The following is a 57,671-nucleotide window of genomic DNA, read 5'->3' on the forward strand; positions in this document are numbered from 1 at the left end:
GAACGTCAACGATGACGCGTATTGCCTGAGTGGACGCGTTGTTCTTGCATTTATCGCGAGCAAGCTCGCTCCTACAGGGGAAATGGCGCGGCTTACAAATTCCCCCAAGAATCGCCCGCCTCGGCGGTGCTAGCCTGCTGCTCCCATCGAACGGACAGGAAGCCCCGCCATGAGTGACTACCTCAAGCTCAACCAGGCCAACTGGGACGAGCGCGCACCGCTGCACGCGGCCTCGCCGGACTACCAGGCGCAGATGTTTGTCGACGACCCGCGGCACCTGTCCGAGGTGGTGCGTTTCGACCTGCCGCTGCTGGGCAACATCAGCGGCCTGCGCGGTGTGCATCTGCAATGCCATATCGGCACCGACACCCTGTCGCTGGCCCGCCTCGGCGCGCGGATGACCGGGCTGGACTTCTCCCCCGCGTCCCTGGCCGAAGCCCGCAGCCTGGCGGCGCGCACCGGGAGCGCCATCGAGTTCGTCGAGTCCGACGTCTACAAGGCGTCCGAGGTGCTGCCCAAAGGCGCGTTCGATCTGGTCTACACCGGTATCGGCGCTCTGTGCTGGCTGCCCAGCGTCGACACCTGGGCGCGTAATGTCAGCGAGTTGCTCAAGCCCGGCGGCCGGCTGTTTATCCGCGAAGGCCACCCGATGCTCTGGGCCCTGGACGAAAGCCGCGAGGATGCGCTGGTGGTCGACCTGCCCTACTTCGAGCGCAGCGAACCGCTGGTGTGGGACGACGACAGCACCTACGTCAGTACCGACCGACCGCTCAAGGCCACGGTGACCCATGCGTGGAACCACGGCCTGGGGGAAATCGTCAGTGCGCTGCTCAAGCACGGCCTGGACATCAGCGGCCTGGTGGAACATCAGAGCATCCCCTGGGAAGCCCTGCCCGGGCAGATGCGCTGTGACGAACAAGGCGAATGGCACCTGCAACACGCCCCTTGGCGCCTGCCATTGAGCTACACCTTGCAGGCCATCAAGCGCCTGGGCTGACGCCCATAAAAAAGCCCCGCTTCTCTCACGAGGGCGGGGCTTTTTGCTAACGGCACCTGATCAAATCACCTGTAGGAGCGAGCTGGCTCGCGATAGCGTTATCCGCCTCGACATCGGCGTTGGCTGGTGGGTCGTTATCGCGAGCAAGCTCGCTCCTACCCAGGTACGTAGCCGCTGCCGCAGGCTGCGATCGACCGGAACGGTCGTCAGCGATCTTAAGAGCGCCGAAGCCCTGGCGGGCTTATCGCAGCCTGCGGCAGCGGCTACAGGTCAACGTCAGTACGCGGTAATCAGTTGGCCGCCGCCTGGGCGTCCATCTTCTGCCGCAGGCTCAGCGGACGCATGTCGGTCCACACCTCTTCGATGTAGGCCAGGCACTCTTTCTTGAAGCCGCTCTTGCCCACGGTGCGCCAGCCCTGTGGCACAGCCTTGTAGTCCGGCCAGATCGAATACTGCTCCTCATGGTTGACCACTACCTGGAAGAGGATGTCCTCGCGGTCGAATACTGAAGTCATTACGTGTCTCCATCGCTATAAGGCTCGCTGCGCTGAACGCGCAGCGGTTGTGAATAAGGAACGTTCAAGGCCCGTGGAAAATTAGAGGCTGGCGACCGCCGCCGCCAACGCGCGGCTGAAAATATCCGCCACCTGGTCGATTTGCGCCGCGGTGATCACCAGCGGCGGCAGGAAACGCACCACGCTGCCATGGCGCCCGCCCATTTCCAGGATCAACCCGCGCTTGAGGCATTCACGCTGCACCAGCGGCGCCAGGCGACTGAACTGCGGCGGATGGCCCAGGGCGTCTTTCTCGCCGGCCGGATCCACCAGCTCGATCCCCAGCATCAGGCCGCGCCCGCGAATGTCGCCCATCTGCGGATAGTCGCGCTGCAGGATCCGCAGGTGCTCGCTCAAACGCTCGCCCATGGCGGCGGCATGCTCGGCCACCCGGTGTTCCTTGAGGTAGCGCATCACCGCGGAACCGGTGGCCATGGCCATCTGATTGCCACGGAAGGTGCCGGCATGGGCGCCCGGCAGCCAGGTGTCGAGCCAGTCGCGGTAGACCACCACCGCCATCGGCAGGCTGCCGCCGATGGCCTTGGACAGCACCACCACATCCGGAATGATCCCGGCGTGCTCGAAGGCGAACATCTTGCCGGTACGAGCGAAACCGCTCTGGATCTCGTCAACGATCAAGGCCACGCCGGCCTTTTCGGTGATCCGACGCACGCCGCGCAGCCAGTCGAGGTCGGCGGGAATCACCCCACCCTCGCCCTGCACCGCTTCGACGATGATCGCCGCTGGCAGCTGCACGCCGGCTTCCGGATCGCTCAGCAGGTTTTCCAGGTAGCTCAGGTTGGCCTTGACCCCCGCTTCGCCACCCAGGCCGAACGGGCAGCGGTAGTCGTAAGGGAACGGCAGGATCTGCACGCCGTTGGTCAGCAGCGCACCCAACGGCCGCTTCGGCCCCAGGCTGCCCATCAGGCTCAAGGCTCCCTGGGTCATGCCGTGGTAGGCGCCCTGGAACGACAGCACGGTGCTGCGGCCGGTGGCGGTACGGGTCAGCTTCAATGCCGCTTCCACGGCGTCGGTGCCGGTGGGGCCGCAGAACTGGATTTTCGCCTCGGCGGCCAGGGCCGGCGGCAACAGGCCGAACAGGTCCTGGACGAACTGGTCCTTGACCGGGGTGGTCAGGTCCAGGGTCAGCAGCGGCAGCTCATCGGCCAGCACCTGCTGGATGGCCTCGATCACCACCGGGTGGTTGTGGCCCAGGGCCAGGGTCCCGGCACCGGCCAGGCAGTCGATGAAACGCCGGCCTTCGACGTCCTCGACATGAATCCCGCTCGCCCGCTTGAGCGCCAGCGGGATCCGCCGCGGATAGCTGCGGGCATTGGACTCCTGCTGGTTCTGCCGGGCCAGCAACGGCGATTCGGTGAACTGGTAAAGCGTCTCGGCAGGCGCGGGACTGGTCCGCGCGGGCTGATCGTCGACAAGGCTGGTAGCAACTGACATCTCTCGAATCCTCACGCTGATGAGTTGAGCGAAACCGCACACCACACAGGTACGCAGCCGGTTCAGCGCGCACTCGCAGGTTTTCCTGTTCTGGAAACGCATCAGCGACGAGAGGATTTACACCCGGGCGGCGGTTTATTGCGTGGGGAGATAACGGGAAGCGGACGAATCGTCAGGGGACAGGGGGGATTCGAGTTTTTTCGCGAGCAAGCTCGCTCCTACAAAGGTTGTACTGCCCACTGTAGGAGCGAGCTTGCTCGCGATAGACCCTCAGGCCGACTGCAACGGCATGGTCAGCTCGACCCGCAAGCCATCGGGCCGGCTGTCGAAATGCAGCACGCAACCGCAGCGCTGGACAATCGCCTGGACGATGGCCAAACCCAGGCCGCAACCGGTGCTCTGGCCGTTGCGCCAGAAGCGCTGGGTCAGGTGCTGCAAGTCGTCCTCGGGAATGCCGTCACCGTGGTCGCGCACCTGGAAACGCACGCGATTGCCGATGGTTTCCAGGTTCAGCTCCACCGGCGCATCGCTCGGGGTGTGGCGCAGGGCGTTGTCCAGCAGGTTGCGCAGCGCGGCGATGGCCAGCACCGAGGGCATTTCCAGCGGCGCCGCCGACACCCGCTCGTCGATGTGCAGCCTGACCCGCTGCCGGGCACCGCTGGCGGCGTCCTGGATCGCGGTTTTCGCCACCTGTTCGGCACTGCACTGCACACCGTCCTCGAACGACAGGCTGCCTTCGACCCGCGCCAGCAACAGCAGCTGCTCCAGGGTCCGGTGCAGACGGTCGGCGCCTTCTTCGGCGCGCGCCAGGGATTGATCGCGGGCCGCGCCGTCGGTCATCCGCGCCACTTGCAGGTGGGTCTTGATCGCCGTCAGCGGGCTGCGCAATTCGTGGGCGGCGTCACCGGTCAGGCGGCGCTCGCGTTCGAGGGTCTTGGCGATGCGCTGGAACAGCTGGTTCTGGGTTTCCAGCAATGGCCGCAGCTCGCTGGGCAACGGCTGGATCTGCAACGGCTCCAGGGAGTCGGCGCTGCGGCGCATCAGGGCATCGCGCATGCGGTTCAGCGGCGCCAGGCCCTGGCCGATCCCCAGCCACAACAACCACAGGCAACCGAGCAAGGCCACGCCGACCGGCACCGAAGCCGCCAGCAGCACCGACATGTTCAGCGCTTCACGCTCGACCTGGCGATCAGCGGTGGTGATGCGCAGGTCGCCCCGGGCCAGGGTGAAACTGCGCCAGCGCACACCGTCGATCATCTGGTCGTGAAAACCCATGCGCTCGGCTTCGAGCTTTTCGTCGGGATGGTTATGGCTGCGGGCGAGGATCTCGCCGCGCAGGGAGCTGACCTGGCAGGCCATGCCCCCGGGAATGTTCAGCTGTTCGGCGCTGAAATGGGTGCCCTCGCCCTTGCTTGGCAAGGCCGGCAATTGTTCCAGCAGGCCGGCGACCATGCGCGCCGACGCCACCAGGCGCTGGTCGAGGGAAAACATCATCTGGTTGCGCAGGTCGCTGAACATCCAGGCCGCGGCCAGCGCCCAGATCAGCACGAAGGCCGCGCCGATGGTCAGGCTCAGGCGCAAACGCAGGCTCATCACTTACGACTCCTCCCCGCCATCCGCCGGCCCCAGGCGATAGCCCAGGCCGCGCACGGTCTCGACGATGCCGTTGCCGAGTTTGCGCCGCAGGTGGTGGATGTGCACGTTGAGGGCATTGCTTTCCAGTTCGTCGTTGAAACCGTAGACGCTGTCCTTGAGCTGCTCGCTGGACAGCACCCGGCCACGGTTGTGCAGCAGCGCCTGGAGCAGCGCCTGCTCGCGCCGCGACAGGTCCACCGGCTGGCCGCCGAGCTGGGTTTCGCGGGTGCTCGGGTCGTAGGTCAGGCGGCCGTGCTCGATCAGGTTGACGCTGCGCCCCGCCACCCGGCGCAACAGGGTATGCAGGCGCGCCGCCAGTTCCCGTAGGTCGAAGGGCTTGAGCAGGTAATCGTCGGCGCCGGCCTGCAGGCCGTCGACCCGGTCGGTGACCGAGTCCCGCGCGGTGAGAATCAGCACGGGGATTTCCAGGCCGTTGTGGCGCAGTTGCTTGAGCAGTTTCAGGCCGTCTTCGTCGGGCAGGCCGAGGTCGAGCACCATCACGTCGAATTCCGCCACGCCGAGCATGGCCCGCGCCGCCGAGGCGGTGGCCACGTGCTCGACCGTCAGGCCCTGGGCCGTGAGGCCGGCCACGATCCCGCTGGCAATCAGCTCATCATCTTCACAGACAAGTACGTGCATGGTGGAACCTGTAGAAAAGTGGGCATTAAAACCAGCGCCGATTAAGCCGACATTATGCCTGCACCGCTAGTGCCACAAGGCGTGCAGGGTTAATCATCGGTTAATCGCCATCGGCCATTGTGCGGTCACTTGCACCGGTTTAAGGCTTTTCCATGCGTCGTCTGTTCATCCTGTTGTTCATGCTGCTGTCGGGCCTGGCCCAGGCGGGTAACAACCCGTTCGAGGTCAAACCCGACTTTCTCCCGGTCGGCAAAGCCTTCGTCTTCACCTCCGAACGCCTGGCGTCGGGGGAAACCCAGCTGTTCTGGCAGATCGCCGACGGCTATTACCTGTATCAGCAACGGCTGAAATTCGACGGCCTGGCGGAGGCGCACACCCCGGCGCTGCCCGAGGGCGAGTCCCACAGCGACGAATTCTTCGGCGCGCAGCAGGTGTATCGCCAGGGCCTGGAACTGAAAATCCCCGCCGGCGCCACCGGCAAGGTCAAGGTCGGCTGGCAAGGCTGTGCCGACGCTGGCCTGTGCTACCCGCCGCAATCTCTGGAAGTCGACCTGGGCGGCAGCCCGGCCATCGCCGGCAATCCCCCCGAGGCCAGCGACCAGGCCCTGGCCAGCGGCCTGCAACAGCGGGCCCTGGGCTGGAGCCTGCTGGTGTTCTTCGGCCTCGGCCTGCTGCTGGCCTTCGCCCCCTGCTCGCTGCCGATGCTGCCGATCCTCGCCGGCCTGGTGGTGGGCAGCGGCGCCAGCCCGCGGCGCGGCTTCGCCCTGGCGGGCAGCTATGTGGTGTGCATGGCGTTGGTCTACGCCGCGATGGGTGTGCTGGCCGCGCTGCTCGGCGCCAACCTGCAAGCCCTGCTGCAACAGCCCTGGCTGCTGGGCAGCTTTGCCGCGGTGTTCGTGATCCTGGCACTGCCGATGTTCGGTTTCTTCGAGATGCAATTGCCCGCGGCCCTGCGTGATCGCCTGGAAAACGCCAGCCGCTCGCGCAGCGGCGGCAGCCTGGTCGGCGCCGGGGTGCTCGGCGCCCTGTCCGGCCTGCTGGTCGGCCCGTGCATGACCGCGCCGCTGGCCGGCGCCCTGCTGTACATCGCCCAGAGCGGCAATGCCCTGCACGGCGGGCTGATCCTGTTCGTCATGGGCCTGGGCATCGGCCTGCCGCTGTTGTTGCTAGTGACCGTGGGCAACCGCTTCCTGCCCAAGCCCGGCCCGTGGATGAACCTGCTCAAGGGCGTGTTCGGCTTCCTCTTTCTCGGCACCGCCATCGTGCTGCTGCGCCCGGTGCTCGACGAATCGCTGTGGATCGGCCTGTGGGGCGCGCTGGCGCTGGTCCTGGCCTACACCGCCTGGTATCAGATGCGTGCCGCCGGGCGCGCCGGGCACCTGTTCGGCGCCAGCTCGGTGGTGTTCGGCCTGTGGGGCAGCCTGCTGCTGGTGGGCGCCGCCGGTGGCAGCGACGACCTGTGGCGACCGCTGAAGGTCTACAGCGGCGGCAATGGCGTGGCGACCGTCAGCGCCCACGACGCCTTCAGCACCGTCAACGACCCGGCCGCCCTGCAAGGCGCCCTCGACACCGCCAGGGCCCAGGGCCAGTGGGTGCTGCTGGACTACTACGCTGACTGGTGCGTGTCCTGCAAGATCATGGAAAAACAGGTGTTCGGCCAACCCCAGGTCCTCGAGGCCCTGAAAGACGTGCGCCTGCTGCGCCTGGACGTGACGGCCGACAACGCCGCCAGCCGCGAACTGCTCAACCGGTATAAAGTGCCGGGGCCGCCGAGCCTGCTGTGGATCGGCCCGGACGGCGAAGAACGCCGCAGCCAGCGGATTACCGGTGAGGTAGACGCGGCTGCCTTCCTGCAACGCTGGACCGCTACCCGAGAAGCCCGTTGATGCTGACCTTTACCATCGGCACCTTTGCCATCGCGCTCAACCACCTGCTGCTGATCAGTGCTCTGGCGCTGGCCACCCTTGTCGGCTGGCGAGTCGCCAAGCGCGGTGGCGAGAACCCGGAATCGGTGCTGTTCGGCCTGTTCCTGCTGGGCATGCTGGCGGCGCGCATCGGCTTCGTGGTCGCCTACTGGAAGCATTATCGCCACGACCTGTGGCAAATCATCGACCTGCGCGACGGCGGTTTCCTCGCCTGGCCGGGGGCCATCGTCCTGCTGCTGGCCGCCCTCGCCTGGGGCTGGCGCCGCCCGGCCCTGCGCCAGCCGCTGGGCGCCGGGGTCGGCAGCGGCCTGGCGTTCTGGCTGCTCGCCACCCTGTCCCTGAGCCTTTTCGAACAAGGCACGCGGCTGCCGGAAATCGCCCTGCGCAATCCCGACGGCGCCACCGTGCAACTGACCAGCTACCAGGGCAAACCGCTGGTGATCAATCTCTGGGCCACCTGGTGCCCGCCCTGCCGTCGGGAAATGCCGGTGCTGGAAAGAGCCCAGCAGCAGCGCCCGGACCTGACCTTCCTGTTCGTCAACCAGGCCGAAAGCATGCAGAGCGTCAGCACCTTCCTGGCCACCCAGGAGCTGAACCTGAACAACGTGCTGTTCGACGACAGCGGCCGCCTGGGCAAGGCCGTGGGCTCCATGGCGCTACCGACTACGCTGTTCTACAGCGCCGACGGGCGCCTGCTCGGCAGCCACCTGGGCGAGCTGTCCGAGGCCAGCCTGGCCCGCGCCCTGGAACATTTCGACTCACCGCATTCGACCACGGCCACGCAGGCCGCCCCTTCAAGGAAATTGCCATGCCTTTCATCCGCCACCTGCTGAGCCTGTCCCTGGGCGCCGCCCTGCTCCAGGCCCCGCTGCTGCACGCCGAAGAACTGCCACTAGCAATCAAGAACATCGAAGCCAAAGGCGCCAAGATCATCGGCAGTTTCGATGCCCCGGACGGCCTCAAGGGCTATGCCGCGCAGTACCAGAACCGCGGCATGGCCCTGTACCTGACGCCGGACGGCAAGCATGTGCTGCTGGGCAACCTGTACGACGCCGACGGCAAGGACCTGAGCGCCGAGCCGCTGCAGAAACTGGTGTACGCGCCAATGGCCAAGGCCGTCTGGGCCAAGATGGAAAAGAGCAACTGGATCGCCGATGGCAAGGCCGACGCGCCGCGCGTGATCTACCTGTTCAGCGACCCCAACTGCCCCTACTGCAACATGTTCTGGGAACAGGCGCGGCCCTGGGTGAACGCCGGCAAGGTCCAGCTGCGGCACATCATGGTCGGCATCATCCGCGAAGACAGCCCGGGCAAATCCGCCGCCCTGCTGGCCGCCAAAGACCCGCAGAAAGCCCTGCAGGAGCACGAGAAAGCCGGCAAGGGCAGCAGCCTCAAGCCCCTGGCCAAGATCCCCGCCGAAGTCCAGGCCAAGCTCGACGCCAACATGGCGCTGATGGACGAACTGGAGCTGTCCGCCACCCCGGCGATCTTCTACATGGACGACAAGGGCGAGCTGCAACAGCAACAAGGCGCGCCCGCGCCGGACAAGCTGGGCAAGATTTTCGGGCCCAAATAAATGAGATGCGCCACGACCTGACCACTAATGGCCTTTAGCCTTACCGACAGCGTTACACTACTGCCTTTATTCACGCAGACAGGGATGTGACGTTTTGACAGCTCAAGGACAAGCTAGGCTTTTAGACATTCTCGACTACTGGCACAAGGTGGAATTCTTTCTACCTTATGCCCTCGGGAAATATGTTGAGGACTTCAAGAAATGGGAGACCCGATGGCTCTCCCAGGAAATTCTCCAGCAGAGCAAGGACAGCCACTGGCGCAACTTTTCCATACCTGAAGACCTTCAAGTCAAAGGCTTCAATCTCTATATCGGGGTCTTTGACGCCTCCGTCATTGCGACTCTTTGCGAACCGTATCTGGCCGCTTTATCGGTAGACGAGAACACCTTCTACGAAGAGCAGGAACGGGTGGAGCTTGAAGGTTTTACCTGCTTCGCCAAGATCAAGCTCAATGCTCAAGCCGTCCCGCAACTGGATGCCGTGTCACTGTCGACGGCTCCCTGGGCCCTGGGGCAAACGGTGAGCAAAGGGCTTGGTGCGCTTGGCCATCAAGCCTTCGAGGACGCCAAGGAGCAGTTGATCAAACTGCTGCACAACTTCCACGGACAGCGTCAGCAAAACGATGACCCAGCCTTGATGGCTGAGGAAGTCATGCATCTGCATCAACTGCTGTGCAACTGGGCCAGTTTCACGCCTGAGCAAAACAGCGGTAGCTCGGTCGCATTGCTTCAAGTGCTGACCCAGCCCAAGGTCGAGAAACCACTCACGCAACCCTCTGCGGCACAGGCAACGGAAGTCGAGGACGAAGAGGAGCCCGATACCGAGATCGACATCCTCAACAGCTTTTTCATAAAAGACATCGAGCGTGCGATCGCCAGCCTGCAACGCGCAGAACAGCCGCTGCCTTTGCTTCAATACCTGGGCGAAGCCGACCCGAGCAAAAGAATCGACCTGTATACCGACAATGGCCGCAAGGCCATTTACCAGGCCCTGCAACCGCAATGCATAAACCCCGGGCATTGGCCGGATGAGCCGGGCCATGCCATGAGCCTGATGCAACAGTTCGCGATCAATACCGCGCTCGGCACCTTGGAAAACAGTGGGGTGTTCTCCGTTAACGGACCACCCGGGACAGGTAAAACGACGTTGTTGCGCGACATGTTCGCCGAGAACATCGTGCGTCGGGCGCGGGTATTGGCGGGATACAGCGAGGCGGAAGATGCTTTCGTCGGCGGGAAAAAACCGCAGGTCACCTTCAAGGGCATGCCGAATACCTACACCATCCGCGCACTCAAACCTGAGTTGACCGGCTATGAAATGGTGGTGGCCTCCTCCAACAATGCCGCCGTGGAAAACATTTCCCGAGACCTGCCCAAACGCAAATCCCTGGGGAAATGCTGGAACGACGTGCAGTACCTGCAACCGGTCGCCCATAAGATTGCCGCACAAAAAAGCGATGGCAGCATCAGCGACCTGTCCGACGAGGACAAACCCTGGGGCTTGATCTGCGCCGCGCTCGGTAATAGCAACAACCGAAAGGTCCTGCAGGAGCGCATGTTCTTCGCCCCGGTAGACTCCACCGAGCCCAATCGGCCACTGACGATTCGGCAATGGGTGGATGAATACAAGGGTCCCACCTTCAAGGATGCCAGCGCAGCCTTCAAAAAAGCCGATGAGGAGGTCAGCAAAGCACTGGAGGAACGAGCCCGTTACGCCAGCCTGCTGGAAGAAATGGCGGCTACCGATGAACAGGCCTTCCTGCACCTTCAGCAACACTCATTCAATCAGGCCGAACAGACCAGGGCGTCCGCCCAGCAAGCCCTCGACCGCCAGCAACAGCAACTGCAAGCAACAGCGCAACACCTGAGCAGCCTTCAGGAACTGGAGCGCCTGATAGATCGCAGCCGTCCGGTCTGGTGGAAGCGCTTGTTCAATACTCAAGCCGCTAAAACCCACCGTGACGAACAACTGGAAAATGCCCGGCTTCAGCGTCTGGCGCATGAAGAGATCAACCGCGCGAAAAGCCTTCTGAACAAAAGCCTCAAACCAGAACTTGAAAGCGCGCAAACCGCATTGCTGTTCTGTAAAAGCGAACTCGATACCCGTCTGGCGCAATGGCAAGACAAGTGCCGATGCCTGGACGATTTCGCCAGCCGCCTGGGCCGTCCGAACCTGCCAGGCCAGCTCAGTGAGCTGGAGAACAGAGACTTCCAGATCAATGGGCTTTGGCATGATGAAGCACTCAATCGCTTGCGCTCGACCTTGTTCGCCGCGGCGTTGACCCTGCATGAAGCCTGGCTGGCCGAGGTGGCGCCCTCGGGCTCGAACGGCAAGGGCTTCAGCGCCAACCTCGCCGCCATCAGCCTGTTGCTGAGCAACAAGACACCCGAGGATGAGCGACTGACCCAGGTGCTATGGCAAAGCCTGTTCATGGTGATCCCGGTGGTCTCGAGCACCTTTGCCTCCTTTGCCAACCAGTTCCGTGGGTTGGGTGCTGGCTCTTTGGGTTGGCTGTACATCGACGAGGCGGGACAGGCCGTGCCCCAGGCCGCCGTCGGTGCCTTGTGGCGGGCACAAAGAGCCATGGTGGTGGGCGACCCCCTGCAAATCGAGCCGGTCTTCACCCTGCCGCAACGCCTGGTCAAGACCCTGGGCCAGCTATCGGTACACACGGCGAACGATGCCTTCGCCCCCAATCGTGTGTCGGTGCAAAGCCTGGCGGACCACAACAATCTGTATGGCAGCGTGTTCAAGAACGACACCGATCAAGAGCTGTGGATCGGCAGCCCGTTGCGGGTCCACAGACGCTGCATCGAACCCATGTTCAGCCTGTCGAATCAGATCGCCTACGGTAACAAGATGGTCTTTGGCCTGCCCAACGCCCACGCCGAACAGGACGCCCCTGTGTACAGCTCCAGTTGCTGGGTCGATATCCCTGGCAATGTCGAACACAAACAGGTTGTCCCCCAGCAGATCGAGTTCATGGTCGATCTGCTCGGGCAGCTGTACCTGCGCGATGGAGAGCTGCCACAGCTGTACGTGATCTCGCCGTTCAAGGCCGTGCGCCTGGCCCTGCAAAAAGCCATACGCATGGCGGCCTGGGCCCGGCCCAACCATCGCCCGAAATTACCTGCGGGCGAGTTGAAGCAGTGGTTGAAAGCCTCCATCGGCACCGTGCATACCTTCCAGGGTAAAGAACAAGACACCGTGTTCATGCTGCTGGGAGCAGACACCGAGCATGCGGGAGCGGCGCAGTGGGCCGCCTCCAAACCTAACCTGCTGAACGTTGCCCTCACCCGGGCCAAACGTCGGGTCTATCTGGTGGGGGATTTCGAACTGTGGGGGTCGCTGCGCTACTTCGATGCGGTGAGTCGCGGCAAATTCCCGCTGCAAAGAATGGGGCCTGCTGCCTTTCTGGCAAAACTGAATGCTTTGGAAGAACAGGCCTAAAGTTGAACACCGTCAGCGCCTGACGCTGACCTGAGCGCTCGCCCCCACGGATACCTGATTGTGAAACGACCATCAGGCCCCCGTGGGGGCGAGCCCGCTCACGATGCGCGCTTCAAAAAACAGTATCGGTTCAACGGGCGCCACGCCCATCCAGCAACGCATCCACCACCGCCCTGGCCATTTCCACGGAATGGACCATCGACCAGATCAGCCCACGCTCCAGGCCACTGCCGCGTTCGGTGATTTCATCGCTGACTTCTTCGGCGCATTTGAGCAAGAGCGAGACATGCACCAGGGCTTCTTCGGCGCTGATGCCTTCGCGTACGTGGAACAGGGAATCCGGGGTGACGCGTACCGACGAAGTGGCAGGCAGAGATGCAAACGGCACAGCCTCGACAGGCTGCTCGGCCAAGGACTGGCGCAGGGTCTGATTGGCGAGTTTCAGTTCGGGGTAGCGGTAGGTGCTGGGGGAGTCGATGGGTGGATCGGGGACTAGCTTTTTCATGGTTGAGTTCCTTGCAGAGAAAAGGAACTGACACCGTTCGCTTGCACACGAATTAAGGTGGCAGCCGTACGCAGGTGTGCAAGACCGAGTCTGCAAGAACACCCGGCAGATCCGAAGATCTCCCGCGCACGGCCGCCATAACACCGCGGACATGAAAACGCTCAATCAACTCTGAGCGTTTATGCGTCTTTGCAGAATTCGGACTTGCACATCCGAGTCATCGATTTGGCGATGACCCAGGCAGCCTAGCCCCGCATACAGGCGCACTCAAGCGCGCAGAAGTTTCTAGGAAATACCTTACAAAAGAAAGCGAATTGGCCCCCTGTAGCCGCTGCCGAGCCTGCGAGGCTGCGATCGACTGCGCAGCAGGCGCCAAACCTGCCCATGCGGTGTGTCAGGCAAAAAACCGTCGCCTGGTTTACGGCCGCTTCGCGCCCGATCGCAGCCTCGCAGGCTCGGCAGCGGCTACAGGGACGCGTCAGCATTCGGCATTTGTGCGTAAGGCTCAGGCGAACTCGTCCGGCGCTTCGCGGGCGAGGATGTTCTCCAGCTCGCCCGTGTCGCCTCGTTCGTTGAGGAGGCCGCTGACCTGATCGACCCAGACCTTTTCCGAGGCAATCCCGGCCCACGACTGGCTGCCGAAGCCGTGATACGGCCGGTCATCGAAGGTGCTGATCAGCAGTTGGTTGAAGCGCACCGTTTCCAGGTTCTTGCGTTGGATCTGCATCTGCAGCGCCCCCAGCACCTTCTGCTGCTCTTGCGGGTTCGGGCGATAGCTGAAGAGCCGCGGCGAGCTGAGCACCAGGAACTCCGGTGGAAGGTTTTCATCGATGGCCGCCTGCAAGCGGTAATGGCCATCGAGAATCAGGTGGCAGCTCAGGCCGCTGACGTACCACAGCAGGATGGGCGGCAAGCTGCCCTCGCGGGCTTTCTTGCGCCACCATTTGAGGCGCCCGGAATGCGGGTCCACTGCATGCAGGCCGACCACCGCGCCGCCACTCTCGCCCAACTCGACCCAGCGCGCCGCGCCGGGTTGCCGGTTGTCGAGGATGTTACGGCCGTAGATCGCCCACTGCGGCATATGGCTCAGGGCGTCTTCGCCGCCCTTGAAGTACCAGGCTTCGGTGCCGCTCAGCAACGGCCGCATCGGCTTGAGGGATTCCGGGCGCAGGGCCCGTACCAGCCAGTAGCCAGGGTAGAAAAAGTCCGGCTGGTGCTGCATCAACTGCTGGACGAAAAAGCGGCTCCAGGCCTTGAGGCGCAGGGCCGGGTCGAGGCGTAGCTGTTGCTCCACCTGGGGCGAATCGATGGGGCACACCAGGGTTTGCGGCCATTGCTCCAGCAGGTGATTGCGTACCAGCCACACGCCGTAAAGGCAGCGGGACATGGTGCCCCAGAGCAGCGTCTGGTCACCCAGCACCAGTTGCATGCGGCGGTTGTTGCCACTGAGCAGGCGCAAGTTCGGCTTGCCGCTGGCCGGGCGCTTGACCTCCACCCCGAGGCCGTTCCAGTTGCCCGCCAGATCCTCGATATCGCGCCAGTAAATCTGTTCCGTCATGGCCCCTGTCCCTGAATGAAAACGCCCGGCGCAGGTGCTTGGGCCTGCGCCGGGCGCGACTATAGCAGAGGGTCGGGTGGTGGCCGTGAGATCGAATCGCGGGCAATCGAGCGTCGACCGGCCGCTCCTACAGAAGAATGCGATCCACCAGGTGAAATACGGTTTCTGTAGGAGCGAAGCTTGCTCGCGATAACGTCAGCCCAGACGCCGCCGAGGCATCAGCAGGAATGCCGCTCAGCCAAAAACTTCAACAACGCCTCGGTGACAAACGCCGGATTCTCCAGGTTGGAGATATGCCCGGCCTCGGGCACCAGCTGATAAGGGCAACCAATCAGCTCGGCCATTTCCCGGGTTTCCGCAGGTGGGCGCGGTTTGTCCTGGTCGCCGCACAGCAGCAAGGTGGTCTTGGGGTCCAGCTGGTCCAGGCGCGACAGCAGGTCTGCGCGGCTGAAGGTGATGCGGCCCATGGGCACCACGCTTTCGCGCAGGCGTTCGCTGGGCAGTGCCGCGAGCACGGCGCGGAAGTCCTGGTACAGCGCCGACTGCGGGTCGATGCCAGGACGGAAGAAAATCGGTACCACGATGTCCAGCAGCTGCGGCGCGATCGTCCCGCTCTCTTCGATCTGCTTGAACAGCGAGAAGTAATACTGGCGGGTCGGCTCCGGCTCGGCCCCCAGATAGGTGTCCATCAGCACCAGGCCATTGATGCGCTGCGGCGCCGCCAGGGCCAGGCGCGCGCCCCACATGCCGCCCACGGACAGGCCAACCAGGGTGATGCGCTCGATCTGCAGATGATCCAGCAGCGCCAGCACCTGCCGGGCGATATCGTCCAGTGAAGCAGTGCCTTGCGGCCGAGCGCCGGACTGGCCGTGGCCCCACAGGTCCAGGGCGATCACCCGGTACTGCCGGGACAGCGCCTCGATCTGCGGCGCCCACATGTTCAGGTCCCACAGGTAGCTGCCGGCCAGCAGCACCGCCGGGCCGCTGCCCTGGTCCAGGTAGTGAAGGGCTTGTCCATCAATAGTCGCGAAGGGCATCAACTGTCTCCTGTCAGGTGGGCTGCGAAAAAGCCTCGGTAGACTGTGCCGGTGAAGGGTTGCCGTCAATCGGACAAGTCCTAAGGGCCGTGCCAGCCTGGAGGTTTTTCGCGAGCAAACTTGCCCCCACAGAAGATGATGGAATCCATGTAGGCTGCTGAACGCCTGAACGATGTGTATACCTTCGACACCCTTGAGTGAGATATCGAAGAGCGGCACAGCCGGCCCCTTCGACTCCCCTCCAGAAGTGGCAAATAGATTCAAAGTTCATATCAGAGAGTGCAAGTTGATCAGTTCAACGAGACTCACACTTTGAGCTATATCGGGGTTGCCGCAATAATGATCATCTCGTCCTGGGAAAAACTGTTGGTTACAACTTGCGGACAGCGGAAACAGGCATCGGGCCCCTGTTCATTCCACCAGCGACAGGAGGCTCTTATCGAGCAACGGGGAAGTTTGTCTGTTACCGTTTTTAATCTCTCTACGGTGCGCGATACAAGCTGGCAGCCTCCTTCCTTGTAGTGCTGGCATCGCATTTCCGCACAGGGTGCGGAAATGCGAAATACCTCTGCCGGACTGACAGGGACTGTTGATTCAGCCAGCTCTTTCGTCATGGGTATTGCTTGTGAAAGGTAAGCTACTTCAGGAGCTGCCACCGTGCCATTCACCACCCCGAATATTTTCGCTCCTTCCCATTCCGGCTGAGCACTTGGGCACAGAAGCTCCTTATTTCGACCGTTCTCAATCAATCGGCGGGATTTTTCCAACGATTTGGGTGGCATTTTATTCCCTCCACCAGCATTCCTTCTGTCCCTATTGGCTTGACGAAAAAATGCCGAAAAACCTAGACCTTGCCAATATTGGCAACTTCCTTGAGTTCGCCTACCGCGCTTTGGGGGAGCACTTGAATGTTGAAGTCAATCCTTCCACCATAAATAAGAATTTTATCGCGCAACGCTTCTCCACGAGTATCAAGCGCTCTTTGCAAACCGGTAGCGATTGCCGTGCTTATATCGGCAACAGACAGATTCGCTGTTACGCGGTCAAACTTTTCATTGGACATTTTAATTCTCCAAAACATAGCCGTTGAAATAACTGGAGGCATGCAAGCAGAACATCAATGGCGTTTTGGTGTCTCGGGGGCTTGGTAATGGCTCGCTTCAAACAGCTCCATGTCCATAAAAACTCCAAAATAACAATCTGCCATTATTGCTGGCGCGGCAATGACTTTGACAGTCAACCCACTGTAAGAGCATAGCCACTAAAGTTAGCGTCAAAAGTCAAATTTGGAAGATGGATTAACTCGAATCACTATAAGTGCAAGACTGAATCGCCTTGGTCGCGGAGATACTTCAAAATTTCATTGCGAGCCCCATGAGCAGTTCTGCGAAGGACTCTAATCTCGCACGGTGAGGGATGAATAATTCGACCCGAAGGGCCGAGTTTTTTTAAAACTTCAAAGAGGGGCAGCGGATAGCCGTAGATGCGGCGATAGCACTCGGGCCAGCCGGGAGTGAGCAGGACCTCGATGGTAAGGCCCTGCCAGGTGAAGGTGCAGATTTGGGCGCCATCATGGCGCCCGCACTGGCAACGCTGATTACAACCCCTCCAGCTCCGCCATCAGGTCACTCAGGCGATCGACCTTCTCCTCGCTGATTTCACTGCTCGCCAGGCCGTCGATGTACTGCGCCAGCTCCTCCACCGTGCTGCATTCGAACATCGCCCGCAGCGGCACGTTGCGTTGCAGGGTTTTCTGCACCCGCGAGGCGATCTGCGTGGCCAGCAGCGAATGCCCGCCCAGCTCGAAGAAGTTGTCCTGGACCCCGACCCGCTCGACCTTGAGCACCTCGGCCCAGATATCGGCCAGGGTCTGCTCCAGCTCGCTGCGCGGTGCCAGGTAGTCCTGGCTGTGCAGTTGGCCGATCTCCAGGGCCGGCAGGGCCTTGCGGTCGAGCTTGCCGTTGGCGTTGAGCGGCAGGCGCTCCAGCCACAGCCAGTGCAGCGGCACCATGTATTCCGGCAGCTCGACGCGCAGGCGTTGCTTGATGCGCTCCAGGCGTTCCGTCGGGTTCAGGGCCGAGTCGCTGGCTACCAAATACCCCACCAAATGCTTGCCGTTGACCCCTTCCTGCACGCCGACCGCCGCGTCGCGGACTTCCGGTTGTTCGTGCAGGCGGGCTTCGATTTCCCCCAGCTCGATGCGGTAGCCACGGATCTTCACTTGATGGTCGATGCGCCCGACGTACTCCAGCACGCCATCGGCGCGGCGCCGTGCCAGGTCGCCGGTGCGGTACAGGCGTTCGCCCGGGGCACCGAACGGATGCGGCACGAATACCTGCGCGGTGCGCAGCGGATCGCTGACATAACCACGGCCGACCCCGGTACCGGCGACGCACAGCTCGCCCACCGCACCCAGTGGCACCAGCTCCAGCGCGCCATCCATCAGGTACAGGCGGTTGTTGTCGGTCGGCGTACCGATCGGCAGGTAGCTGCCACGGGTCGAAGCTATGTCGACGCGGTAGAAGGCCACGTCATCCGAACACTCGGCCGGACCGTAGGCGTTGACCAGGCCGATCTGCGGGTAACGCAGCAACCATTGGTGCGCCAGCTCCGGCGGCATCGCCTCGCCGGTCGGCAACATCCAGCGCAGGCCATCGAGGTCGATGGACTCCTGGGCGAGCATGCCCTGGATCAGCGACGGCACGCTTTCCAGCACGCTGATGCCCTGCGCCTGCACATGGGCCAGCAAGCCTTGCGGATCATGGGCGATGGCGTTCGGCACGATGTCCACCCGCGCACCGAACAGCGGCGCGGCGAGGAACTGCCAGACCGAAATGTCGAAGCTCTGCGACGCGGTCTGGGCGATCACATCGGCCTCGCTCAATTGCAGGTACGGCACCTTGCTCAGCTGGTTGTTGAGCATGCCGCGCTGCTCGACCATCACGCCCTTGGGCAGGCCGGTGGAGCCCGAGGTGTAGATCACATAGGCCAGGTTGTCCGGGCCGCTGTAGATCCCCGGGTTGTCCTGCGAATGATCGGCCGCTTGCACCTCCTCCCACACCAGCAAACGTGGTCGGTTGGCGCAAGCGAACTCGTCGAGCAAGGCTTGCGCCTGTTCCTGGCAGGCCGCGGTGCACACCAGCAACGGCGTGCGGCTCAGCTCGATGATCCGCCCCAGGCGCTGGCCCGGCAGGCCCGGGTCCAGCGGCAGGTAGCCGGCGCCGGCCTTGAAGCTGCCGATGATCATGCCCAGCAGGTCCAGGCTGCGCTCGGCCAGCAGGGCCACTGGCTGGTCCAGGCCCACGCCGTTGGCGATCAGGGCGTGGCCCAGGCGGTTACTGCGCTGGTTCAGTTCGGCATAGCTGTAGTGCAAGTCCTGGCAACTGGCGGCGATGCGTTGCGGATGCGCCGCCACCTGGGCCTCGAACAGTTCGACGTAGCTGCGCTGCAGCGGGTACTCATGCTCGCTCTGGTTGCAGCCGGCGAGCAGGAAGTCCTGCTCTGCTGCGCCCAGCAGCGGCAGCTCGGCCATGTCGCCATGGAAGCCCTGCACCAGCGCCAGCAGCAGGCGCTTGAACTCGCCGAGCATGCGCTCGATGGTCGCTTGCTCGAAGTAGCGCTGGTCGTAGGACAGGTGCAGCCCCAGGTCATCCCCCGGGTAACACACCGCGGTCAGCGGGAAGTTGGTGTGGGTGCGGCCGGAATCCGAGGTGGCGCTCAGGCTTTGCGCGCGGTCCAGTACCGAGACTTCCACCGGTGCGTTCTCGAACACGAACAGGCTGTCGAACAGCGGCTGGCCCTTGGGCAGTTCGCTGTTTTCCTGGATCGCCACCAGCGGCAAGTATTCGTACTCGCGCAGCTCCATGTTGCGTTCCAGCAGGCTGCTGAGCCATTGACGCACGCTCAGGCGCTGGCCGTCCTCCGGCAGCTTCACCCGCAGCGCGATGCTGTTGATGAACAGGCCGACGGTGCGCTGCATCTCGGGCATTTCCACCGGACGCCCGGCCACGGTGACGCCGAACAGCACGTCACGCTCACCGCTCAGGCGCCGCAGGACCAGGGCCCAGGCCGCCTGGGCGAAGGTGTTGACGGTCAGCTGATGCTGCTGCGCCAACTCACGCAATTGCGCGCCATCGCGGGCATCGAGCCGGGTGTAGCAGTCACCGACGATCATGCCGCCGCTGTCGCCGGCGTGTTCGCGCAGGAACGGCCGGTCGCTCGGAATCGGCGTGGTGCGCTCGAAGCCTTGCAGGTTGTTTTTCCACCACTGGCGCGCCTCGGCCAGGCTCTGGCGTTGCAGCCAGCCGATGTAGTCGCGGTAGCGTGGCGGCACGCTCAGCTGGGCTTCGCGACCTTCGCCCAGGGCGGTGTAGATCTCGAAGAAGTCGTTCATCAGCAGCGAACGGCACCAGGCATCGATCAGGATGTGGTGGTTGCTCATCATGAACCAGTAGCGCGCGGCCCCCACGCGGATCAGCCGCAGGTGGAACGGCGCTTGGTTGAGCAGATCGAAACCGGCCTCGCGTTCGCTTTTCAACAACGCCTGCAGCTTCGGTTCCTGCTCGTCTTGCGCGACAGCGCTCCAGTCCAGGAACTCGATCGGCGTGCTGCCCGGCTTGTGGATAACCTGCAGCATGTCTTCGCCGACGTTCCAGCAGAAGGACGCGCGCAGGGCTTCGTGACGGGCCACCACTGCCTGCCAGGCCTGGGCGAAACGCGCCGGGTCCAGCTCGCTGTTGATGCGGTAGCGGTCCTGCATGTAGTACAGGCCGGTGCCCGGCTCCAGCAGGGTGTGCAGCAGCATACCCTCCTGCATCGGGGTCAGCGGGTAGACATCCTCGATGGCACTGGCCGGCACCGGCAGCGCGTCCAGTTGCGCCTGGGTCAGGCGCGCCAGGGGGAAGTCCGACGGCGTCAGGCCGCCGGCATCATCCTCCAGGCAATGGGCGATCAGGCCGTGCAGCTCGCCGAGGTAGGCCTGGGCCAGCGCGTCGATGCTCTGCACATCGAAACGCTCGCCACTGAAGGTCCAGCGCAGCACCAGCTCGCCGGCGTAGACCTGACTGTCGACGCTCAGCTCGTTGGGCAGCGGCGCCTCCGGCGAATGGGCGGCGCCCACCGGCTCGTCCAGCGGACGGAACAGCGCGTCGCTGGCAAAGCTCTGGTCGAACTGGCCCAGGTAGTTGAAGGTGATCGGCGCCTGCGGCAAGGCCGCCATGCGTTGCTGGATCGCTCCGTCGGCCAGGTAGCGCAGCACGCCATAACCCAGGCCTTTATGCGGCACGGCGCGCAGCTGTTCCTTGATCGCCTTGATCGAGGCGCCCTGCCCGGCCGCCGCTTCGATGGCCAGCGGGGTCAGGCGCAGCGGGTAAGCACTGGTGAACCAGCCGACCGTGCGAGTCAGGTCGATCTCGTCGAACAGGGTTTCGCGGCCATGGCCTTCCAGTTGGATCAGCGCCGACGCTTCGCCGGTCCAGCGGCACAACACGCGGGCCAGGGCCGTCAGCAGCAGGTCGTTGGCCTGGGTGCGGTAAGCGCTCGGCGCCTGTTGCAGCAGCTGCCGGGTGCGCTCGGCATCCAGTTTCACGCTGACGGTCCGCGCATGTTTGTTCTGCCGCCCGCCCTGGGCGTGCTGCACCGGCAGCGTCGCCGCCGGGCCAGCCAATTGGTCCTGCCACCAGCTCAACTCTTCGCGCAGCGACTCGCTGCCGGCATAGGCCTGCAGGCGTGACGCCCAATCGCGCAAGGCGCTGGTTTTCGCCGGCAGGCGCGGCGTCTGCTGAGCTTCAAGCTGGCGATAGAGGTTTTGCAGATCCTCCAGCAGCACCCGCCAGGACACGCCGTCGATCACCAGGTGGTGGATGGCGATAAACAGGCGTTGCTGCGCATCCGGACCGTCCACCAACAACGCGCGCAACAGCGGTCCGTTGGCCAGGTCGAGGCTACGCTGCGCCTCGGCGAACAGCGCCGGGCATTGCTCCATGGAAGCCACGCGCAGCTGCATCAGCAGTGGCGCCTCGGACAGCGGCTGGTGCTCGGCCCGCCATTGGCCGTCGACCTGGGTGAAGCGCAGGCGCAGGGCGTCATGCTGGGCCAGCACCGCGTGCAGCGCTTGCTCCAGCAACTGCCCATCGAGCGCCTGGGTCGGCGCCAGCAGCAGGGCCTGGTTCCAGTGCTGACGCTCGGGGATCGCACTGTCGAAGAACCAGTGCTGGATCGGTGTCAGGTGCGACTCGCCGCTGAGCAAGCCTTGCTCGGCGACGATCCGCTCGCTGCGGCTGGCCACCGCGGCCAGGGCCTGCACGGTCTGATGCTGGAACAGGTCCCGCGGGCTGAAATGAATGCCCAGCTGACGGGCGCGGCTGACCACCTGGATCGACAGGATCGAGTCGCCGCCCAGTTCGAAGAAGTTGTCGTGCAGGCCGACCTGCCGCAGGTTCAGCACGTCGCACCAGACCTGGGCCAGGGTCTGCTCCAGCTCGTTGCTCGGCGCCACGTACTGCTGGCGGTTGAGTTCCAGGTCCGGGGCCGGCAAGGCGCGGCGGTCGAGCTTGCCGTTGGCGGTCAGCGGCATGCTCGCCAGCAGGACCAGGTGGGTGGGCACCATGTAATCCGGCAGGTGGATTTTCAGCTGGGCCTTGATCGCTTCGCGCAAGGCCGCCTGTTGCTCGTCACTCTGTTCGGCGACATCGGTCACCCCATCCACGACCAAATACCCGGCCAGCTGTTTGCCGCCCGGCATGTCCAGGGCCAGCACCACCGCTTCGCGCACCGCCTCATGTTCCAGCAGGCGGTTTTCGATTTCCCCCAGCTCGATACGGAAGCCACGAATCTTCACCTGATGGTCGACCCGGCCGATGTATTCCACCTGGCCATCGGCGCACTGGCGCACCAGGTCGCCGGTGCGATACAGGCGCCCGCCAGTGGTGCTGAACGGGTCAGCCACGAAACGCTCGGCGCTCATGCCCGGACGCTGGTGGTAACCCTGGGCCAGGCCGGCCCCGCCGACATACAGCTCACCGGTGGCGCCTTGCGGCAGCAGGGCCAGATCGGCGTCGAGAATGTAGGCCACGCGCTCACCGATCACGGTGCCGATCGGTACGCTGCCAGCGCCCTCTTCCAGTTGTTCCGGCGCCAGGCTGGCCAGCGGCATGACCACGGTTTCGGTCGGGCCGTAGGCGTTGAAGAACAGGCTCGGTTTGAACGCCGCGCGGATGCGGCTCAGGTGTTCGCCGGTCAGCGCCTCGCCGCCGGTGATGCACATGCGCACCGGCAGGGTCTGGTCCTGGGTCGCCAGCCACTGCGCCAGCTGGCTGCCGTAGCTCGGGGTAAAGCCGAGGATGTTGATGCGGTGCTCACGGATCAGCTGGCAGATCTCTTGCGCATCCCACTGCCCCTGCGCCCGCAGCACCACCTGGGCGCCGCTGAGCAACGGCACCAGCAGACGCTCGGTGGCGGCGTCGAAGTTGATGGAATAGAAGTGCAGCTCGCAGTCGTCCGGCCGCATGCCGAAGCGCTCGATCACCGCGCGGCAATGCATGGCGATCTCGCCATGGGACACCACCACGCCCTTGGGCTTGCCGGTGGAGCCCGAGGTGTAGATCAGGTACGCCTGGTGCTGCGGCAGGCTGATAAAGGGCAGCTCGCTGGCCGGGTAGTTGGCCAGTTGCGCGCCGTCCTCTTCCAGGCACCAGCGCGCCACGCTGGCTGGCAACTCACCCAAAGCCTGGAACATCGCCGCGTCGCTGAGCAGCAGGCCGATACCACTGTCTTCAATCATGTAATGCAGGCGGTCCAGCGGGTATTCCGGGTCCAGCGGCACGTAGGCGCCGCCGGCCTTGAGGATCGCCAGCAGGCCGACGACCATTTCCAGCGAGCGCTCCAGGGCCAGGCCGACCCGCACCTGCGGGCCGACGCCACGCTCACGGAGCATCCAGGCCAGGCGGTTGGCGCGGCTGTCGAGCTCGGCGTAGCTCAGGGTCTGCCCGGCGAATGTCAGGGCCGGCGCGTCCGGGCGCAGCAGCGCCTGTTCGCTGAACAGGTGGTGGATGCACTGGTCCAGGCGGTGTTCGCCGGGCTCGACGCCCAGGCTGTCCAGCAGCTGCTGTTGTTCGACGCGGTCGAGCAGCGGCAATTCGCTCAGGCGCTGCTCGGGGCTCTCTATCAAGGCCGCGATCAAGGCCTCCAGCAGGTTGCGCCAATGCGCCGCCATGCGCGCGATGCGCGGCTCGTCGAACAGGTCGGTGCTGTAGGTCAGGCAGCAACCCAGGCGATGATCCAGGTCGGTGACCTCCAGGTTGAGGTCGAACTTGGTGGCCCGCGCATCGTTGGCCAGGTACTCGACCGTCATGCCGGCCAGGCTGCGGCTCTGCTGGAACTCCCAGCGCTGGACGTTGCACATCACCTGGAACAGCGGGTTGTAGGCGGCGCTGCGCGGCGGCTGCAAGGCCTCCACCAGGTGGTCGAACGGCAGGTCCTGATGGGACTGGCCTTCGATCACGGTGTGCCGCACCTGCTCGAACAGATCAAAGACGCTCATCTGCCCGTCGAGCTGGCAACGCAGTACCTGGGTGTTGAGGAAGGCGCCGATCAGCCCTTCGCTTTCCGGACGGATGCGGTTGGCCACCGGCGCGCCGATGCGCAGGTCGGTCTGGCCACTGTAGCGATAGAGCAGCACGGCCAGGGTCGCGGTCATGGTCATGAACAGGGTCAGGCCATGTTCGGCGTTGAAGCGCCGCACCCGTGCAGCCAGCTCGTCGCTGAGGTCGAAGCGGTACAACTCGCCCTGGTGGCTCTGCACCGGCGGCCGCGGACGGTCGCCCGGCAGTTCCAGCAGCGGATGTTCGTTGCCCAGTTGCACAGTCCAGTAATCCAGCTGGCGCTGACGCTCGCCGGACTCCAGCCACTGGCGCTGCCAGACGCTGTAATCCAGGTACTGCACCGGCAGCGGTTCCAGCGGCGAGTCGCGGTCGTCGATAAAGGCTTCGTACAACGCGCTCAGCTCACGGGCGAAGATGTCCATCGCCCAGCCTTCAGTGACGATGTGGTGCAGGGTCAGCACGAAGTAGTGCTCATGCTCCGCCGCCTTGACCAGGCAGGCGCGCAGCAGCGGACCGGTTTCCAGGTCGAACGGCCGGTGCGCCTCGCCGTCGGCCAGCTGTTGCAGGCGTTGCTCGCGGGCCGTTGCATCCAGCATGGAGAAATCCTTCCAGCCCATGCGCACGCCGGTTTCCCCGTGCACCCGTTGTTGGGCCACGCCGTCGACGCTAGGGAACGTGGTGCGCAGGGTTTCGTGACGCAGGATCAGCGCCTGCAGCGCCGCCTCGAAACGCCCGACATCCAGCACGCCCTTGAAACGCGCCATGCCGCCCACGTTGTAGGCCGGGCTGTCCGGCTCCATCTGCCAGAGGAACCACATGCGCTGCTGGGAATAAGACAACGGCACAGGCTGGCTGCGATCGACCTTGGCGATCGGCGGCTGCTGGTTGCGCTTGCCGGTTTCCTGGATCAGCCGCACCTGCTCGGCGAAGTCGCCCAGCTCGCTGGCTTCGAACAAGGCCCGCAGCGGCAACTCGACGTCGCAGGCCTGGCGGGTCCGGGAAATGATCTGCGTGGCCAGCAGCGAGTGGCCGCCCAGGGCAAAGAAATCATCGCGCAAGCCGATGCGCTGCTGCCCCAGCACCTCGCGCCAGATCGCCGCGATCTGCTGTTGCAACTCAGTGACGGGTTCGACGTGTTCACGCACCTGCCATTGCGGTTCCGGCAAGGCGCGGCGGTCGAGCTTGCCGCTCGGGCTCAGGGGCATGGCCGAAAGAAGCATCAGTTGCGCCGGCACCATGTACTCCGGCAGCTCACTGGCCAGGGCGGTTTTCAGGCGCGCGGTCTGCGCACCCTCCTCTTCCCCATCCGCGCTGGCGGTGTAATAACCGATCAGCTGCGCACCGGCCGCGGTCTCGCGCACCAGCACCGCCGCCTGGGCCACGCCCTCCTGGGCCAGCAGGCGCGCTTCGATTTCCTGGGGTTCGACCCGAAAGCCGCGCAGCTTGACCTGCTGGTCGAGACGCCCGAGGTATTCCAGCGCGCCATCGGCCGCCCAGCGCACCCGGTCGCCGGTGCGGTACAGGCGCGCGCCCTCGCTGCTCAGCGGATCAACGACAAAACGTTCGGCGCTCAGCCCCGGCCGCCCCAGGTAACCGCGGGCCAGGCCGACCCCGGCAATGCACAGCTCGCCCGGCACGCCGGTCGGTACCGGGTTGAGGTCGGCGTCCAGCACCCGGCAGATCACGTTGCCCAGCGGACGGCCGATGGGCGAACGCTGGCCATCGACACTGCGGCAATGCCAGTGGGTAACGTTGATCGCGGTTTCGGTCGGGCCGTAACGGTTATGCAGTTGAGCGTTCGGCAACTGCTCCAGCACCCGGTCGCGCAATTCGGCCGGCAAGGCTTCGCCACCGGAGAACACCCGGCGCAGGCTGCTGCATCCGGCGCTCAGCGGCTCCTCGACGAACAGCTGCAACAGCGGCGGTACGAAATGCAGCGTGGTCACGCCGTATTGCTGCACCAACTGGGCGATGCGATGCGGGTCGCGGTGTTCGCCCGGCGCGGCCAGCAGCAGGCGGCAGCCGGTAATCAGCGGCCAGAAGCACTCCCACACCGACACGTCGAAGCTGATCGGTGCCTTTTGCATCAGCACATCGCTGGCGTCCAGGCGGTAGCTGTTCTGCATCCACTGCAAGCGCTCGCTCAGGGCCGCGTGGGTGTTGCCCACGCCCTTGGGCTGGCCGGTGGAGCCGGAGGTGTAGATCACATAGGCCAGGTTGTCGCCGTGCAGGTGCAGGCGCGGCGCATGGCTCGGCCAGCCGTCGAGCTTGAGGCTGTCCATGGCGATGGCGCTGACACCGGCGGCCTGGGGCAGGCGCTCGAGCAGCTGGGTCTGGGTCAGCAGCAGCTCGACGCCACTGTCGGCCAGCATGTAGGCCAGGCGCTCGGCCGGGTAGTCCGGGTCCAGCGGCACATAGGCGCCGCCGGCCTTGACGATCGCCAGCAGGCCGATCAACAGCTGCGGCGAGCGCTCGGCGGCGATGGCCACGCAGACATCCGGGCCGACCCCTTTGTCGCGCAGGTAATGGGCCAGGCGGTTGGCCTGGGCATGCAGCTCGGCAAAGCTCAGCTCGCCGCCCTGCCACACCAGTGCGGTGCGTTCCGGGGTCTGCTGCAGTTGTGCGTCGAGCAGTTCGGGCAGCCATTGGCTGGCCGCCGCGCACGGGGCTTCGCTCCACTGTTGCTGCTGCGCCTGCTCGCAGGGGTTGAGCAACGGCAGGTCGGCGATGGCGGTTTGCGGACGCGCGCAGGCTTCGCGCAGCAGGCTGACGTAATGCTCGGCCAGGCGCTCGACGGTCGCGGCCTCGAACAGTTCGCTGGCGTAGTCGAACGACAGGCTCAGGCGGCCGTTGCGGTCTTCTTCACTGTGCAGTTGCAGGTCGCACTTGGCCTCGCGGCTGTGCCACGGCAACTCCTCGGCCAGCAGCCCGGGCAGCCGGCGCAGGGCGCTGAGGTCGCGCTGCTGGTGGTTGAACATGACCTGGAACAGACCCTGTTCGCGGGCCTGGGGGAAGGCTTCGAGCAGTTGCTCGAACGGCAGGTCCTGATGGGCCTGGGCCTGCAGCGCGGCCTGGCGGGTCTGCGCCAACAGATCAACGAACGGCAGGCGCCCGTCCACCTCGGCGCGCAGCACCAGGGTGTTGATGAAGAAACCGATCAGGCCTTGGGTTTCCAGGCGCGGACGGTTGGCGTTGGGCACGCCGATACGGATGTCGCGCTGGCCGCTGTAGCGATGCAGCAGGCTCTGGAACGCCGTGAGCAACAGCATGAAAGGTGTGGATTCATGGGCCTGGGCGGTCTGGCGAATGGCTTCGCTCAGGCTCGCGCCCAGGCGCAGGCTGTGCCGCGCGGCGCTGTGTTGCCGTTGCGCCGAGCGCGGGTGGTCGGTGGCCAGGCTCAGGCTCGGGTGCTCGTCGCCCAACTGCTGTTTCCAGTAGGCCAGTTGCCGTTCGCCTTCGCCCTGGGCCAGCCACTGGCGCTGCCAGCTGCCGTAGTCGGCGTACTGCAACGGCAGCGGCGCCAGGCTCGCCGCCTGGCCTTGCACGGCGGCGGCATACAGGCGCGAGAACTCGTCGATCAGCACATTCAGCGACCAGCCGTCGGCGATGATGTGGTGCAGGGTCACCAGCAGTTGGTGTTCCTCGTCGTCGAGGCGCACCAGGGTCACCCGGAGCAGCGGGCCTTGTTCCAGGTCGAACCGGGTACGGGCTTCATCCTCACGGATCTGTTGCGCCCGCGCCTCGCGCTCGGCCAGCGGCAGGTCGCTGAGGTCGATCACCTGCAGGTTGAATTCGCTGGCCGGCAGGACCTGTTGCAGCGCCTGGCCGTCGCGCTCGAAAAAGCGCGTGCGCAGGGATTCGTGGCGTTCGATCAGTTGCTGGAAACTGGCGCACAGGGCGTCTTCGTCCAGCTCGCCACGCAGGCGCAGGCCACCAGGAATGTTGTAGGCGCTGCTGTGCGGATCGAGCTGCCAGGTGATCCACAGGCGGTTCTGCGCCAGGGATTGAGGCAGCGCCTCGGTGCGCGACAAAGCGTTGATCGCGCCCTGGGCCAGGCCGCCATCCTGTTGCAACTGGGCGACCTGCACGGCGAACGCGCCGAGGGTCGGCGCCTCGAACAGCAGGCGCAGGTTCAGCTCCAGGCCGAGTGCTTCACGCAGGCGCGCGACGACCTGGGTCGCGGCGATGGAGTTGCCGCCCAGCAGGAAGAAGTGATCGTCGCTCGCTACTTGCTCGACTTGCAGCTGTTCGCGCCAGATACGGCCGATCAGCTCTTGCAGTTCGCGGGTCGCTTCGCCACTGGCCTCGCCGACCGCCGCCTGGCGATCGGGGAGCTTGTTATCGGAGAACTGGGCGTAACTGTCGAGGCTGCCATCGGCCAGGCGGTTGCGGCAGGCCGAACGTTGCAGCTTGCCGCTGGACGTCTTGGGCAAGGCGCCGGGATTGAGCAGGACCACCACGCTCGGCGCTTGCTGATAGGCCTCGGCCACGGTCTGGCGAATCAGCTTGATCAGCGCGTCCGGCGTGAGGATCTTCTGCACGCTGCGGCTGATTTCCGCGGCGATGCCGATGCCTTCCTGGCCCTGCTCGGTGACGGCGAACGCCGCGACCCGGCCCTTGCGCACCACCTCGACCTCACGCTCGATGGTCTGCTCGATGTCCTGTGGATAAAGGTTGTGCCCACGCACGATCAGCATGTCTTTCAAGCGGCCGGTAATGAACAGCTCGCCATCGCGCATGAAACCCAGATCGCCGGTGCGCAGCCAGGTCCGGCCGGCATGCTCGACGAAGGTCTTGGCCGTGGCCTCGGGGTTGCGCCAGTAACCATGGGCGATGCTCGGGCCGGCAGCCCAGACTTCACCGACCCGGTTCTCTTCCAGCTCGGCCAGGGTATTGGGCTCGACGATCAGCACCGCGTGCTCGGGCTGGCTGGTGCCGCAGCTCATCATGGCGTTGCCGGTGCCCGGCTCGGCGCGGTTCTGCGCCAGGGCCTGCTCGTCCAGGCGCAGGGCCGGGATGCCCTGGCCACGGGTGCCGCCAGCGACAAACAGGGTGGCTTCGGCCAGGCCATAGGAGGCGAAGAAATGATTCGAGGTGAAACCGCAGGCGGCGAACTTCTCGGCGAAGCGCTCCAGGGTGTCCAGGCGGATCGGCTCGGACCCGGAATAGGCAACGCGCCAGCGGCTGAGGTCCAGGCGTTCCAGGGCCGACTCGCTGACTCGCTCGCTGCACAGGCGGTAGGCGAAGTCCGGGCCACCGCTGATAGTGCCGCCGTATTCGCTGATCGCCTCCAGCCAGCGCAACGGCCGGCCGAGGAAATACGCCGGCGACATCAATACGCAGGGCACGCCGCTGAAGATCGGTTGCAGCAGGCCGCCGATCAGACCCATGTCGTGGTACAGCGGCAGCCAGCTGACGATCACGTCGTCGGGGTTGAGGTCGATACCGAAGCCGCGGCGGATCAGCAGTTCGTTAGCAACCAGGTTGCCGTGGCTGACCTGCACGCCCTTGGGCAAGGCGGTGGAGCCCGAGGTGTACTGCAGGAAGGCGATGTCGTCGCCCCGCAGCTCGGTGGCGCTCCAGCCTTCGGCCAGGCTCGCCGCCAGGGTATCCACGCAGAGCAGTTGCGGCGCGTCGGCACCTTGCAGTTCGTCCATCTGCGCCAAGGAGTCACGCAGCCCGCTGCTGGTCAGCAGCAGCCGCGGCTCGGCGTCGGCGATGATCGAGATCAGCCGCTCCTGGTGATGGCGTCGGCTCGACTCCGGCGGATAGGCCGGCACCGCGATGACCCCGGCATACAAGCAGCCGAAAAACGCCGCGACATAGTCCGGGCCGCTGGGGAACAGCAACACCGCTCGATCGCCCAGAGCGGCATTGGCCTGCAACGCCGTGGCGATGGTCCGGGCACGCAGATCCAGGTCGCGATAACTGAGGACCACGCTCTGATCCTGCTCTTCGGCAAGGAAGCGCAAGGCCACTTGATCGGGGGTCTGAGCCGCCCGGCGTTGAAGGGCTTGAGCCAGAGTGCTGGGGAGTTCGAACGCGTCCATCATGGGGTTTCCTGCGCGGATTGTGCTTGCACGTAGAGCCGCGGGAAAAAGCCGCAGCCGTTACATAAACCTTTGAAAAATAAAGGCCCCTGCCCTCGGAATGGGACATCTGGAGAGCGCTGTGGCGGGATGTTCCACCCGGAACCTTTCTCCAATGAGAACGGATGGCGTCTTGAAATAATTAGTCCGCACTCTGCCCTCGAACCCCTTCACAAAGTGCGACAACGAGCCGCAGTTCTCACTCTGCACCAAAGATGCTCATTAATTCTCTTTCTCAATTGACAATCATTATCATTCAACATAATTTGTCGCTCGATGTGTAAGACGAATCTGAAATTTCTGTCGTCCTACTAACCCTTTTGCAGCAAGGTGATTTCCATGACGGAACAAGTATCCACAAGCAGGTGCGATTCACCGCTACTCCAGGCCTTTGTCGACAACCGCCTGATCCTGGTCAAGATCGCGGCGCGCATTACCGGCTGTCGTTCCCGTGCCGAAGACGTGGTGCAAGACGCGTTCTTCCGGCTGCAATCGGCGCCGCAGATCACCTCATCGTTCAAGGCGCAGTTGAGCTATCTGTTCCAGATCGTGCGCAACCTGGCGATCGACCACTATCGCAAGCAGGCGCTGGAGCAGAAGTATTCGGGCACTGAAGAAGAGGGTCTGAATGTGGTCGTGCAGGGAGCGTCGCCGGAAACCTCACACATCAATTTCTCAACCCTGGAACACATTGCCGACGCGCTGACGGAGCTGCCCAGCCGCACCCGCTATGCCTTCGAGATGTATCGCCTGCATGGCGTGCCGCAAAAGGACATCGCCAAGGAACTCGGGGTCTCGCCGACACTGGTGAACTTCATGATTCGCGATGCGCTAGTGCATTGCCGCAAAGTCTCGGGCAACCGCGCCGATACCTACGCCCGCCACTGATCCGCGCCGCACGCTACTCCCGCACCTGATCGCGATAGCCACCGTCAGCCACGGCGCTACCGCGAACAGGAAGGCTCCCGCCAGATCTTCTCGACCGCCTGATGCCGTCCGTCCCCCCGCCCCTGCGCCAGAATCAGCAAGGCGGCGCGCTTGTGGGAAAAATCGAAGGCTCTCCCACAATGCAGGCAACGCTCCTGCTGCTCGAGCCTCTGGCCAGCGTCCTCGGCCAGCCATTCGCCCGGCCCGTGGTCGAGGCATAACGAATGCACCAGGGTCGATAACCAGCCGGCCATCCACTCGTCACGCCACCCTTCTTGCCCACGCAAGGCTTGCAGCACCTCGCTGCCCGCCGGTGGCAGTGGCGTGCCAGGCCCGCGGCTGGCACCGCTCGTTTCAATACCGGCCAGGCGCAGCGGTTGCAGGCCAGCGGGATCGGCGGCGCAACGACAGGTATCGGCAACGGCCACAGCGGACAGCGTATCGAGAGAGGACATGGCACGGACTCAGCGTCATCAGTGTTCAACCAAGTGACGTGAGCCGCACAGGGAAATTTAGGCAAGCCGCCTTGCCGGCGGCTTCATTTGGCCGGTGGCATGACCACGATGCGGTAGGGATCGAAGATCTTCAGCAATTCACCGCTGTCGCGCAGGCGCCCCAGCAACTTGGCGAAGTTTTCGCCGCTGATCGGCGCCATGGGGCGAATCAGCGCATAGTGGTGGTAGACCTGATCGATCCGATCGGAGGCGAACAATTGCTGCGCCGTGTCGGTATTGTGCGAAAGGAAATCACTGAGGTAGGAACGGGTCACCAGCGCAATGTCGGCACGACCGCGCAGCACCATCAGCAGGTTGCTGTCGTGGGAATAGGTCAGGGTCGCGTTGTAGGTGTCGGCCAGGTACTTGGGGTCGGCATTGAAGTTGGCGAACGCGTAGTGGTAACCGCTGAACAGGGCCAGGCGCTTGCCCTTGAGGTCGGCGAAATATTCCTGGCCGCGGCCGGGCTCGCGCTGGGCGGTGAAGATTTCGGCATCTTCCAGGCCCATGTCGACGCTGGTGTGGGGAATGTTCTGCCAGCCCCAGGCCGGGTTCTCGAAAATCGCCATGTCGACGCGGCCCTGCTCGAAATCGCGAAAACGCCGGGGAATCGAGGTCGGCACCAGTACGAATTGGTAGTCGCTCTGCAGCGCGTTCAAGGCGTCCACCAGTTGCGGCAGCAGCCCGGTGTCGGCGCCCTGCTCGGGACGCACGGTATAAGGGGGAAAATGCGCCGCCCCCACGCGTACCAACTGCGCAGCGCAGGCCGGAAAAACCGTCAGGGTGGCCAGGCCCCACACCAGCACTCGCAAAGCCGTCCGCATTGGCGAAGACATCAAGGCAACTCACCTCAAGAAAAGAAACAGGGCAATGCCATTAAAACTAGGCGGTTTCCCTGGCTTCGACAACTTTCCACTGAATAATTAATTACTTGCAGGAGGCCTACGGCTCCTTGAGCACCAGGGTCAGCGCTTCCTCGGCCAGTTGCTCCAGGGTCATGCTGCCCTCGGCGCGGAACCAGGTGGTGGTCCAGGACAGCGCCCCAGTGAGAAAACGCCGGGTTATGAACACATCGCCCTTGATAAAGCCGGCCTCCTTGGCCTCGCCCAGCACCTGCAACCAGATCCGCTCATAAATGTCGCGCAGCGCCAGGACGTCGGCCTGGCCCTGCGCCGACAACGAGCGCCATTCGTAGACCAGCACGGCCATGGCCTCGCCGCTGCCGCCCATGATCGATTGCAACTCGCAGCGGATCAGCGCCAGCACCCGCTCGCGCACGCTGCCGGCCTCGGCCAGTTCGGCGCGCATCAGGGCGGTGTTGTAGTGGATGGTTTCCTCCATCACCGCGCGCAGGATGTCGTCCTTGCTCTTGAAGTGATGAAAGATGCTGCCGGACTGGATGCCCACCGCGCCGGCCAGGTCGCGCACCGTGGTGCGCTCGTAGCCTTTGTTGCGAAACAGGTGAGCCGCGGTTTGCAGCAGCTTGCCGCGGGCGCTGTCCGGATCGGTCAGTTGCCCGTTGGCGACCAGCTGGCGCATCACCAGCAAGGCTTTTTGCTCGTCCACGGCCTCTCTCCTACATTCGCTCGATCGTTATGCGGCGCAGCCCCCTGAAACAGGGAGCTTGCGCGCGCAATTTAAGCCCGCGGGGACGACCAAGCAAGCGCTTGGGAATAAGATATTTCCGACGTTTACAAACCAAGCGCTTGCTTGGTAGTCTCGATCCAGTTCTGTCATCGCGTCTTTTTATCGAGTCTTTTATCGAGAGCCCCAGCCATGACCAAGACCCTTCGCATCGGTTGTGCCAGCGCCTTCTGGGGCGACACCTCGAGCGCCGCCGCGCAACTGGTGGAGGGCGGCCGCCTGGATTACCTGGTGTTCGACTACCTGGCCGAGATCACTCTGTCGATCATGGCCGGCGCGCGGATGAAGGACCCTACTGCCGGCTACGCTACGGATTTCGTCGAGGTCTTGAGCCCGCTGCTGGGCGAGATCGCCCGGCAGGAGATCCGGGTCATCAGCAACGCCGGCGGGATCAACCCGCAGGCCTGCGCCGCGGCCCTGCAAGCGGCCTGCGACCAGGCCGGCGTCGCCCTGAAAATCGCCGTGCTGCTGGGCGACGACCTGCAACCCCGCTTCAAGCAACTGAGCGGCAGCGGCATTCATGAAATGTTCAGCGGCGCCCCCTTGCCCCCCATGTGCGTGTCCACCAACGCCTACCTCGGCGCGCCCGGGATAGTCGAAGCCCTGAAGCTGGGCGCCGACATCGTCATCACCGGTCGCGGGGTCGACAGCGCGGTGGTCAGCGCCGCGCTGGTGCATGAATTCGGCTGGTCCTGGCACGACTACGACAAACTGGCCCAGGCCGCCCTCGCCGGGCATATCATCGAATGCGGCGCGCAGTGCACCGGCGGCAACTTCACCGACTGGCGCGACGTGCCGGACTACGAACACATCGGCTTTCCCATAGTCGAAGTCAGCGCCGATGGCCAGTTCGTGGTCAGCAAGCCCGAAGGCTCCGGCGGGCTGGTCACGCCGCTGACCGTCGGCGAACAGCTGTTATATGAAATCGGCGACCCACGGGCCTATCTGCTGCCGGACGTGGTCTGCGACTTCACCCAGGTCAAGCTGCGCCAACAGGGCAAGAATGCGGTCAGCGTGCATGGCGCCAAGGGCCTGCCGCCGACCGGCCAGTACAAGGTCAGCGCCACCTACCCGGACGGTTTCCGCTGCACCGCCAGTTGCCTGATCGCCGGTATCGACGCGGTGGCCAAGGCGCGTCGGGTCAGCCAGGCGATCATCGACAAGACCACGCAAATGTTCGGCCAGCGCGGCTGGGCGCCCTACAGCGAAGTCAATATCGAACTGCTCGGCAGCGAAGCCACCTATGGCCCCCACGGCCAGCGCCAGGACAGCCGCGAAGTGGTGATCAAGCTCGCCGTGCGCCATCCGGACAAACGCGCGCTGGTGCTGTTTTCCCGGGAGATCGCCCAGGCCGCCACGGGCATGGCCCCGGGCCTGACCGGCATCGTCGGCGGCCGGCCCACGGTCTATCCGCTGATCCGCCTGTTCTCGTTCCTGATCGACAAGAGCGCCTGCACCCTGGAAGTCGAGATGGCCGGCCAGCGCCACCGGGTCGAGCTGCCCGAGCTCGACAGCCTCGACGCCAGCGCCCTGCCCGCGCCCCATGCCGTGGCCAGCCCCGTGGGCCGCGCCGACGCCAGCGTGGCGCTGGTCAAGCTGGCGGTGGCACGCTCCGGCGACAAGGGCAACCACAGCAATATCGGGGTCATGGCCCGCGCCCCCGAATACCTGCCGTGGATCGCCGAGGCCCTGACACCCGCCGTCGTGGTGGACTGGATGAGCCATGTGCTGGACCCGGTACATGGCCGGGTCCAGCGCTGGTATCTGCCGGGCACCCACAGCCTGAATTTCCTGCTGGAGAACGCCCTCGGTGGCGGCGGTGTCGCCAGCCTGCGCATCGACCCGCAAGGCAAGGCCTTCGCCCAGCAGTTGCTGGAAATCCAGATCCCGGTGCCGCAGAGCATCGCCGACGCCGTCAACTGAAGGAGGCTTTTCGTGGGCTACGACTCGATTTTCAAACCCGACCTGTTCGCCGGCCAGACCCTAGTCGTCACCGGTGGCGGCAGCGGCATCGGGCGCTGCACCGCCCATGAACTGGCGGCCCTTGGCGCCCGGGTGCTGCTGGTGGGGCGCAAGGCGGACAAGCTGCACAAGGTGGCCGCGGAGATCGCCGAAGACGGCGGCCAGGCCAGCGGGCATGCCTGCGATATCCGCGACGAGGAAGCGGTCAAGGCCCTGGTCAGCGAACTGATCCGTGACCACGGGCCGCTGCATGGCCTGGTCAACAACGCCGGCGGGCAGTACCCCTCGCCCCTGGCCTCGATCAATCAGAAAGGGTTTGAAACCGTGCTGCGCACCAACCTGGTGGGCGGTTTTCTCATGGCCCGGGAAGTCTTCAACCAGTCCATGAGCAAGCACGGCGGCAGCATCGTCAACATGCTCGCCGACATGTGGGGCGGCATGCCCGGCATGGGCCATTCCGGCGCCGCCCGTTCGGGGATGGACAATTTCACCAAGACCGCCGCGTTCGAATGGGGCCATGCCGGGGTGCGGGTCAATGCCGTGGCGCCGGGCTGGATCGCCTCCAGCGGCATGGACACCTACGAAGGCGCGTTCAAGGCGGTGATCCCGACCCTGCGTGAACACGTACCGCTCAAGCGCATCGGCACCGAGTCGGAAGTCAGCGCCGCCATCGTCTTCCTGCTCAGCCCGGCGGCGGCCTTCATCAGCGGCAGCACCTTGCGCATCGACGGCGCCGCCAGCCTCGGCAGCCGTGCCTGGCCGCTGCACAAGGCGTCCCACAGCGAGTCCTACAACGGCTTCCACCGCGCCTACCTGCCGGATGTGCTCAAGGACGAGCCACTCAAGGACGGGAAATAAGCCATGCCAGTCATACAGTCCCAGCTCGATCCCCACGGCCCGCAGTTCCAGCAGAACCGCGAAGCGATGCTGGCCGGCATCGCGCAGATCCGCCAGCTGGAACAGAACCTGCTGGCCAAGGCCGCCGAGGCCAAGGCGAAATTCGAAAAGCGCGGGCAACTGCTGCCCCGCGAACGCCTCAATCTGCTGCTCGACCCCGGCGCGCCCTTTCTCGAACTGGCGAGCCTGGCCGGCTACAAACTGCACGACGACAAGGATGGCAGCCAGGCCGGTGGCGGATTGATCGCCGGCATCGGCTACGTCAGCGGCGTGCGGGTGCTGGTGGTGGCCAACAACAGTGCGATCAAGGGCGGCACCATCTCCCCCAGCGGCCTGAAAAAATCCCTGCGCCTGCAGCAGATCGCCATGGAAAACAAACTGCCGGTGGTGACCCTGGCCGAGAGCGGCGGCGCCAACCTCAATTACGCGGCGGAGATTTTCGTCGAAGGCGCGCGCAGCTTCGCCAACCAGGCACGCATGTCGGCCATGGGCCTGCCGCAGGTCACCGTGGTCCATGGCTCGGCCACCGCCGGCGGGGCCTACCAGCCGGGGCTGTCGGATTACGTGGTGGTGGTGCGCGGCAAGGCCAAGCTGTTTCTCGCCGGCCCGCCATTGCTCAAGGCCGCCACCGGCGAGGTGGCCACCGATGAAGAACTGGGCGGCGCCGAAATGCATGCGCAGGTGGCCGGCACCGCGGAATACCTGGCGGAAAACGACGGCGACGGCGTGCGCATCGTGCGGGAAATCCTCGCAGCCCTGCCGTGGAATGCCCGGCTGCCGCTACAGCCGCCCCGGCCTTATGCAGAGCCGCTGTACCCGATCGACGAGCTGCTGGGGCTGATTCCCGACGACCCGAAGAAGCCATACGATGCCCGGGAAATCATCGCGCGCATCGCCGACGGCTCGAACTTCCTCGAGTTCAAGGGCGAGTTCGACCCGCAGACCCTCTGCGGCCATTTACAGATCCAGGGGCGCCCTTGCGGTTTTATCGGCAATAACGGGCCGATCACCCCGAAAGGCGCGAGCAAGGCCGCGCAGTTCATTCAGTTGTGCGACCAGAGCGGCACCCCGCTGCTGTTTTTCCACAACACCACCGGTTTCATGGTCGGCACCGAGTCGGAGCAGCAGGGCGTGATCAAGCACGGTTCCAAGCTGATCCAGGCAGTGGCCAATGCCCGGGTGCCGAAGCTGACGATCGTGGTCGGCGGCTCCTACGGCGCCGGCAACTACGCCATGTGCGGCCGCGGCCTGGACCCGCGCTTCATCTTCGCCTGGCCCAACAGCCGTACCGCGGTGATGGGCGGCGCCCAGGCCGGCAAGGTGCTGCGCATCGTCACCGAGGCCAAGCATGCCAAGCAGGGCCAGGCGGCCGATCCACAGATGCTGGATATGCTGGAACAGGTCACGGCGCAGAAACTCGACAGCCAATCCACGGCCTTGTATGGCAGCGCCAACCTGTGGGACGACGGGCTGATCGACCCACGGGATACCCGCATCCTGCTGGGTTATCTGCTGGATATCTGCCACGAGGCGCAGGTACGTCAGCTACAACCCAATAGCTTCGGCGTCGCACGGTTCTGACCTGTAGCCGCTGCCGCAGGCTGCGATAAGGCACGAAGAGCCTTCGAGGGCCTCAAGGGCACGTCCCCTGCGGGGCCGATCGCAGCCTTCGGCAGCGGCTACAGGGACAGCGAGCAGTTCCGCAACGACGGTGTTTTCGGCCTGCGGCAGCGGCTGCAGGGGTAACAAGATTCAGGGATTGCGTCACTCAACTTGAGGAGAACAATAAAAATGATCTTCACCCAGGAACATGAAGAACTGCGGCGCACGGTGCGCAATTTTGTCGAGCGCGAGATCAACCCGCATGTCGAGGAATGGGAAAAGGCCGGGCGCTTTCCGATCCACGAGATTTTCCGCAAGGCCGGCGAACTGGGCCTGCTGGGCATCTCCAAGCCGGAGAAGTTCGGCGGCATGGGCCTGGACTACAGCTATTCGATCGTCGCCGCCGAAGAGTTCGGCACCATCCATTGCGGCGGCATCCCGATGTCCATCGGCGTGCAGACCGACATGTGCACCCCGGCCCTGGCGCGCTTCGGCTCCGACGAGTTGCGCGAGGAGTTCCTGCGCCCGGCCATCAGCGGGGAAATGGTCGGCTGCATCGGTGTCTCCGAAGTCGGTGCCGGCTCCGATGTGGCCGGGCTCAAGACCACCGCGCGCAAGGACGGCGACGACTATGTGATCAACGGCAGCAAGATGTGGATCACCAACTCCCCCAGCGCCGACTTCATCTGCCTGCTGGCCAACACCTCGGACGACAAGCCCCACGTCAACAAGTCGCTGATCATGGTGCCGATGAACAGCCCCGGCATCAGCCTCAGCCCGCACCTGGACAAGCTCGGCATGCGCAGTTCGGAAACCGCCCAGGTGTTTTTCGACAACGTGCGCGTGCCCCAGCGCTATCGCATCGGCCACGAAGGCGCGGGTTTCATGATGCAGATGCTGCAATTCCAGGAAGAGCGGCTGTTCGGCGCGGCCAACATGATCAAGGGCCTGGAGTACTGCGTCGACAGCACCATCGAGTACTGCAAGGAGCGCAAGACCTTCGGCAGCGCGCTGATCGACAATCAGGTGATCCACTTCCGCCTGGCCGAGCTGTCCACCGAAATCGAATGCCTGCGAGCCCTGGTGTACCAGGCCACCGAGCAATACGTGCGCGGCCAGGATGTCACCCGCCTGGCGTCCATGGCCAAGCTCAAGGCCGGGCGCCTGGGCCGCGAAGTCAGCGACAGCTGCCTGCAATACTGGGGCGGCATGGGCTTCATGTGGGACAACCCGGTGGCCCGCGCCTACCGCGACGTGCGCCTGGTTTCGATCGGCGGCGGTGCCGACGAAATCATGCTGGGCATCATCTGCAAACTCATGGGCATCCTGCCGGGGAAAAGAAAATGAGCCGCCTGCCCGCCTGCGAAACCCTGCTGCTGGCGCCCCGTGGCGGCGTCCTGCACATCACCCTCGATCGCCCGGACAGCCGTAACGCCATGAACCTGCACATGGTCGCCGAACTGCGCGCGGTGCTGGCGGCGGTACGCGATGACCGCGGCATTCGCGCCCTGGTCCTGAGGGGCGCCGGCGGGCACTTCTGCGCCGGCGGCGACCTGAAAGACATGGCCAGTGCCCGTGCCCAGGGCGCCAGCGCCTATCAGGAACTGAACCGGGCGTTCGGCACACTGCTTGAAGAAGCCCAGCACACCCCGCAGGTGCTGATCGTGCTGCTGCAGGGCGCGGTGTTGGGTGGCGGCTTCGGCCTGGCCTGTGTCAGCGATATCGCCATCGCCGATCATCAGGCGCAGTTCGGCATGCCGGAAACCAGCCTCGGCCTGCTGCCGGCGCAGATCGCGCCGTTTGTGGTCAAGCGCATCGGCCTGACCCAGGCCCGTCGGCTGGCCCTGACCGCCGCGCGCTTTGATGGCAACGAAGCCGAACGGCTGGGCTTGGTGCATTTTGTCGAAGACGGCCCAGAGGCCCTGGCCGAACGCCTCGATGAGGTGCTGGCCCATGTGCTGTGCTGCGCGCCCGAGGCCAACGCCGCGACCAAAGCCCTGTTGCTGGCCAGCGCTGAAGAACCGCTGGCGCCGCTGCTCGATCGCGCGGCGGAACAGTTCGGCGCCGCTGTCACTGGCGCCGAAGGCATCGAGGGAACCATGGCCTTTGTGCAGAAACGCAAACCGGCGTGGGCCTCATGAGCCCCATCGCGAGCAAGCTCGCTCCTACCGGTCCGTGACTGGCCTACGCCTTTGTAGGAGCGAGCTTGCTCGCGAAATGCCCGACCAAACACCACCGATCTCAGGAAACCACCCCATGCCCGCCTTCAGCAAAATCCTGATCGCCAATCGCGGTGAAATCGCCTGCCGCATCCAGCGCACCGCCCAAGCCCTGGGTTATCGCACCGTGGCGGTGTTCAGCGACGCCGACGCCGATGCGCTGCATGTGCGGATGGCCGACGAGGCGGTGCATATCGGCCCGGCGGCGGTCCAACAGTCTTATCTGAACAGCCAGGCGATCCTCGACGCGGCCCGGCGCACGGGCGCCGACGCGCTGCATCCCGGTTACGGCTTTCTGTCGGAGAACGCCGAATTCGCCAGCGCCTGCGAGGCAGCCGGCATCACCTTTATCGGCCCCAGCGCCGAGGCCATCGAGCTGATGGGCAGCAAGCGCCTGTCCAAGCTGGCGATGCTCGCGGCGGGCGTCCCCTGCATCGCCGGTTATCAGGGCGCGGAACAGGACGATGCGACCCTGCAACGCGAAGCCGAACGCATCGGCTACCCGCTGATGATCAAGGCCAGCGCCGGGGGCGGCGGACGCGGCATGCGCCTGGTGCAGCGAGCCGATGAGCTGCTGGCCCAGGTGCGTACCGCGCGCTCCGAGGCGCTGCACGCCTTCGGCAGCGACGAGTTGATTCTGGAGCAGGCGCTGATCGAACCGCGGCATGTGGAAATCCAGGTGTTCGGCGACCGCCACGGCCAATTGATCTACCTCGGCGAGCGCGATTGCTCGATCCAGCGCCGTCATCAGAAAGTCGTCGAGGAAGCGCCCTGCCCGGTGATGACCGCCGAGCTGCGCCAGGCCATGGGCGAGGCCGCCCTCAAGGCCGGTCGGGCGGTGAATTATGTCGGCGCCGGCACCGTGGAATTTCTTCTCGATGCACGGGGGCAATTCTACTTTCTGGAAATGAACACCCGCCTGCAGGTCGAACACCCGGTCACCGAGATGATCACCGGCCTGGACCTGGTGGCCCTGCAACTCCAAGTGGCGGCCGGTCAACCGCTACCGCTGCGCCAGGAACAGGTCGAACTCAAGGGCCATGCCATCGAAGTGCGGCTGTATGCCGAGGACCCGGCGCAGGATTTCCTGCCGCAAACCGGCCAGGTACGGCTCTGGGAACCGGCACTGGGTGTCGATGTGCGTATCGATCACGGCCTGCTGGAAGGCCAGAGCGTCAGCCCGTTCTATGACCCGATGCTGGGCAAACTCATCGCCCACGGCGCCACCCGCGAAGAGGCGCGCCGCAAGCTGTTGCGCGCGGTCGAGGACACGGTGCTGACCGGCGTGGCGAGCAACCAGAAGCTGTTGGCGAACCTGCTTCGCCACCCTGGCTTTGCCAGTGGCGAATTCAGCACCGCCTTTATCGCCGAACATTTCGCCGACGATCCAAGCCTGCGCCCGCAACCGCCAAGCGGCGCCGAACTGGCCCTGGCCGCGGCACTGTTTTATCAGCACGCGGCCCAGCCTCACGGCGCAGCGCTGGCCGGCTGGCGCAACAACGCCAGTGTGCCGCTGCACTATCGCCTGGGTTCGGGTGAAGCCGTATGGAACCTTGAACTGAATAACCAGGCCGGAACGCTGCGGATTCAACACGCCGACCAAGGCTTCGAGGTACAGCTGCTGGAGACGGATGGCCGCTGGGCCTGCGCGACCATCGACGGTATCCGCCGCCGCTACGCCTACACCCTGGAAGCCGGGCAGCTCTGGCTGTTCACCCGTCCTGGCAGCCTGCACCTTCAAGACCTGAGCCACGCACCGGTCGCCAGCCAGGCCGGCGCCCACAGCGGCATGCTCAAGGCGCCCATGGACGGCGCCATAGTCGACGTACTGGTCAGCGAGGGCGCGACCGTCAGCAAGGGGCAACTGCTGCTGGTGCTGGAGGCGATGAAAATGGAGCATCCGCTGAAGGCCGGGATCGATGGCGTGATCAAGCGGCTGCAGGTCAATCTCGGCGATCAGGTGAAAAACCGCCAGATTCTGCTGGAGGTGGAATAAGCCGCTAGGCGCAGACGTCGGGTTTGGCTACGCTCAAGCCTCATCGGGATGTTGAAGCTGGAGCCTGTGATGCCCCACTGGTTGGTAATTGATCTGGAAGCCACCACGGACGAAGGAGGCTGGCCGCTGACCGACATGGAAATCATCGAGATCGGCGCCACCCTGGTGAACCGCGAAGGGCGTGAACTGGACCATTTCCAACGCTTCGTGCGCCCGCTGCGGCGGCCGATGCTGACGCCGTTCTGCCGTGAACTGACCCACATCACCCAGGCCCAGATCGACGGCGCCCAGCCGTTGAGCGAAGTCTGGCCGCTGTTCGAACGCTGGCTGGGCCAGCATCACACGCGCCTGGAGGGCTGGGCCAGCTGGGGCGACTACGATCGCAAGCAACTGCTGCAGGAGTGGCAACGCTCACAACTGCACAGCGCCCTCGCCCAACTGCCGCACATGAACCTCAAGCAACGCTTCGCCAAGGCCCGCCGCCTCGAACGACCGCTGGGCCTGAACGGCGCGCTGCAACTGGCCGGGCTGCAGTTCACCGGCCAGCAGCATCGCGCCCTGGAAGATGCCCGCAATACGGCGCGTTTATTGCCTCTGATTCTTCCCGGCTGATCCGTCCGCGCAACAGGTGACGCATCTGAAGGCCTTGTGCATACTGGCCGGCCTTTTTGACCCCTTTTTGAGGAATCGCCCATGTTTAAAGTCAACGAGTACTTCGACGGCACCGTCAAGTCGATTGCCTTCGGCACGGCCGAAGGTCCCGCCACCATCGGCGTCATGGCTCCGGGCGAATACGAGTTCGGCACGGCTCAACGGGAAATCATGCATGTGGTTTCCGGCGCCCTGACCGTCAAGCTGCCTGACAGCAACGACTGGGAAACCTTTGCCGCCGGCAGCCAGTTCAACGTACCAGCCAACAGCAAGTTCCAGCTGAAAGTGGCCGTCGACACCGCCTACCTGTGCGAATACCGCGGCTGATCCCACTCCCAGGGACTAATCGTCGGCGATAAAAAATGCCCGTATCTGGCGATACGGGCATTTTTCGTTTCTACACCACCGACTATTCCAGCACCGTGACCGGCATGCCGACTTCCAGGCGGCCAATGCCATCGTTCACCAGGTTCTGCCCGAACATCGCCCCGCCTTCTTGCGCCCGGTACTGCTGCAGCGTGGCCAGCGGTTCACGGTCGGCGCTGCGCTCGCCGGTCTGCGGATCGATGGTGGTGAGAATGCAACGCGCACAAGGCTTGACCACACGAAACTCGATATCGCCGATGCGGATGCGTTTCCAGCCATCTTCGGCAAAGGCCGGGCAGCCCTCGATCACCAGGTTCGGGCGAAAGCGCAGCATCTCCAGGGGACGGCCGACACGACTGGACAGGTCTTCCCGGGAGGACTCGCCAATCAGCAACAACGGAAAACCGTCGGCAAAGGCCACCTGATCGTCATCCTTGCCGTAACCGGCCTGAGTGGTGCGCGCACGCTCCGGGGGGACCTGTACCAGGCGGGTCGGCTTGCCGATGAAATCGCTCAGCCAGGCATGGGCTTCGTCGCCGGCATCCGGTACGCGCAGGGTATCGCGCCAGATGGTCACGCCACGTAACGGGGCATCCGCACCAGGCAGTGGCACATCGAGGGATGGGTAGCCGGGAGCACTGAGGGTCAGCCCTCCCTCGGCGTTCCAGAGCGCCGAAAGCTGGCTCATGTGCGGGACCGCACGCTGGGTCAGAAAGCGTCCGCTGGGTTCATCGACCAGCATCCAGCGTCGATCTCCCTCCAGCCCCAGCCTGTCCAGCGCGACCTGTTGCAGGGACTCGCCCTTGCCGGATTTCAAGGGGTATCGATAAAGCGCGCTGAGACGCATGGCCAGCTCCCGGGTGGCAAAGAAAGCAACCTTATACGAGCCGGCCCGCGAATCAAAGAAGCACCTGCCGCGCAGGCGTCGCTCCGTCCACGGCTGCCGTCAGGCGGGAACTTCGTCCAGCATCAGGCGCTGGCGCACCACGTCGACCAGTTTGTCCGGCTGGAACTTGGACAGGAAGTTGTCGCAACCGACCTTCTTCACCATCGACTCGTTGAAGCTGCCGGACAGGGAGGTATGCAGCACCACATAAAGGCCGCGCAGACGAGGATCGTTGCGGATTTCGGTGGTCAGGCGATAGCCGTCCATTTCCGGCATTTCGGCGTCGGTGAACACCATCAGCAGCTTGTCGGTCATGTCGACCCCGGTATCGGCCCAGGCCTTGAGCATCTTCAGGGCCTTCAGGCCGTCGCTGGCAATGTGCATCTTCACCCCCAACTGGCCCAGGGTGTCGCGCAATTGCGACAGCGCCACGTTGGAGTCGTCCACCAACAGCACTTCACGGCCGCGGGCACGTTCGAGCACCGGATCGTCGAGCTTGTCCCGCGACACCTTGGCGTTGTACGGAACGATTTCGGCCAGGACCTTTTCCACGTCGATGATCTCGACCAGTTGATCGTCGACCTTGCTGATCGCCGTCAGGTAATGCTGGCGCCCGGCACTGGTCGGTGGCGGCAGGATAGCTTCCCAGTTCATGTTGACGATGCGGTCGACGCCCCCCACCAGGAAGGCCTGCACCGAGCGGTTGTACTCGGTGACGATGATGGTGCTGTTGGGACCCGGCACCAGCGGTCGCATGCCGATCGCCTGGGACAGGTCGATGACCGGCAGCGTCTGCCCCCGCAGGTTGACCACGCCACAGACGAACGGATGGCGCTGGGGCATCAGCGTCAGCTTCGGCAATTGCAGGACTTCCTGCACCTTGAACACGTTGATCGCGAACAACTGTCGCCCGGCCAGACGGAACATGAGGATTTCCAGGCGATTCTCACCCACCAGTTGCGTGCGTTGATCTACCGTGTCGAGAATGCCGGCCATGTAATGACTCCTGGGCTTGTTCTGATGAATTCACTAACGTGGGTTATCGGCGCAATTCGCCGAATCTTGACCCGCATACAAAATGCCATGCAAAGGCATTGATGTCACATTAACATCATGCTTTACTGGCTTCGCGATTTCACTCACACAACTTCCCCGCCGCGACCTCTATTTCAGCGCTTGGTTCCCCTTTATAAGGGAATCCCCTATCGGCAATCAGGACCAACCTGATATTCGCAATATCCAATAGCCATTAATGTGACGCCATTCTCATTGCATGAATGGAGTCAGGCTTTTGTTTGTGATCGCAGGAAGATGGGCTGGTGCCCCTTCGAGCCCCCCCGCCTCCGCTGTCCAAGCGTGGCCGACACACTGTGCTCGGCAGTCTGTCGCCTGCAGACTAAACACCAGCACAGCGTCTTCGTCCGTTGAGAACCAATCAGATTCGTCCTATATCCCACGGCATAACCGACGTAATACCTTACAGCCGCTCACAAAACGGACCATTCCATCATCTGACGTGGCGTCGTGGAGACAAGCATGCTGATCGACGATAAAGAGTGGCACCAGTCACCCGACTTTCTGCTTGAGGCAGAAGCACTATTGGCCAAGTCTGTTGAATGCCTGAACCATCTCAACCTGATCAGGAACGATCAGGACGCCATCGATTGCATGTTGTCCACCCTGCTCAAACTGGCCGAGAAAACCGACGGGCTGGCGCTGCGCAGCACCGCCGAATTCTCGCGCCAGGTTCATGCGTTGCTGGATCACTCCCATCCTCATCCGGACATGAACGAGCAGATCCTCGACACCCTCGGGGAATGCTTCAGCCTGATGGCCTGGCAGCTTGAACTCGTCGATCCGGTGACTGGGCAGTTGAACCTCGATGGCAACGAACAGGCCACCCTCATCGAATCCCTCGCCGTGCAAATCGACCCTCTGCCCGCCCCCCTGTCCTGCCACCAAAATTCGTTCAAAGTTTTTTCGATCGCCAAGAGAAACGCATAGACCCTGTCGTTAATACCTAACTTCAGTCGTTAGATATGTCGTGACATTGACCAGCATCATGTCGTTATCCAATATTTCATGCCTGTTAACGACAGAACCAACTAACACAACTAAATAAAACCAATCCCGAGACTTCAAGTGTTCTGAATCTCGCCTACCCGTTCGCCAAGGCCAGATACAGTCACTGTTTGAGCGGAGCCAGTTAAAACAAGCGAATCGGAACATACGTCCCAAAAGGCAATATTCCTGACCCGCTGGACATATATAGAGACGCGACCAACGGTAGCTAAGCTGATACTATGCCAGCCACTAAACGATATCCTTAATGGCACTGTGATTTCAGATTGATCTTGTTACACACCTGATCAGTGCAAGGCTTGCTCCCAACGAATAGACCGCGTTAATTGAAGCCGCATACTCAAATAATACCGTTTTCCAAACCGGGGCCCGTCAGTCGACTTGACCGGTCTCCCCGCAGCGAACATTCATTGGCTCCATCCGCTATGTACGCCAGCCTCAAGTCAACTGCCACCAGACTTCTCTCTCGAATAAACCTGCGCTGGCTCAACCTGTTGCTGTGCTCATGCTCGGCACTTGGAAGTCTGGCCGTCTATTGCCTGTCGACGACCTTTCCCCTCAGCCTGCTGATCCTGAATCTGGCGGCCCTGGCCAGTGTCTGGGCCTATTACGGCGATTCGCGCAATTCGATCAAGTTCCAACCTCAGGAACTGGCGGATCGCTTGCTGGAAGTCCAGGAAAACGAGCGCCATCGCCTCAGTCGTGAATTGCATGATGATATTGGTCAGTTGTTGACTGCCGCCAAGCTGCAAAGCGAATGGCTCAAGCGCCGCCTGCCCGAAGACCTGCAACAGCATTGCACGACGCTTCAAAGCACATTGGAAGAAACCCTGGCCAAGGTGCGCGATGTATCGGCCATTCTTAATCCCCGGCAATTGGCCAGCCTGGGCCTGGAAGCCAGCCTGCGGGCACACTTGCTGAAGACCCTGGAAAACACTTCCGTGCACTGGAGCCTGGAATGCAAGCAACGCCTGGCAGGCATCCCCGAGGAGATGGCGGTGGCCGCCTTTCGCATCACTCAGGAAGCCGTCACCAACATGCTGCGCCACGCCCAGGCGGATAACCTGCTGGTACGCCTGCAACGCCTGCCCGAGGGCCTTTCGCTGTTTATCAGCGATGATGGCTGTGGCTTTTCCCCAGCGGCCAATCCTGGCGCGCAAGGACAACGCGGCATGGCGGGCATGGCGGAAAGAATCGCGCAACTGGGTGGCACCCTGAAGGTTTCCAGCCAGCCCGACCAGGGCACACAAATCGAAGCACTCTTCCCCTGGGCGCCTCGCGCACTCGAACGGGCCAGTACGAATAAGGTTTTACATTGACCTGCAATTTACTTCTGGTGGATGACCACTCGCTCATCAGGGCTGGCGTGCGTGCCCTGGTCATGGACATTCCTGGCTATGCCGTGATCGGCGAAGCCAACGATGGCGCACAAGTACTGGAAATGGTCGAGAGGCTGTCGCCGGACATTATCCTTCTGGATATTTCCATGAAGGATATCGGCGGTCTCGAAGCCCTGAAGAGACTCAAGGTGGTGCACCCGCAGAGCAAAGTACTGATTCTCTCGATGCACACCGATCCGGCGCTGATCATGCAGGCCCTGGAATCCGGTGCTCATGGTTATCTGCTCAAGGACACCACCGCCAACGAGCTCGAGCACGCGCTCGACGCCTTGCGCAACAACGAGCGTTATCTCAGCCCGGCCATTGCCCACACGGTGATCAACCAGGCGCTGATCCGCGTGCAGAAGCCCCATCCGGAACCCGTTGAAACCCATAACCTGACCGCACGCCAGCTGGAGATCCTGCGCCTGATCGTTCGCGGCAAATCGACCCGCGAAATCGCTCATGGGCTTGGCCTGAGCATCAAGACCGTGGAAACCCACCGCTCGCAGATCATGAAACGCCTGCAGATCTATGATGTGGCCGGCCTGGTCCTGTTTGCCGTCCGCGAACAGATCATCAGCCTCGACGATTAAGACGCCGAAGCCGCCAACAGCGGGGAGTCTTCCGGCAAATGCACCCGCAATGCCCCTGGGAGCGCGCGAAAACGCAGGTTTTCGCCTTGCAGGGGCTCACCGTCGAGATTGATATCCAGCCCCTCGGACACCTTGATTTCAACCCAGGGCAGGCGCGTGCGCACAAACAGGTTGTCGATCCCCCAGCCGCCAGCCAGCAGGTCCTTCAAGGTGCCCACCAACTCCTGGGGGGCCGGCAGGATACTGACATCCAGCAATCCGTCATCGGCCATCGCCTCTGGGCACAGCAGATGACCACCACCGGCCTGGCGCCCGTTGCCGATCCCCAGGGCCAACAGCTCGCCGCGCCAATGGAAATCCGGCCCCTGCAGTTCACCGTATGCCGCATGCAGTTCGTTGAAACGGGACAAACCAGTGAACAGATAGGCCGCGCCCCCCAGAATCTTTTTCAGGTCCTCGGAGGTATTGGCCGTCACCTGGCTGCCGAACCCGCCCGTGGCCATGTTGAGAAATACCTGGCCACCGACCTCGCCGAGGTCGATCGCCCGTGCCGGAGCGTCGAGCAGGTTCAATGCCTCATGGGGTAGCAACGACACGCCGGCCGCCCGCGCGAAATCATTGGCCGTCCCCAGCGGCAGCAACACCAGGCTGGCATCGTTGGCCTGCGCCGCCATGGCCTCGGCGATATCACGCAAGGTGCCATCGCCGCCTCCCGCGATCAGGCGGGTGTAACCGGCCACGAGGGCTTCATCCACCAGGCGCTGGGCGTCGCCCGCTTCCCAGGTCAGGCGGACCGCCAGCTCCCAACCCTCTTCACGCTTGCGTTCGACAGCGTCGCGGACCTCTTCGTTGAGGGCCTGCTTGCCGTGCAATATCAGCATCGCCTTGCGTTCGCTCATCGCTCATCACTCCTGTCATTCGAGGGCCATTGAAGGATGTTGACCCTCGGCCCATGAGAAAAAGTCCGATCGGGATGTAATCAATTTGTCGCCGTCAGGCCGTCTGCTGGCTGACCGGTAACTTTTCTGACCGCAGATTGAGAATCACCTGAATTGACCCGAAACAGACAATCGGAGAATGTTCATGGCAGGCGAACGACGCCTCAAACAGGGAAGCGAAACACATGGATGACAAGAAATGCTTTGAACGCTCGAACTCCGCGCTCACTCGGCTGGAAGGGAGCATCCTGCTCAGTACAGGCAAACACCCGGAACTGAGTGTCCATCAAGTACATACCCGTGACCCCGAGCATAAGCCCGACAGCAAGCTTCATGCCTTGCTCAAGAAGCTCGCGTGGGTGTTGGCCTATGCCGGATTTATATCGGCACTGCTGTCCTGGGGACTTAACAGCCGTTTTGGCTTGCTGATCCTTTTACTCCTGCGTTGATAGGCAGGGCTCTGGAGGATGGACCCGGCGCTGCCGACCAGGTCCGCCTCCCCTGGAGTCAGCCCAGGACTTCACTCAATGGGATGAAGTTGACCCAATCGCCCTCAACCAGCGTTCGCTCTTCCAGTACCTCGACCAGCCCCTCGGCCCAGGCGGCACTGCGCAAGACCCCGGAACTCTGGTTCCGGTAGATGATTGCCCTGCCCTGCTCCAGACGCCCACGCAGATACTCTCGTCGATTCCCCGGTTTCGACCAGGCAAACCCGGCTGGAACCTGGAACTGCAAGGGCTCCAGCTCCTTCACTCCCTGGCGCCGCAAAATATAGGGGCGAGCCAGCAAGGCAAAGGTCACCAGTGTCGAGGCCGGGTTACCGGGCAGGCCGATCACCGGCACGCCGCGGAAATGCCCGAAGGTCAACGGCTTGCCCGGCTTGATCGCCAGCTTCCAGAGCGCAAGCTCGCCCTCTTCCCTTAAGGCGATGCCCAAGAAATCCGCCTCGCCCACCGATACACCACCGGTGGACAGGATCAGGTCCACATCCGCCAGTTCGGCAAGGCGCCGCCGGGTCGTGGGCAGATCGTCGGGCAGGATCCCGCCGTCGACCACTTCACAGCCCAGCCGCTGCAACCAACTGCACAGCAGGACACGGTTGCTGTTGTAGATCTGCCCTGGACCCAGCGCTTGCCCGGGTTCTACCAGCTCGTCGCCGGTGGAAAGCACGGCGACCCGCACTCGACGCACCACCTCCAACTCCGCGCAACCCAAGGAAGCAGCGAGCCCCAGTTCGATCGGCCCCAGCTGCGTTCCGGCCACCAATACACACTCGCCGACCTTGGTTTCCTGGCCTTGGGGACGAATGTTCTGCCCGGCGCTGAGCGGCTCGGTAAAGGACACCCGCCCATCGGCCTGAACCTCGGCGTTCTCCTGTATTTCCACGCAGTCGGCCCCCGCCGGGACCGGCGCCCCGGTGAAGATGCGTGCGCAGGTACCGGGCGCCAAAGGCTCGGGCGCCTGGCCGGCGAAAATGCGCTGGCTGACCGCAAGGGCCTCACCGCTCCAATCCGCGGCACGCAAGGCATAACCGTCCATGGCGCTGTTGGGCCAGGGCGGAAGATCCAGGGTGGAAATCAAATCGTCGGCCAAGACCCGGCCTTGAGCTGCCGCCAGCGGCAGCCGCTCGTGCTCGAGAATGGGAGTAGCCTCGGCCATCTCCAGCAAACGGGCCAATGCGGCCTCGACCGGCATCAAGGCACCGGCCTTGCCCGGCTTACCCACGGGATTCACAAGGTGCCGCCTGTTTCAGGTGCGTGACGAAATTGCACGGCCGGTGCCGCGAGTCCAGCTGCTCGGCGAGGATGCCGTCCCAACCGGTACGCACCGCGTTGGTCGAGCCCGGCAGGCAGCACACCAGCGTGCCGTTGGCCAGCCCGGCCAGGGCCCGCGACTGCACGGTGGAAGTACCGATGTCGGCCACCGAGATCTGACGGAACAACTCGCCAAAACCGTCGACCTGTTTGTCGAGCAGGCAAGACACAGCTTCCGGGGTGCTGTCGCGGCCGGTAAAACCGGTGCCGCCAGTGATCAGCACCACCTGGACCAGGTCGTCGGCGATCCAGGTCGCCACTTGTGCGCGAATCTTGTAGAGATCGTCCTTGAGCAGGACGCGCGCGGCCAGGTTATGGCCTGCTGCGCTCAGTCGATCGACGAAGACCTGGCCGGAGGTATCGGTCTCCAGGGTCCGGGTATCACTGACAGTCAGCACCGCGATATTCAAGGGTGCAAAAGGTACATCAGCCTTGGCTTTCATAGGCTCGATCCAGTTGTAGGAGAAACAGCCCGGTGTTATATCACAGCGCTCTCTTTGACCGCCCCTGTGGAGACGTGCCATGACCCCGCGCACAGATTTGCCACCCTGCTCCATTCTGCTCCTGGCCGGTGGACGCGGCCAACGCATGGGCGGAAGGGACAAGGGGCTGATCGAGTGGCAGGGCCGGCCATTGATCGCCCATCTGCATCGACTGACCCGCGGCCTGAGCGATGACCTGATCATTTCCTGCAACCGCAATCGCCGGCAGTACGCGCCTTATGCCGACCAACTGGTGCAGGACGAAAGCAATGACTTCCCGGGGCCATTGGCAGGTATTCGTGCCGGATTGGCCGTCGCCCGGCATGCCCGACTGCTGGTGTTGCCTTGCGACGTGCCGCGCATCGATGCGCAACTGATCGACGCCATGCGGCAAAGCGCCGCCCTGCATCCGGACAAACCGCTGATGCTGCGCCATGGCGAGCACTGGGAACCCTTGCTGTGTATTATTCCGCGCACGCTGCTCGGCACCTTCGACGGAGCCTGGCAGAACGGTGAGCGCAGCCCCGGACGTATCATGCGCGGGCTGGATGCTCAGGCCCTGCAATGTCCGGCAAACGATCCCCGATTGGCTAATCTGAATACACCAGAGCTGTTAAGCCAGCAGCACGGCGTGTCAGAATGCCCTTAACTCAAGGAACTTGCAGGCGTTGTATACGTCTCAAGCACAGCAACTAAAAGTATTCATCTCGGAGACACATAATGATTCAGCGGACTCTCGCCACTCTCATGCTTGCACTGGGCCTTGCCACTCTCGCCGGTTGCGCATCGCCTACTGTGATCACCCTGAATGACGGTCGCGAAATCCAGGCCGTCGATACGCCGAAATACGATGAGGATTCCGGTTTCTACGAGTTCGAACAACTGGACGGCAAACAAACCCGCATCAACAAGGATCAGGTTCGTACGGTAAAAGAGCTGTAATCCATACCGTTACGCCTCGAACGATAAAGCCCGCTTTCGCGGGCTTTATCGTTTCTGGCAGCAGCAAGCAGTTGCCTGGATTACCACTGCAAGGTGATCCGACTCTCGAACTCGCGCTCCTCCCCTGTCAGCGGGTCGGTAAAACGCAGGCCCTGGGCCAGCAGCTTGAGCGGCTTGGCGTAATCGTCCTCCACATCCTTGAGCGCATCGGGATAAAACGGGTCGTTGCAGATCGCCGCCCCCAGCGCACTCATGTGCACCCGCAACTGGTGCTTTTTGCCGGTCACCGGATACAACCCATAACGCCAGAGGTCACCGTTCTTTTCCCGGACCTCCAGTGCCGTTTCCGTATTAGGCGTACCAGGCCCTTCCTGCATGCGGAAAAAGGGCTCGCCATCGACCAGGCGGCTTTTATGCACCCGTGGAAACTCAAGACCGGGCAAGGCCGGTGCGATGGCCTCGTAGCGCTTGTCGATCCTGCGCGTAGGGAACAGCGACTGATAGGCCGAGCGGCTTTGCGGGTTGGCCGAAAACAACACCAGGCCCGCCGTATGCCGGTCGATGCGATGCAGAGGCACCAGGAGGGGATTGTCCAGGCTGCGGATCAAGCGGCGCAGCAAGGTTTGCTCGACATATTCCCCCGCCGGGGTGACCGGCAGGAAATGCGGCTTGTCCGCCACCACCAGGTGCTCATCGACGTAAAGAATCGACTCCTGCACCGGGATGATCTTTTCGTCGGGCACTTCGCGAAAATAATGAATGCGCAGGCCTTCGCGGTACGCCAGGTCGACACCGATCGGTAGTCCCTGTCCATCGAGCACCCGGCCGCGGGCGATCCGGCTCAGCCACTGCTCGCGGCTGATGGTGCTGAAATGGTCACACAGACAATCCAGTACGGTTGGCCATGAACCGGGGGGCAGGTACAGGGTGCTGGCCTGATGCTGTGCGGCAAAAAAAGGTACGGAAGACATACAAAAGCTCGAACGGACAATGCAGAGCGGCATTATCCAACATGGGTCCCGGGGAGCCTAGGAGAGTTTCCCCCTCCGGAACCTGCGACTAAGCCCGGGCCACGCCGGCTTGCGCGGCGGCATCGGTGAACTCCTTCAGCCAGCGCAGCACATCGACCGCCTCCCAGCGGGCCGGGTCATACAGCGCATACAACAACCCCTGATACCCCACCACGTCCAGTTGCCGGTGATAACCCGCACGCTGGAACAGGGCTTCGATTTCGGCAAAGCAGGTATTGAAATGCAGCTTGTTGAACGGTGTCTTGCCTTCCGTGACCAGGCCGTCCAGGCGCAGTTCGAGTACCGCTTCGCGCACCACATCGGCGGACATGCGGTTCACACTGCTCTTCAATTGTTCGACATTGACCATCATCAGTCCTTCTACCCTCTCATTCATCCACTGAGCACACGCCCTGCGCATCGATATCAGCCACGGCCGACATAACTGACCACCCACAACACCACGCCCCAGATTTGCGCCGAGTCCCGATCGTCCAGAGGGATCGGTGCAATCGAAGGTCGCGCCGCCTTGAGCAGCAGCCCACCCTTGGGATCGGGCGCCAGCAGGCGCACGCCATAGGCGTCTTCGCCATCGAGATGGGCCACCACGTACTGATCCACCGCCGGGGCCGCCGAACGATCGACGATCAGCCGGTCGCCGGGATAGATCCCGAAGCCCAGCAGGCTGTCGTCATCCACCAGCACCGCGCGGATCTGCGGCGCTCCGAGCCCCACGGTACGATCCAGGGAAAAACCGCCTTCGAACGTAAGCCCGGCGGCAACCCCGTCGTGCCCTGCATGCCCGGGCGACAGGTGTTGCAAACGCTCGGCGCGGGCGAGGATTGTGAGAGACATGACGAACCATCCCGATAACTGTACGCATATACAGTAACCGAATAATCGGGATCCCGCCAAGGGATTGCAGCGCAGGCGACAAACGGAAAGGGTTGTGCCAGCAACAGCCGGCTCAGCGCAGGAAGGCCACCACCTGCTCGGCATCGAACGGCCAGCCCAGCTCGGCGCCGTTGTCCACCCGGCGCAGGACCGGGATACGCAGGCCATACGCCTCGAACAGGGTTTCGTCTTCCGCGATATCCACCAGCTCGACCATCAGCCCGTGCTCCACCAGCGGCATCAACTCCGCCTCGGCGAGTTCGCACAGGTGGCAGCCCAGGGTACCGAACAGCTGACATTCAGGAGGCATGACATACAGACCGAAAAGAGACAGGCGCTTATTCTAGGCCCGCGGGAAAAAGCCGTCGACCGATGAACGCAGCACCCTGCGGCCAACAATGGCCATCGTCGAGCATTCTGCCAAACAGCTGATGCAGGTCAGCGCCGCCAACTTGCGGTTGAGCGACCCTCGCGGCTTTTTTTGCCTCTACGCTCTGTCATTACAACCGCCGCCCGGAGATGTCTGTGTTCGCCAATCTGTTGATCATCCTCGCTTCATCCCTGGTGGTGATCGCCCTGTTCCGCCGCCTGCGCCTGCCGCCTGTGCTGGGCTACCTGTGCGTGGGCCTGCTGGTGGGGCCGACCGCCTTCGGCTGGGTCAACGACAACGAAAACCTGCCCGACCTGGCGGAGTTGGGGGTGGTGTTCCTGCTGTTTTCCCTGGGACTGGAGTTTTCCGTATCGAAAATGCTGGCCCTGCGCCAGGTGGTATTCGGCCTGGGCAGCCTGCAAGTGCTGTGCAGCGGCGCCGTCCTTGGCGGCCTGCTGATTCTCGCCGGCGTACCGCTGATCCCGGCGCTGCTCCTTGGTGCGGGCCTGGCGCTGTCCTCCACCGCCATTGTCAGCAAGGAGCTGGGCAGCCTCGGGGAAATCTTCAGCAGCCACGGGCAGAATGCGATCGGCGTGTTGCTGTTCCAGGACGTGGTGGCCGTGCTGTTGCTGACCCTGGTGCCGGTATTCGCCGGCAACACCGAACAGGCCTGGTACTGGGCCCTGCCCCTGACCCTGGGCAAGACCGCCCTGCTGTTCATCGGCCTGGCGCTGGCCAGCCGCTGGCTGCTGCCCCGGCTGTTCCACGAGGTGGCCGCCTCCCATTCCGCCGAGCTGTTCGTGCTGCTGGCCCTGGTCATTGTCCTGCTGACCGCCTGGCTGACCCACCTGCTCGGCCTGTCCCCCGCCCTCGGTGCATTCCTCGCCGGCATGCTGCTGGGGGAAAGCCGTTACCGGCACCAGATCGAGGCCGATATCCGGCCGTTCCGCGACATTCTGCTGGGGCTGTTTTTCGTCAGCATCGGCATGCTGATCGACCTGCAATTGTTCGCCAGCCATGCCCTGTTGGTCCTCGGCCTGACCCTGGCCCTGATGCTGATCAAGGGCACCGTGGTGGCACTGTTGCTCAAGCTGCGCGGCAGCGACGGCGAGACGGCCTGGCGCAGTGGCCTGGCCCTGGCCCAGGGCGGCGAGTTCTGTTTTGCGCTGATGGCGCAGATGCAGCAGAGCCAGTTGATGCCGGCCGAGCTGAGCGGCCTGCTGTTGGCCGCGACCTTCTGTTCGATGCTGCTGACGCCCCTGCTGCTGCGCGCCGCCCCGGGCATTGCCGCGCGCCTGCACCGCAAGCCGAACCAGGAGGCCCACCTGGAAGAAATCAGTGCCCTCAACGCCGCATTGCAGGCGCACGTGGTGATCTGTGGATATGGCCGTGTGGGCCAGTCGATCGGCCGCTTCCTGCGCCGCGAACAGCAGCGCTTCATTGCCCTGGACGACGACCCGGTGCGGGTCCAGGAAGCCGCGGCCGGCGAAAGCTGCGTGCATTACGGCGACTCCCGCCGCGCCGAGCTGCTGGCGGCGGTCGGCCTCGAACGCGCGCGGCTGCTGGTGATTGCCGTGGACAAGACCGACATCGCCCTCAACGTGCTGAAAAGCGCGCGCCGGATCAACAGCGAAGTGCCGATCCTGGTGCGCACCCGGGACGACAGCCAACTGGCCGAACTGAAAGCCGCCGGGGCCAGCGAAGTGGTGCCGGAGCTGCTGGAGTCGAGCCTGATGCTGGCGTCCCATGCGCTGGTGATGCTCGGGCTGCCGGAACACCAGGTACAGATCAAGGTCGATGAGGTTCGCCACAACCGTTATCGCCTGCTGCATGGTTTCTACCATGGCGCGCAGACCGACCTGCTGGACAATCGCGGCCAGCCGCGGGTGCTGATGCATGCGGTCAATCTTGGCAGCGCGGCCCATGCCTGCGACCTGGCCCTGGGCGAGCTGGCGCTGGAGCAGTTGGGCGTGGATGTGCAAGGCGTGCAGCGCGATGGCCACGACCTGGAGCTGGCCGACAGTACCTTGCTGCAAGCCGGCGATACGGTGTTGATGTCCGGCCCGCTGGCAGCCATCGAAGCGTCGGAGGCGCGCCTGCTCGGCGGCCAATGATCAGCGGCAAGCAGCCCTGGCCGGGGGCTCCAGCCAGGGCCGCATGGGTTCAGTCCTGACTGACCGCGCCGATCTTGTGCAGCGACAGGTCGGCGCCGTAGTACTCCTGCTCCTGCGTCAGGCGCAGGCCGCAGAGCGCCTTGATCGCGCCGTACACCATAAAGCCACCGACCAGCGCCACCAGCACGCCCAGGCCGGTACCGATCAACTGGCTGACCAGGCTGACGCCGCCCAGGCCGCCCAAGGCGCTCTGGCCGAAGATCCCGCAGGCGATACCGCCCCACACGCCGCACAGCCCGTGCAGTGGCCAGACACCCAGCACATCGTCGATCTTCCAACGGGTCTGGGTGGCGATAAAGCACCAGACGAACAGCGCGCCGGCAATCGCCCCGGTGATCAGCGCGCCCACCGGATGCATCAGGTCGGAGCCGGCGCAGATCGCCACCAGCCCGGCCAGCGGGCCGTTGTGCAGGAAGCCCGGGTCGTTGCGCCCGACGATCAGCGCCGCCACCGTGCCGCCGACCATGGCCATCAGCGAATTCACCGCCACCAGCCCGCTGACCGCCTGCAGGGTCTGCGCGCTCATCACGTTGAAGCCGAACCAGCCGACAATCAGGATCCACGACCCCAAGGCCAGGAACGGGATGCTCGACGGCGCGAACGCCACCAGCTTGCCGTCGCGATAACGACCGTTGCGCGGCCCGAGCAACAGCACCGCGGCCAGCGCCAGCCAGCCGCCCATGGCATGCACCACCACCGAGCCGGCGAAATCATGGAAGCCCGCGCCAAAGTTCTCCTGCAACCAGGCTTGCAGGCCATAGTTGCCGTTCCACACCAGCCCTTCGAAGAAGGGATAGATAAAGGCCACGATCAGCGCCGTGGCGCAAAGCTGCGGGACGAACCGCGCACGCTCGGCGATGCCGCCGGAAATGATCGCCGGGATGGCCGCGGCGAACGTCAGCAGGAAGAAGAACTTCACCAGCCCGTAGCCGTGGTCGGCGCTGATCACCGCCGCCGGTTGCAGGAAGCTGACGCCGTAGGAGATCCAATAGCCTATAAAGAAATAGGCCAGGGTCGAGACCGCGAAGTCGCTGAGGATCTTTGACAAGGCGTTGACCTGGTTTTTCTGGCGCACCGTGCCCACCTCGAGAAAGGCGAAGCCGGCATGCATGGCCAGGACCATGACCGCACCGATAAGGATGAACAGGGTATTGGAACCATGGACCAGAGTGTCCACAGCGCTTTGCAGATTTTCCATGGAATGGGCAGACCTGATATTCAGGAAAAAGCCGCGAGCCGCTCGAACGCTTTTTGCACCAACTTGGCACCTAAGGCCCTGTCGACCCAGGTATTACGACCCATTTTGGCGCGACGCTTTTGCGAGA

At 63.7% G+C, this 57,671-nt stretch carries 44 protein-coding genes; 21 read left to right on the forward strand and 23 right to left on the reverse strand.

Annotated elements, in window-relative coordinates; translation table 11 throughout:
* The first annotated feature begins 169 nt into the window (after window positions 1-169).
* A complete protein-coding gene (locus tag J4E58_RS16630; RefSeq protein WP_087092799.1) occupies window positions 170-997 on the forward strand; it encodes a bifunctional 2-polyprenyl-6-hydroxyphenol methylase/3-demethylubiquinol 3-O-methyltransferase UbiG in 828 nt (275 codons plus the stop codon).
* Between the two features lie 290 nt (window positions 998-1,287).
* On the opposite strand, the gene J4E58_RS16635 is transcribed toward J4E58_RS16630, so the two are convergent.
* From J4E58_RS16635 to J4E58_RS16650, 4 genes are all read right to left on the reverse strand, one after another.
* Window positions 1,288-1,512: an MbtH family protein gene (locus J4E58_RS16635; protein WP_007923760.1), complete on the reverse strand. Its 225-nt coding sequence runs from the start codon at window positions 1,510-1,512 to the stop codon at window positions 1,288-1,290.
* A gap of 81 nt (window positions 1,513-1,593) precedes the next feature.
* The gene (locus J4E58_RS16640) at window positions 1,594-3,006 is read right to left on the reverse strand and encodes an aspartate aminotransferase family protein (protein WP_087092798.1); all 1,413 of its coding nucleotides are present in this window, start codon (window positions 3,004-3,006) and stop codon (window positions 1,594-1,596) included.
* Window positions 3,007-3,276: 270 nt separating this feature from the next.
* Window positions 3,277-4,599: an ATP-binding protein gene (locus J4E58_RS16645; RefSeq protein ID WP_087092797.1), complete on the reverse strand. Its 1,323-nt coding sequence runs from the start codon at window positions 4,597-4,599 to the stop codon at window positions 3,277-3,279.
* Between the two features lie 3 nt (window positions 4,600-4,602).
* The gene (locus tag J4E58_RS16650) at window positions 4,603-5,280 is read right to left on the reverse strand and encodes a response regulator (protein ID WP_007922871.1); all 678 of its coding nucleotides are present in this window, start codon (window positions 5,278-5,280) and stop codon (window positions 4,603-4,605) included.
* Between the two features lie 152 nt (window positions 5,281-5,432).
* On the opposite strand from J4E58_RS16650, the gene dsbD reads away from it, so the two are divergent.
* The 4 genes from dsbD (at window position 5,433) to J4E58_RS16670 (ending at window position 12,232) form a co-directional block, all read left to right on the forward strand.
* Window positions 5,433-7,166, forward strand: coding sequence for a protein-disulfide reductase DsbD (dsbD, locus tag J4E58_RS16655; RefSeq protein WP_087092796.1), 1,734 nt, complete (start codon window positions 5,433-5,435; stop codon window positions 7,164-7,166).
* Window positions 7,166-8,038 (forward strand): TlpA disulfide reductase family protein, encoded by an 873-nt coding sequence (locus J4E58_RS16660; RefSeq protein WP_087092795.1) that lies wholly within the window; start codon window positions 7,166-7,168, stop codon window positions 8,036-8,038. The genes dsbD and J4E58_RS16660 overlap by 1 nt, the downstream gene beginning before the upstream one ends.
* Complete coding sequence (gene dsbG, locus J4E58_RS16665) at window positions 8,014-8,781, forward strand: thiol:disulfide interchange protein DsbG (protein WP_087092794.1); 768 nt, start codon at window positions 8,014-8,016, stop codon at window positions 8,779-8,781. Before J4E58_RS16660 ends, dsbG begins: the two co-directional genes overlap by 25 nt.
* A 409-nt stretch (window positions 8,782-9,190) precedes the next feature.
* Window positions 9,191-12,232 (forward strand): ATP-binding protein, encoded by a 3,042-nt coding sequence (locus tag J4E58_RS16670; RefSeq protein WP_256583148.1) that lies wholly within the window; start codon window positions 9,191-9,193, stop codon window positions 12,230-12,232.
* A gap of 130 nt (window positions 12,233-12,362) precedes the next feature.
* Here the strand turns inward: J4E58_RS16670 and J4E58_RS16675 are convergent, their stop codons facing one another.
* The 6 genes from J4E58_RS16675 to J4E58_RS16700 all read right to left on the reverse strand — a co-directional run bounded on the left by J4E58_RS16675 (window position 12,363) and on the right by J4E58_RS16700 (window position 29,985).
* Window positions 12,363-12,737 (reverse strand): DUF6124 family protein, encoded by a 375-nt coding sequence (locus tag J4E58_RS16675; protein ID WP_087092792.1) that lies wholly within the window; start codon window positions 12,735-12,737, stop codon window positions 12,363-12,365.
* A 505-nt stretch (window positions 12,738-13,242) separates the two neighbouring features.
* A complete protein-coding gene (locus J4E58_RS16680) occupies window positions 13,243-14,295 on the reverse strand; it encodes a hypothetical protein (RefSeq protein ID WP_087092791.1) in 1,053 nt (350 codons plus the stop codon).
* 218 nt (window positions 14,296-14,513) lie between these two features.
* Window positions 14,514-15,332: an alpha/beta fold hydrolase gene (locus J4E58_RS16685; RefSeq protein WP_087092790.1), complete on the reverse strand. Its 819-nt coding sequence runs from the start codon at window positions 15,330-15,332 to the stop codon at window positions 14,514-14,516.
* A 317-nt stretch (window positions 15,333-15,649) separates the two neighbouring features.
* Complete coding sequence (locus J4E58_RS16690) at window positions 15,650-16,114, reverse strand: hypothetical protein (RefSeq protein WP_087092789.1); 465 nt, start codon at window positions 16,112-16,114, stop codon at window positions 15,650-15,652.
* Window positions 16,115-16,176: 62 nt separating this feature from the next.
* Window positions 16,177-16,395: a hypothetical protein gene (locus J4E58_RS16695; protein WP_007922888.1), complete on the reverse strand. Its 219-nt coding sequence runs from the start codon at window positions 16,393-16,395 to the stop codon at window positions 16,177-16,179.
* Between the two features lie 534 nt (window positions 16,396-16,929).
* A complete protein-coding gene (locus tag J4E58_RS16700) occupies window positions 16,930-29,985 on the reverse strand; it encodes a non-ribosomal peptide synthetase (protein WP_087092788.1) in 13,056 nt (4,351 codons plus the stop codon).
* A 375-nt stretch (window positions 29,986-30,360) separates the two neighbouring features.
* Here J4E58_RS16700 and J4E58_RS16705 point away from each other — a divergent pair, with 375 nt between their 5' ends.
* Window positions 30,361-30,909, forward strand: coding sequence for an RNA polymerase factor sigma-70 (locus J4E58_RS16705; RefSeq protein WP_007922891.1), 549 nt, complete (start codon window positions 30,361-30,363; stop codon window positions 30,907-30,909).
* A gap of 56 nt (window positions 30,910-30,965) precedes the next feature.
* On the opposite strand, the gene J4E58_RS16710 is transcribed toward J4E58_RS16705, so the two are convergent.
* The 3 genes from J4E58_RS16710 to J4E58_RS16720 form a co-directional block, all read right to left on the reverse strand.
* Window positions 30,966-31,403, reverse strand: a complete 438-nt coding sequence (locus J4E58_RS16710) for a pyoverdine biosynthesis protein (RefSeq protein WP_087092787.1) — start codon at window positions 31,401-31,403, stop codon at window positions 30,966-30,968.
* Window positions 31,404-31,486: 83 nt separating this feature from the next.
* Window positions 31,487-32,278: an ABC transporter substrate-binding protein gene (locus tag J4E58_RS16715; protein ID WP_053262128.1), complete on the reverse strand. Its 792-nt coding sequence runs from the start codon at window positions 32,276-32,278 to the stop codon at window positions 31,487-31,489.
* Window positions 32,279-32,384: 106 nt separating this feature from the next.
* The gene (locus tag J4E58_RS16720; RefSeq protein ID WP_009044910.1) at window positions 32,385-33,008 is read right to left on the reverse strand and encodes a TetR/AcrR family transcriptional regulator; all 624 of its coding nucleotides are present in this window, start codon (window positions 33,006-33,008) and stop codon (window positions 32,385-32,387) included.
* A 210-nt stretch (window positions 33,009-33,218) separates the two neighbouring features.
* Here J4E58_RS16720 and J4E58_RS16725 point away from each other — a divergent pair, with 210 nt between their 5' ends.
* The 8 genes from J4E58_RS16725 to J4E58_RS16760 all read left to right on the forward strand — a co-directional run bounded on the left by J4E58_RS16725 (window position 33,219) and on the right by J4E58_RS16760 (window position 42,740).
* Window positions 33,219-35,009, forward strand: a complete 1,791-nt coding sequence (locus J4E58_RS16725; RefSeq protein WP_087092786.1) for an acyclic terpene utilization AtuA family protein — start codon at window positions 33,219-33,221, stop codon at window positions 35,007-35,009.
* Between the two features lie 12 nt (window positions 35,010-35,021).
* A complete protein-coding gene (locus J4E58_RS16730; protein ID WP_007922898.1) occupies window positions 35,022-35,906 on the forward strand; it encodes an SDR family oxidoreductase in 885 nt (294 codons plus the stop codon).
* 3 nt (window positions 35,907-35,909) lie between these two features.
* Window positions 35,910-37,526, forward strand: a complete 1,617-nt coding sequence (gene atuC / locus J4E58_RS16735) for a geranyl-CoA carboxylase subunit beta (protein WP_087092785.1) — start codon at window positions 35,910-35,912, stop codon at window positions 37,524-37,526.
* A 210-nt stretch (window positions 37,527-37,736) separates the two neighbouring features.
* Window positions 37,737-38,894 carry a citronellyl-CoA dehydrogenase gene (atuD, locus tag J4E58_RS16740; protein ID WP_007930006.1) on the forward strand — a complete coding sequence of 386 codons (1,158 nt, stop codon included), beginning with the start codon at window positions 37,737-37,739 and terminating at the stop codon, window positions 38,892-38,894.
* Window positions 38,891-39,688 carry an enoyl-CoA hydratase/isomerase family protein gene (locus J4E58_RS16745; RefSeq protein ID WP_087092784.1) on the forward strand — a complete coding sequence of 266 codons (798 nt, stop codon included), beginning with the start codon at window positions 38,891-38,893 and terminating at the stop codon, window positions 39,686-39,688. Before atuD ends, J4E58_RS16745 begins: the two co-directional genes overlap by 4 nt.
* Before the next feature lie 115 nt (window positions 39,689-39,803).
* The gene (locus J4E58_RS16750) at window positions 39,804-41,762 is read left to right on the forward strand and encodes an acetyl/propionyl/methylcrotonyl-CoA carboxylase subunit alpha (RefSeq protein ID WP_087092783.1); all 1,959 of its coding nucleotides are present in this window, start codon (window positions 39,804-39,806) and stop codon (window positions 41,760-41,762) included.
* A gap of 69 nt (window positions 41,763-41,831) precedes the next feature.
* A complete protein-coding gene (locus J4E58_RS16755; protein ID WP_007930003.1) occupies window positions 41,832-42,374 on the forward strand; it encodes an exonuclease domain-containing protein in 543 nt (180 codons plus the stop codon).
* A gap of 81 nt (window positions 42,375-42,455) precedes the next feature.
* Entirely contained in the window at window positions 42,456-42,740 is a 285-nt protein-coding gene (locus J4E58_RS16760; protein WP_007930001.1) for a pyrimidine/purine nucleoside phosphorylase, read from the forward strand.
* An 82-nt stretch (window positions 42,741-42,822) separates the two neighbouring features.
* Here J4E58_RS16760 and J4E58_RS16765 read toward each other — a convergent pair whose 3' ends face one another.
* Both J4E58_RS16765 and J4E58_RS16770 read right to left on the reverse strand, forming a co-directional pair.
* On the reverse strand, window positions 42,823-43,626 hold the full coding sequence (locus tag J4E58_RS16765; protein WP_062825103.1) for an MOSC domain-containing protein: 804 nt from the start codon (window positions 43,624-43,626) through the stop codon (window positions 42,823-42,825).
* 99 nt (window positions 43,627-43,725) lie between these two features.
* Entirely contained in the window at window positions 43,726-44,661 is a 936-nt protein-coding gene (locus tag J4E58_RS16770; RefSeq protein WP_009044919.1) for a chemotaxis protein CheV, read from the reverse strand.
* Window positions 44,662-45,201: 540 nt separating this feature from the next.
* Between J4E58_RS16770 and J4E58_RS16775 the strand changes: the two genes are divergently transcribed.
* The 3 genes from J4E58_RS16775 (at window position 45,202) to J4E58_RS16785 (ending at window position 47,722) form a co-directional block, all read left to right on the forward strand.
* On the forward strand, window positions 45,202-45,669 hold the full coding sequence (locus J4E58_RS16775) for a hypothetical protein (protein ID WP_007929998.1): 468 nt from the start codon (window positions 45,202-45,204) through the stop codon (window positions 45,667-45,669).
* Between the two features lie 503 nt (window positions 45,670-46,172).
* The gene (locus tag J4E58_RS16780; RefSeq protein WP_007929997.1) at window positions 46,173-47,066 is read left to right on the forward strand and encodes a sensor histidine kinase; all 894 of its coding nucleotides are present in this window, start codon (window positions 46,173-46,175) and stop codon (window positions 47,064-47,066) included.
* The gene (locus J4E58_RS16785) at window positions 47,063-47,722 is read left to right on the forward strand and encodes a response regulator transcription factor (RefSeq protein WP_009044922.1); all 660 of its coding nucleotides are present in this window, start codon (window positions 47,063-47,065) and stop codon (window positions 47,720-47,722) included. Before J4E58_RS16780 ends, J4E58_RS16785 begins: the two co-directional genes overlap by 4 nt.
* Here J4E58_RS16785 and yegS read toward each other — a convergent pair.
* A complete protein-coding gene (gene yegS, locus J4E58_RS16790; protein WP_087092782.1) occupies window positions 47,719-48,621 on the reverse strand; it encodes a lipid kinase YegS in 903 nt (300 codons plus the stop codon). The two genes, J4E58_RS16785 and yegS, sit on opposite strands and share 4 nt — an antisense overlap.
* A gap of 224 nt (window positions 48,622-48,845) precedes the next feature.
* On the opposite strand from yegS, the gene J4E58_RS16795 reads away from it, so the two are divergent.
* Window positions 48,846-49,109 carry a hypothetical protein gene (locus J4E58_RS16795; protein WP_009044924.1) on the forward strand — a complete coding sequence of 88 codons (264 nt, stop codon included), beginning with the start codon at window positions 48,846-48,848 and terminating at the stop codon, window positions 49,107-49,109.
* 58 nt (window positions 49,110-49,167) lie between these two features.
* Here J4E58_RS16795 and glp read toward each other — a convergent pair whose 3' ends face one another.
* Window positions 49,168-50,355 (reverse strand): gephyrin-like molybdotransferase Glp, encoded by a 1,188-nt coding sequence (gene glp / locus J4E58_RS16800; protein WP_172963025.1) that lies wholly within the window; start codon window positions 50,353-50,355, stop codon window positions 49,168-49,170.
* A 22-nt stretch (window positions 50,356-50,377) separates the two neighbouring features.
* Window positions 50,378-50,917, reverse strand: coding sequence for a molybdenum cofactor biosynthesis protein B (gene moaB, locus J4E58_RS16805; protein ID WP_007923271.1), 540 nt, complete (start codon window positions 50,915-50,917; stop codon window positions 50,378-50,380).
* 79 nt (window positions 50,918-50,996) lie between these two features.
* Here moaB and mobA point away from each other — a divergent pair, with 79 nt between their 5' ends.
* Complete coding sequence (mobA, locus tag J4E58_RS16810; protein WP_053262139.1) at window positions 50,997-51,605, forward strand: molybdenum cofactor guanylyltransferase MobA; 609 nt, start codon at window positions 50,997-50,999, stop codon at window positions 51,603-51,605.
* A 71-nt stretch (window positions 51,606-51,676) separates the two neighbouring features.
* Complete coding sequence (locus J4E58_RS16815) at window positions 51,677-51,898, forward strand: YgdI/YgdR family lipoprotein (RefSeq protein WP_007923269.1); 222 nt, start codon at window positions 51,677-51,679, stop codon at window positions 51,896-51,898.
* 80 nt (window positions 51,899-51,978) lie between these two features.
* On the opposite strand, the gene J4E58_RS16820 is transcribed toward J4E58_RS16815, so the two are convergent.
* From J4E58_RS16820 to J4E58_RS16835, 4 genes are all read right to left on the reverse strand, one after another.
* Window positions 51,979-52,869, reverse strand: a complete 891-nt coding sequence (locus J4E58_RS16820) for a pseudouridine synthase (protein ID WP_087092780.1) — start codon at window positions 52,867-52,869, stop codon at window positions 51,979-51,981.
* 88 nt (window positions 52,870-52,957) lie between these two features.
* A complete protein-coding gene (locus J4E58_RS16825) occupies window positions 52,958-53,278 on the reverse strand; it encodes a hypothetical protein (protein ID WP_007923266.1) in 321 nt (106 codons plus the stop codon).
* Between the two features lie 56 nt (window positions 53,279-53,334).
* Window positions 53,335-53,763, reverse strand: a complete 429-nt coding sequence (locus tag J4E58_RS16830) for a S24 family peptidase (protein ID WP_087092779.1) — start codon at window positions 53,761-53,763, stop codon at window positions 53,335-53,337.
* Between the two features lie 112 nt (window positions 53,764-53,875).
* A complete protein-coding gene (locus tag J4E58_RS16835) occupies window positions 53,876-54,112 on the reverse strand; it encodes a glutaredoxin family protein (RefSeq protein WP_053262141.1) in 237 nt (78 codons plus the stop codon).
* 215 nt (window positions 54,113-54,327) lie between these two features.
* On the opposite strand from J4E58_RS16835, the gene J4E58_RS16840 reads away from it, so the two are divergent.
* Window positions 54,328-56,286 (forward strand): monovalent cation:proton antiporter family protein, encoded by a 1,959-nt coding sequence (locus tag J4E58_RS16840; RefSeq protein ID WP_087092778.1) that lies wholly within the window; start codon window positions 54,328-54,330, stop codon window positions 56,284-56,286.
* Between the two features lie 49 nt (window positions 56,287-56,335).
* Here J4E58_RS16840 and J4E58_RS16845 read toward each other — a convergent pair whose 3' ends face one another.
* Window positions 56,336-57,544, reverse strand: a complete 1,209-nt coding sequence (locus J4E58_RS16845) for an ammonium transporter (protein WP_087092777.1) — start codon at window positions 57,542-57,544, stop codon at window positions 56,336-56,338.
* Between the last annotated feature and the right edge of the window lie 127 nt (window positions 57,545-57,671).

Origin of the sequence: Pseudomonas sp. FW305-25 (assembly GCF_017351415.1) — a bacterium.
Lineage (GTDB): Bacteria > Pseudomonadota > Gammaproteobacteria > Pseudomonadales > Pseudomonadaceae > Aquipseudomonas > Aquipseudomonas chlororaphis.

Bases quoted from the DNA above. Each gene is read 5' to 3' on its own strand.
- J4E58_RS16770 (WP_009044919.1), bottom strand. From the start codon at position 44,661: ATGGCCGGCATTCTCGACACGGTAGATCAACGCACGCAACTGGTGGGT.
- J4E58_RS16635 (WP_007923760.1), bottom strand. From the start codon at position 1,512: ATGACTTCAGTATTCGACCGCGAGGACATCCTCTTCCAGGTAGTGGTC.
- J4E58_RS16815 (WP_007923269.1), top strand. From the start codon at position 51,677: ATGATTCAGCGGACTCTCGCCACTCTCATGCTTGCACTGGGCCTTGCC.
- J4E58_RS16695 (WP_007922888.1), bottom strand. From the start codon at position 16,395: ATGTCCAATGAAAAGTTTGACCGCGTAACAGCGAATCTGTCTGTTGCC.
- J4E58_RS16725 (WP_087092786.1), top strand. From the start codon at position 33,219: ATGACCAAGACCCTTCGCATCGGTTGTGCCAGCGCCTTCTGGGGCGAC.
- dsbD (WP_087092796.1), top strand. From the start codon at position 5,433: ATGCGTCGTCTGTTCATCCTGTTGTTCATGCTGCTGTCGGGCCTGGCC.
- glp (WP_172963025.1), bottom strand. From the start codon at position 50,355: ATGCCGGTCGAGGCCGCATTGGCCCGTTTGCTGGAGATGGCCGAGGCT.
- J4E58_RS16845 (WP_087092777.1), bottom strand. From the start codon at position 57,544: ATGGAAAATCTGCAAAGCGCTGTGGACACTCTGGTCCATGGTTCCAAT.
- J4E58_RS16685 (WP_087092790.1), bottom strand. From the start codon at position 15,332: ATGCCCTTCGCGACTATTGATGGACAAGCCCTTCACTACCTGGACCAG.
- moaB (WP_007923271.1), bottom strand. From the start codon at position 50,917: ATGAAAGCCAAGGCTGATGTACCTTTTGCACCCTTGAATATCGCGGTG.
- J4E58_RS16760 (WP_007930001.1), top strand. From the start codon at position 42,456: ATGTTTAAAGTCAACGAGTACTTCGACGGCACCGTCAAGTCGATTGCC.
- J4E58_RS16680 (WP_087092791.1), bottom strand. From the start codon at position 14,295: ATGACGGAACAGATTTACTGGCGCGATATCGAGGATCTGGCGGGCAAC.
- J4E58_RS16750 (WP_087092783.1), top strand. From the start codon at position 39,804: ATGCCCGCCTTCAGCAAAATCCTGATCGCCAATCGCGGTGAAATCGCC.
- J4E58_RS16705 (WP_007922891.1), top strand. From the start codon at position 30,361: ATGACGGAACAAGTATCCACAAGCAGGTGCGATTCACCGCTACTCCAG.
- J4E58_RS16700 (WP_087092788.1), bottom strand. From the start codon at position 29,985: ATGATGGACGCGTTCGAACTCCCCAGCACTCTGGCTCAAGCCCTTCAA.
- atuC (WP_087092785.1), top strand. From the start codon at position 35,910: ATGCCAGTCATACAGTCCCAGCTCGATCCCCACGGCCCGCAGTTCCAG.
- yegS (WP_087092782.1), bottom strand. From the start codon at position 48,621: ATGAGCGAACGCAAGGCGATGCTGATATTGCACGGCAAGCAGGCCCTC.
- J4E58_RS16710 (WP_087092787.1), bottom strand. From the start codon at position 31,403: ATGTCCTCTCTCGATACGCTGTCCGCTGTGGCCGTTGCCGATACCTGT.
- J4E58_RS16645 (WP_087092797.1), bottom strand. From the start codon at position 4,599: ATGAGCCTGCGTTTGCGCCTGAGCCTGACCATCGGCGCGGCCTTCGTG.
- atuD (WP_007930006.1), top strand. From the start codon at position 37,737: ATGATCTTCACCCAGGAACATGAAGAACTGCGGCGCACGGTGCGCAAT.
- J4E58_RS16630 (WP_087092799.1), top strand. From the start codon at position 170: ATGAGTGACTACCTCAAGCTCAACCAGGCCAACTGGGACGAGCGCGCA.
- J4E58_RS16640 (WP_087092798.1), bottom strand. From the start codon at position 3,006: ATGTCAGTTGCTACCAGCCTTGTCGACGATCAGCCCGCGCGGACCAGT.
- J4E58_RS16835 (WP_053262141.1), bottom strand. From the start codon at position 54,112: ATGCCTCCTGAATGTCAGCTGTTCGGTACCCTGGGCTGCCACCTGTGC.
- J4E58_RS16780 (WP_007929997.1), top strand. From the start codon at position 46,173: ATGTACGCCAGCCTCAAGTCAACTGCCACCAGACTTCTCTCTCGAATA.
- J4E58_RS16820 (WP_087092780.1), bottom strand. From the start codon at position 52,869: ATGTCTTCCGTACCTTTTTTTGCCGCACAGCATCAGGCCAGCACCCTG.
- J4E58_RS16745 (WP_087092784.1), top strand. From the start codon at position 38,891: ATGAGCCGCCTGCCCGCCTGCGAAACCCTGCTGCTGGCGCCCCGTGGC.
- J4E58_RS16755 (WP_007930003.1), top strand. From the start codon at position 41,832: ATGCCCCACTGGTTGGTAATTGATCTGGAAGCCACCACGGACGAAGGA.
- J4E58_RS16660 (WP_087092795.1), top strand. From the start codon at position 7,166: ATGCTGACCTTTACCATCGGCACCTTTGCCATCGCGCTCAACCACCTG.
- J4E58_RS16825 (WP_007923266.1), bottom strand. From the start codon at position 53,278: ATGGTCAATGTCGAACAATTGAAGAGCAGTGTGAACCGCATGTCCGCC.
- J4E58_RS16690 (WP_087092789.1), bottom strand. From the start codon at position 16,114: ATGCCACCCAAATCGTTGGAAAAATCCCGCCGATTGATTGAGAACGGT.
- J4E58_RS16765 (WP_062825103.1), bottom strand. From the start codon at position 43,626: ATGCGTCTCAGCGCGCTTTATCGATACCCCTTGAAATCCGGCAAGGGC.
- J4E58_RS16830 (WP_087092779.1), bottom strand. From the start codon at position 53,763: ATGTCTCTCACAATCCTCGCCCGCGCCGAGCGTTTGCAACACCTGTCG.
- J4E58_RS16775 (WP_007929998.1), top strand. From the start codon at position 45,202: ATGCTGATCGACGATAAAGAGTGGCACCAGTCACCCGACTTTCTGCTT.
- J4E58_RS16795 (WP_009044924.1), top strand. From the start codon at position 48,846: ATGGATGACAAGAAATGCTTTGAACGCTCGAACTCCGCGCTCACTCGG.
- J4E58_RS16650 (WP_007922871.1), bottom strand. From the start codon at position 5,280: ATGCACGTACTTGTCTGTGAAGATGATGAGCTGATTGCCAGCGGGATC.
- J4E58_RS16715 (WP_053262128.1), bottom strand. From the start codon at position 32,278: ATGTCTTCGCCAATGCGGACGGCTTTGCGAGTGCTGGTGTGGGGCCTG.
- dsbG (WP_087092794.1), top strand. From the start codon at position 8,014: ATGCCTTTCATCCGCCACCTGCTGAGCCTGTCCCTGGGCGCCGCCCTG.
- J4E58_RS16675 (WP_087092792.1), bottom strand. From the start codon at position 12,737: ATGAAAAAGCTAGTCCCCGATCCACCCATCGACTCCCCCAGCACCTAC.
- mobA (WP_053262139.1), top strand. From the start codon at position 50,997: ATGACCCCGCGCACAGATTTGCCACCCTGCTCCATTCTGCTCCTGGCC.